General features: G+C 45.5%; 56 protein-coding genes, 6 tRNA genes, 1 pseudogene, 2 riboswitches and 1 other annotated feature. Of the genes and pseudogenes, 39 read left to right on the forward strand and 24 right to left on the reverse strand.

Going from position 1 to position 57,671, the window contains the following annotated elements; translation table 11 throughout:
• Positions 1–71: 71 nt before the first annotated feature.
• Both NLX78_RS22325 and NLX78_RS22330 read right to left on the reverse strand, forming a co-directional pair.
• Positions 72–530, reverse strand: coding sequence for a DUF5662 family protein (locus NLX78_RS22325; protein WP_250267713.1), 459 nt, complete (start codon positions 528–530; stop codon positions 72–74).
• A 124-nt stretch (positions 531–654) separates the two neighbouring features.
• Positions 655–914: a binding site (T-box leader), on the reverse strand.
• Between the two features lie 345 nt (positions 915–1,259).
• On the reverse strand, positions 1,260–1,703 hold the full coding sequence (locus NLX78_RS22330) for a hypothetical protein (RefSeq protein WP_254351539.1): 444 nt from the start codon (positions 1,701–1,703) through the stop codon (positions 1,260–1,262).
• A 316-nt stretch (positions 1,704–2,019) separates the two neighbouring features.
• On the opposite strand from NLX78_RS22330, the gene NLX78_RS26925 reads away from it, so the two are divergent.
• Positions 2,020–2,169, forward strand: a complete 150-nt coding sequence (locus NLX78_RS26925) for a YjcZ family sporulation protein (protein WP_483311692.1) — start codon at positions 2,020–2,022, stop codon at positions 2,167–2,169.
• A 191-nt stretch (positions 2,170–2,360) separates the two neighbouring features.
• Positions 2,361–2,588 (forward strand): hypothetical protein, encoded by a 228-nt coding sequence (locus tag NLX78_RS22340; RefSeq protein WP_254351540.1) that lies wholly within the window; start codon positions 2,361–2,363, stop codon positions 2,586–2,588.
• A 172-nt stretch (positions 2,589–2,760) separates the two neighbouring features.
• Here the strand turns inward: NLX78_RS22340 and NLX78_RS22345 are convergent, their stop codons facing one another.
• Complete coding sequence (locus NLX78_RS22345; RefSeq protein WP_254351541.1) at positions 2,761–3,168, reverse strand: MerR family transcriptional regulator; 408 nt, start codon at positions 3,166–3,168, stop codon at positions 2,761–2,763.
• Positions 3,169–3,386: 218 nt separating this feature from the next.
• Here NLX78_RS22345 and NLX78_RS22350 point away from each other — a divergent pair, with 218 nt between their 5' ends.
• The 3 genes from NLX78_RS22350 to NLX78_RS22360 all read left to right on the forward strand — a co-directional run bounded on the left by NLX78_RS22350 (position 3,387) and on the right by NLX78_RS22360 (position 7,234).
• Positions 3,387–4,331 carry an MBL fold metallo-hydrolase gene (locus NLX78_RS22350; protein WP_254351542.1) on the forward strand — a complete coding sequence of 315 codons (945 nt, stop codon included), beginning with the start codon at positions 3,387–3,389 and terminating at the stop codon, positions 4,329–4,331.
• Positions 4,332–4,935: 604 nt separating this feature from the next.
• Positions 4,936–5,805, forward strand: a complete 870-nt coding sequence (locus NLX78_RS22355; protein WP_254351543.1) for a helix-turn-helix transcriptional regulator — start codon at positions 4,936–4,938, stop codon at positions 5,803–5,805.
• Between the two features lie 100 nt (positions 5,806–5,905).
• Positions 5,906–7,234: a prolyl oligopeptidase family serine peptidase gene (locus NLX78_RS22360; protein WP_254351544.1), complete on the forward strand. Its 1,329-nt coding sequence runs from the start codon at positions 5,906–5,908 to the stop codon at positions 7,232–7,234.
• Between the two features lie 200 nt (positions 7,235–7,434).
• Here the strand turns inward: NLX78_RS22360 and NLX78_RS22365 are convergent, their stop codons facing one another.
• Positions 7,435–8,223, reverse strand: a complete 789-nt coding sequence (locus tag NLX78_RS22365) for a polysaccharide deacetylase family protein (protein ID WP_254351545.1) — start codon at positions 8,221–8,223, stop codon at positions 7,435–7,437.
• A 371-nt stretch (positions 8,224–8,594) separates the two neighbouring features.
• On the opposite strand from NLX78_RS22365, the gene NLX78_RS22370 reads away from it, so the two are divergent.
• Positions 8,595–8,969 (forward strand): PH domain-containing protein, encoded by a 375-nt coding sequence (locus NLX78_RS22370; RefSeq protein ID WP_254351546.1) that lies wholly within the window; start codon positions 8,595–8,597, stop codon positions 8,967–8,969.
• A 112-nt stretch (positions 8,970–9,081) separates the two neighbouring features.
• On the opposite strand, the gene NLX78_RS22375 is transcribed toward NLX78_RS22370, so the two are convergent.
• Positions 9,082–9,399, reverse strand: a complete 318-nt coding sequence (locus NLX78_RS22375) for a hypothetical protein (RefSeq protein WP_254351547.1) — start codon at positions 9,397–9,399, stop codon at positions 9,082–9,084.
• A gap of 192 nt (positions 9,400–9,591) precedes the next feature.
• Between NLX78_RS22375 and NLX78_RS22380 the strand changes: the two genes are divergently transcribed.
• From NLX78_RS22380 to NLX78_RS22405, 6 genes are all read left to right on the forward strand, one after another.
• Positions 9,592–10,557 carry a carbohydrate ABC transporter permease gene (locus NLX78_RS22380; protein ID WP_043882098.1) on the forward strand — a complete coding sequence of 322 codons (966 nt, stop codon included), beginning with the start codon at positions 9,592–9,594 and terminating at the stop codon, positions 10,555–10,557.
• Positions 10,554–11,375: a carbohydrate ABC transporter permease gene (locus NLX78_RS22385; protein WP_209949644.1), complete on the forward strand. Its 822-nt coding sequence runs from the start codon at positions 10,554–10,556 to the stop codon at positions 11,373–11,375. The genes NLX78_RS22380 and NLX78_RS22385 overlap by 4 nt, the downstream gene beginning before the upstream one ends.
• A gap of 124 nt (positions 11,376–11,499) precedes the next feature.
• Positions 11,500–12,864, forward strand: a complete 1,365-nt coding sequence (locus NLX78_RS22390) for an ABC transporter substrate-binding protein (RefSeq protein WP_250259016.1) — start codon at positions 11,500–11,502, stop codon at positions 12,862–12,864.
• A 256-nt stretch (positions 12,865–13,120) separates the two neighbouring features.
• Positions 13,121–13,705 (forward strand): TetR/AcrR family transcriptional regulator, encoded by a 585-nt coding sequence (locus NLX78_RS22395; protein WP_250259014.1) that lies wholly within the window; start codon positions 13,121–13,123, stop codon positions 13,703–13,705.
• 23 nt (positions 13,706–13,728) lie between these two features.
• Entirely contained in the window at positions 13,729–15,093 is a 1,365-nt protein-coding gene (locus NLX78_RS22400; protein ID WP_209949640.1) for an HlyD family secretion protein, read from the forward strand.
• A gap of 1 nt (position 15,094) precedes the next feature.
• Positions 15,095–16,318, forward strand: coding sequence for an ABC transporter permease (locus NLX78_RS22405; RefSeq protein ID WP_254351548.1), 1,224 nt, complete (start codon positions 15,095–15,097; stop codon positions 16,316–16,318).
• Between the two features lie 296 nt (positions 16,319–16,614).
• On the opposite strand, the gene NLX78_RS22410 is transcribed toward NLX78_RS22405, so the two are convergent.
• Positions 16,615–19,212 (reverse strand): glycine betaine ABC transporter substrate-binding protein, encoded by a 2,598-nt coding sequence (locus NLX78_RS22410; RefSeq protein ID WP_254351549.1) that lies wholly within the window; start codon positions 19,210–19,212, stop codon positions 16,615–16,617.
• Positions 19,187–20,410, reverse strand: a complete 1,224-nt coding sequence (locus NLX78_RS22415) for a quaternary amine ABC transporter ATP-binding protein (protein WP_029516322.1) — start codon at positions 20,408–20,410, stop codon at positions 19,187–19,189. The genes NLX78_RS22410 and NLX78_RS22415 overlap by 26 nt, the downstream gene beginning before the upstream one ends.
• 516 nt (positions 20,411–20,926) lie before the next feature.
• Between NLX78_RS22415 and NLX78_RS22420 the strand changes: the two genes are divergently transcribed.
• Complete coding sequence (locus NLX78_RS22420; protein ID WP_028543060.1) at positions 20,927–21,490, forward strand: GbsR/MarR family transcriptional regulator; 564 nt, start codon at positions 20,927–20,929, stop codon at positions 21,488–21,490.
• Between the two features lie 153 nt (positions 21,491–21,643).
• Positions 21,644–23,125 (forward strand): carboxylesterase/lipase family protein, encoded by a 1,482-nt coding sequence (locus NLX78_RS22425; protein WP_254351631.1) that lies wholly within the window; start codon positions 21,644–21,646, stop codon positions 23,123–23,125.
• Between the two features lie 143 nt (positions 23,126–23,268).
• Here the strand turns inward: NLX78_RS22425 and NLX78_RS22430 are convergent, their stop codons facing one another.
• The 6 genes from NLX78_RS22430 to NLX78_RS22455 form a co-directional block, all read right to left on the reverse strand.
• Positions 23,269–25,299: a methyl-accepting chemotaxis protein gene (locus NLX78_RS22430; protein WP_254351550.1), complete on the reverse strand. Its 2,031-nt coding sequence runs from the start codon at positions 25,297–25,299 to the stop codon at positions 23,269–23,271.
• A gap of 241 nt (positions 25,300–25,540) precedes the next feature.
• On the reverse strand, positions 25,541–26,488 hold the full coding sequence (locus tag NLX78_RS22435) for a DMT family transporter (protein WP_061829587.1): 948 nt from the start codon (positions 26,486–26,488) through the stop codon (positions 25,541–25,543).
• Positions 26,489–26,660: 172 nt separating this feature from the next.
• A riboswitch (FMN riboswitch) is annotated at positions 26,661–26,805 on the reverse strand.
• A 121-nt stretch (positions 26,806–26,926) separates the two neighbouring features.
• The gene (locus tag NLX78_RS22440; protein WP_061829586.1) at positions 26,927–27,622 is read right to left on the reverse strand and encodes a hypothetical protein; all 696 of its coding nucleotides are present in this window, start codon (positions 27,620–27,622) and stop codon (positions 26,927–26,929) included.
• Positions 27,615–28,538, reverse strand: coding sequence for an ABC transporter ATP-binding protein (locus tag NLX78_RS22445; protein ID WP_061829585.1), 924 nt, complete (start codon positions 28,536–28,538; stop codon positions 27,615–27,617). Before NLX78_RS22445 ends, NLX78_RS22440 begins: the two co-directional genes overlap by 8 nt.
• A gap of 127 nt (positions 28,539–28,665) precedes the next feature.
• The gene (locus NLX78_RS22450) at positions 28,666–29,610 is read right to left on the reverse strand and encodes a sensor histidine kinase (protein ID WP_061829584.1); all 945 of its coding nucleotides are present in this window, start codon (positions 29,608–29,610) and stop codon (positions 28,666–28,668) included.
• A 1-nt stretch (position 29,611) separates the two neighbouring features.
• Positions 29,612–30,319 carry a response regulator transcription factor gene (locus NLX78_RS22455; protein ID WP_069291369.1) on the reverse strand — a complete coding sequence of 236 codons (708 nt, stop codon included), beginning with the start codon at positions 30,317–30,319 and terminating at the stop codon, positions 29,612–29,614.
• Positions 30,320–30,587: 268 nt separating this feature from the next.
• On the opposite strand from NLX78_RS22455, the gene NLX78_RS22460 reads away from it, so the two are divergent.
• The 3 genes from NLX78_RS22460 to NLX78_RS22470 all read left to right on the forward strand — a co-directional run bounded on the left by NLX78_RS22460 (position 30,588) and on the right by NLX78_RS22470 (position 33,342).
• Positions 30,588–31,091 (forward strand): DUF6933 domain-containing protein, encoded by a 504-nt coding sequence (locus NLX78_RS22460; protein ID WP_254351551.1) that lies wholly within the window; start codon positions 30,588–30,590, stop codon positions 31,089–31,091.
• Positions 31,092–31,189: 98 nt separating this feature from the next.
• Positions 31,190–31,498, forward strand: coding sequence for a hypothetical protein (locus NLX78_RS22465; RefSeq protein WP_013309242.1), 309 nt, complete (start codon positions 31,190–31,192; stop codon positions 31,496–31,498).
• A 212-nt stretch (positions 31,499–31,710) separates the two neighbouring features.
• Entirely contained in the window at positions 31,711–33,342 is a 1,632-nt protein-coding gene (locus NLX78_RS22470) for a formate--tetrahydrofolate ligase (RefSeq protein WP_254351552.1), read from the forward strand.
• Between the two features lie 24 nt (positions 33,343–33,366).
• Here the strand turns inward: NLX78_RS22470 and NLX78_RS22475 are convergent, their stop codons facing one another.
• The 3 genes from NLX78_RS22475 to NLX78_RS22485 are packed head-to-tail and all read right to left on the reverse strand — an operon-like array spanning position 33,367 to position 34,724.
• Complete coding sequence (locus NLX78_RS22475; RefSeq protein ID WP_254351553.1) at positions 33,367–33,819, reverse strand: ABC transporter substrate-binding protein; 453 nt, start codon at positions 33,817–33,819, stop codon at positions 33,367–33,369.
• The gene (locus tag NLX78_RS22480; RefSeq protein WP_254351554.1) at positions 33,798–34,106 is read right to left on the reverse strand and encodes a helix-turn-helix transcriptional regulator; all 309 of its coding nucleotides are present in this window, start codon (positions 34,104–34,106) and stop codon (positions 33,798–33,800) included. Before NLX78_RS22480 ends, NLX78_RS22475 begins: the two co-directional genes overlap by 22 nt.
• A 12-nt stretch (positions 34,107–34,118) precedes the next feature.
• Positions 34,119–34,724: a hypothetical protein gene (locus tag NLX78_RS22485; protein WP_254351555.1), complete on the reverse strand. Its 606-nt coding sequence runs from the start codon at positions 34,722–34,724 to the stop codon at positions 34,119–34,121.
• 207 nt (positions 34,725–34,931) lie between these two features.
• Between NLX78_RS22485 and NLX78_RS22490 the strand changes: the two genes are divergently transcribed.
• The 5 genes from NLX78_RS22490 to NLX78_RS22510 all read left to right on the forward strand — a co-directional run bounded on the left by NLX78_RS22490 (position 34,932) and on the right by NLX78_RS22510 (position 41,000).
• Positions 34,932–36,209: an outer membrane lipoprotein-sorting protein gene (locus NLX78_RS22490; protein WP_254351556.1), complete on the forward strand. Its 1,278-nt coding sequence runs from the start codon at positions 34,932–34,934 to the stop codon at positions 36,207–36,209.
• 260 nt (positions 36,210–36,469) lie between these two features.
• The gene (alr, locus tag NLX78_RS22495) at positions 36,470–37,666 is read left to right on the forward strand and encodes an alanine racemase (RefSeq protein ID WP_254351557.1); all 1,197 of its coding nucleotides are present in this window, start codon (positions 36,470–36,472) and stop codon (positions 37,664–37,666) included.
• A 293-nt stretch (positions 37,667–37,959) separates the two neighbouring features.
• Positions 37,960–38,241, forward strand: coding sequence for a CopG family ribbon-helix-helix protein (locus tag NLX78_RS22500; RefSeq protein ID WP_007429334.1), 282 nt, complete (start codon positions 37,960–37,962; stop codon positions 38,239–38,241).
• A gap of 6 nt (positions 38,242–38,247) precedes the next feature.
• Positions 38,248–38,598: a type II toxin-antitoxin system PemK/MazF family toxin gene (locus tag NLX78_RS22505; protein WP_007429335.1), complete on the forward strand. Its 351-nt coding sequence runs from the start codon at positions 38,248–38,250 to the stop codon at positions 38,596–38,598.
• Positions 38,599–38,777: 179 nt separating this feature from the next.
• Positions 38,778–41,000, forward strand: coding sequence for a Tex family protein (locus tag NLX78_RS22510; RefSeq protein ID WP_254351558.1), 2,223 nt, complete (start codon positions 38,778–38,780; stop codon positions 40,998–41,000).
• A gap of 105 nt (positions 41,001–41,105) precedes the next feature.
• Here NLX78_RS22510 and cmpA read toward each other — a convergent pair whose 3' ends face one another.
• Positions 41,106–41,240: a cortex morphogenetic protein CmpA gene (gene cmpA, locus NLX78_RS22515; protein WP_007429337.1), complete on the reverse strand. Its 135-nt coding sequence runs from the start codon at positions 41,238–41,240 to the stop codon at positions 41,106–41,108.
• Positions 41,241–41,384: 144 nt separating this feature from the next.
• Here cmpA and NLX78_RS22520 point away from each other — a divergent pair, with 144 nt between their 5' ends.
• From NLX78_RS22520 to NLX78_RS22530, 3 genes are all read left to right on the forward strand, one after another.
• Complete coding sequence (locus NLX78_RS22520; RefSeq protein ID WP_053324897.1) at positions 41,385–41,909, forward strand: SprT family protein; 525 nt, start codon at positions 41,385–41,387, stop codon at positions 41,907–41,909.
• A gap of 44 nt (positions 41,910–41,953) precedes the next feature.
• Positions 41,954–42,029: transfer RNA gene (locus tag NLX78_RS22525), tRNA-Asn, on the forward strand.
• Position 42,030: 1 nt separating this feature from the next.
• Positions 42,031–42,119, forward strand: a tRNA-Ser gene (locus tag NLX78_RS22530).
• 176 nt (positions 42,120–42,295) lie between these two features.
• On the opposite strand, the gene NLX78_RS22535 is transcribed toward NLX78_RS22530, so the two are convergent.
• Together NLX78_RS22535 and NLX78_RS22540 are read right to left on the reverse strand one after the other, a co-directional pair.
• On the reverse strand, positions 42,296–43,171 hold the full coding sequence (locus tag NLX78_RS22535; protein WP_061829578.1) for a Cof-type HAD-IIB family hydrolase: 876 nt from the start codon (positions 43,169–43,171) through the stop codon (positions 42,296–42,298).
• A 69-nt stretch (positions 43,172–43,240) separates the two neighbouring features.
• Positions 43,241–44,002: a DeoR/GlpR family DNA-binding transcription regulator gene (locus tag NLX78_RS22540; protein WP_013309250.1), complete on the reverse strand. Its 762-nt coding sequence runs from the start codon at positions 44,000–44,002 to the stop codon at positions 43,241–43,243.
• A gap of 244 nt (positions 44,003–44,246) precedes the next feature.
• On the opposite strand from NLX78_RS22540, the gene NLX78_RS22545 reads away from it, so the two are divergent.
• The 6 genes from NLX78_RS22545 (at position 44,247) to NLX78_RS22570 (ending at position 46,234) form a co-directional block, all read left to right on the forward strand.
• Positions 44,247–44,318 (forward strand) — tRNA-Glu (locus NLX78_RS22545).
• A gap of 86 nt (positions 44,319–44,404) precedes the next feature.
• Positions 44,405–44,480: transfer RNA gene (locus NLX78_RS22550), tRNA-Lys, on the forward strand.
• A 15-nt stretch (positions 44,481–44,495) separates the two neighbouring features.
• Positions 44,496–44,578, forward strand: a tRNA-Leu gene (locus NLX78_RS22555).
• Between the two features lie 163 nt (positions 44,579–44,741).
• On the forward strand, positions 44,742–45,197 hold the full coding sequence (locus tag NLX78_RS22560; protein ID WP_061829577.1) for a MarR family winged helix-turn-helix transcriptional regulator: 456 nt from the start codon (positions 44,742–44,744) through the stop codon (positions 45,195–45,197).
• Positions 45,198–45,382: 185 nt separating this feature from the next.
• Positions 45,383–45,757, forward strand: coding sequence for a helix-turn-helix domain-containing protein (locus tag NLX78_RS22565; protein ID WP_069291378.1), 375 nt, complete (start codon positions 45,383–45,385; stop codon positions 45,755–45,757).
• A 93-nt stretch (positions 45,758–45,850) separates the two neighbouring features.
• Positions 45,851–46,234 (forward strand): helix-turn-helix domain-containing protein, encoded by a 384-nt coding sequence (locus NLX78_RS22570; RefSeq protein ID WP_069291379.1) that lies wholly within the window; start codon positions 45,851–45,853, stop codon positions 46,232–46,234.
• Between the two features lie 124 nt (positions 46,235–46,358).
• Here the strand turns inward: NLX78_RS22570 and NLX78_RS22575 are convergent, their stop codons facing one another.
• Positions 46,359–46,580, reverse strand: coding sequence for a hypothetical protein (locus NLX78_RS22575; protein ID WP_029516349.1), 222 nt, complete (start codon positions 46,578–46,580; stop codon positions 46,359–46,361).
• Between the two features lie 296 nt (positions 46,581–46,876).
• Entirely contained in the window at positions 46,877–47,614 is a 738-nt protein-coding gene (locus NLX78_RS22580; RefSeq protein ID WP_254351559.1) for an urease accessory protein UreF, read from the reverse strand.
• Positions 47,615–47,876: 262 nt separating this feature from the next.
• On the opposite strand from NLX78_RS22580, the gene NLX78_RS22585 reads away from it, so the two are divergent.
• Positions 47,877–47,959: transfer RNA gene (locus NLX78_RS22585), tRNA-Leu, on the forward strand.
• A 91-nt stretch (positions 47,960–48,050) separates the two neighbouring features.
• Here the strand turns inward: NLX78_RS22585 and NLX78_RS22590 are convergent.
• On the reverse strand, positions 48,051–48,536 hold the full coding sequence (locus tag NLX78_RS22590) for a glutathione peroxidase (RefSeq protein WP_061829575.1): 486 nt from the start codon (positions 48,534–48,536) through the stop codon (positions 48,051–48,053).
• A 466-nt stretch (positions 48,537–49,002) separates the two neighbouring features.
• Positions 49,003–49,170: riboswitch (cyclic di-AMP (ydaO/yuaA leader) on the forward strand.
• A 116-nt stretch (positions 49,171–49,286) separates the two neighbouring features.
• Between NLX78_RS22590 and NLX78_RS22595 the strand changes: the two genes are divergently transcribed.
• The 5 genes from NLX78_RS22595 (at position 49,287) to kdpC (ending at position 54,587) form a co-directional block, all read left to right on the forward strand.
• Positions 49,287–49,682 carry a hypothetical protein gene (locus tag NLX78_RS22595; RefSeq protein ID WP_023987603.1) on the forward strand — a complete coding sequence of 132 codons (396 nt, stop codon included), beginning with the start codon at positions 49,287–49,289 and terminating at the stop codon, positions 49,680–49,682.
• Between the two features lie 183 nt (positions 49,683–49,865).
• The gene (locus tag NLX78_RS26795; protein WP_071559652.1) at positions 49,866–49,943 is read left to right on the forward strand and encodes a potassium-transporting ATPase subunit F; all 78 of its coding nucleotides are present in this window, start codon (positions 49,866–49,868) and stop codon (positions 49,941–49,943) included.
• Positions 49,944–50,094: 151 nt separating this feature from the next.
• A complete protein-coding gene (gene kdpA / locus NLX78_RS22600) occupies positions 50,095–51,771 on the forward strand; it encodes a potassium-transporting ATPase subunit KdpA (RefSeq protein WP_254351560.1) in 1,677 nt (558 codons plus the stop codon).
• 37 nt (positions 51,772–51,808) lie between these two features.
• Positions 51,809–53,839 carry a potassium-transporting ATPase subunit KdpB gene (gene kdpB / locus NLX78_RS22605; RefSeq protein ID WP_254351561.1) on the forward strand — a complete coding sequence of 677 codons (2,031 nt, stop codon included), beginning with the start codon at positions 51,809–51,811 and terminating at the stop codon, positions 53,837–53,839.
• 19 nt (positions 53,840–53,858) lie between these two features.
• Entirely contained in the window at positions 53,859–54,587 is a 729-nt protein-coding gene (gene kdpC, locus NLX78_RS22610) for a potassium-transporting ATPase subunit KdpC (protein ID WP_061829573.1), read from the forward strand.
• A gap of 110 nt (positions 54,588–54,697) precedes the next feature.
• Here kdpC and NLX78_RS22615 read toward each other — a convergent pair whose 3' ends face one another.
• On the reverse strand, positions 54,698–56,017 hold the full coding sequence (locus NLX78_RS22615; RefSeq protein ID WP_061829572.1) for an Nramp family divalent metal transporter: 1,320 nt from the start codon (positions 56,015–56,017) through the stop codon (positions 54,698–54,700).
• Positions 56,018–56,229: 212 nt separating this feature from the next.
• Positions 56,230–56,460, reverse strand: a pseudogene (locus NLX78_RS22620) (manganese catalase family protein); the annotation flags it as partial.
• Between the two features lie 261 nt (positions 56,461–56,721).
• Here NLX78_RS22620 and NLX78_RS22625 point away from each other — a divergent pair.
• Both NLX78_RS22625 and NLX78_RS22630 read left to right on the forward strand, forming a co-directional pair.
• Positions 56,722–57,141 (forward strand): organic hydroperoxide resistance protein, encoded by a 420-nt coding sequence (locus NLX78_RS22625; RefSeq protein ID WP_013309264.1) that lies wholly within the window; start codon positions 56,722–56,724, stop codon positions 57,139–57,141.
• 123 nt (positions 57,142–57,264) lie between these two features.
• Positions 57,265–57,591: a hypothetical protein gene (locus tag NLX78_RS22630; RefSeq protein WP_025722703.1), complete on the forward strand. Its 327-nt coding sequence runs from the start codon at positions 57,265–57,267 to the stop codon at positions 57,589–57,591.
• Positions 57,592–57,671 lie beyond the last annotated feature (80 nt).

Here is a 57,671-nt window from a genome sequence, read left to right on the forward strand (position 1 = left end):
GCGCTAAACTAAAGGTGAAATCCTGCGAATTCATGAGTTTGAGTGAGAAAACTTAATCACTTCGAGGGAGCTCAATGGTTTATCTTTCCCTTGAGGGATGTTAGAAGCTCAAGTTCTCTTTTCGTTGCAGGATGAACAACTATGCTATCTGTAAGGTTTAGGGTAGATTCTTTTACCTTTCTCCCCCATCTCCTTGAAAAGGAGCGCCAATCACATACCATCTCGACGACATACTTCCTCGGCATGGGTAATACCTCTTTGGTGTCGGGATTAACAACCCAATATTCCCAATGATGCTTGTTTTTACGTTGGTGACGAAGCCATGCGTATTTCCAATTCAACTCATCTTCTAAATTCAAAGGTTTTCCAGAGTGAAATTTTTTTGCGTAGGGAAAGAACTCAGCCGGTGAAAATTTCGACCAATCATGAATAATCCCCTGAATATACAAGCCTTCCTTCCAACATTCAATGAGAACATTCAATTTGTGATTAAGGATGTATAAGAAATATTTCAAATAAGCTTTCATCATTGGATTCATATCTCCTTTCCATAATAACCTTCATTTTGCTTGAAAGGCCTCCCCATGATTATTAATGCTAATTGGCTTTCTACTTCTCCAAAAAGATAAAAAATCCCACCTCCAAGAACGAAGTCTTGGGGACGAGATCTCGTCGTGGTACCACCCCAGTTCGCTAATCTGTCTTCAGATTAGCCTCATCGAGTACGGCATGCCAACACATACTTATACTCTAGCTCTGTAACAGGAGCTCCTGTCACACCATCCCCCGAACTAGTTCAAGTTTCGATGTGATGCTCAGAGACTTGATTCAATAAGATCTCCTTTACTCCTTTTCAGCTACCAGAGTTCTCTGTTAAAGTAAACCTTATTTACTCTTCTCGTCATTGCATTTGTTTAATTTTACCAAATACCTATTGAGTTTGTAAATACAAGAATGTTGGAACTATCCTGCCCGTTAGCTTAACGTCGCCGTTCAGTCTACAACTTTTCAGCAGGCCGCCGTGATATGTTAGATCTGGAGATTAAGACAGGGAGGCGTACAGAGGACATAAAGGCGGGTTTGCTAGCCTTGGAGCAGGATAACTATATCTTCTCTTGTGTGAAAACAAAACGGACACGCGACACATTGTAATCCTGGAGGACTGGGATAGAGATCCAAAGGTTACTACGCCGCCAACGCCCCCAGGAAGCGCTAATAGGTACTATACGGAATATTAAAACCCTGGATTGCTCCGGGGTTCAATCATTTTGTGAAACTAATTTATCTTTGTTTTTATTCAGATAGTATTGAACTGCCCTGTTTTCGTCCGGGAACCCTTCTGTGAATTTTTCTAGCTGGACGGAGAAAACTTTTCCGTTTTTGATCTCTACCGTTAACTCAGGATCGGTATAATCAGTACCATAAGAATAATAAATTGATTCGGATGCGTTCATTTGAGTCAATGGATTGCCTAGATTTTCCACAACTTTTTTTACTGTATCACCCACCACGACCTTGCGTTTGATATCTTTTCCCTTTTGGTAAACACCTACATATTCAAGAATTCCCTTATGGAAATGAAGGTACTGATTGTTATAAAAAAAGCAACATTTCCACTGTATGCGATCTGATAATATTCCGTTTCTATTTTCATGTTTTTGAACTTTGGTTGTAGATCGGAAAAGGCGGAGCCTAGCATCCAATCACCTATAGTAGTGTAATTTTCGTAAGGTTTTTGAGCATATACGCCAGGAAGAACGAATGAACAAAAAATGATTACTGTAAAAATTGCAATACATATTTTTTAAACGATATTGACATTCGATTATTCACCTCAGTTTTATTTTAAGATAGTCTATCAGTACTAGGAATATTTTTCTATATATTCACAAAATAGACCAAATGAATTACGCTTATAACAACACATACGAAAGCATCGATGACACCCTGCTGGCTAAGCTGGTTGGATGTTTTTTGATTTGCTGTTTAGCCCTGTCAATTTCTTTAAGGACACATACTATATACCGTAACTTAAAAAAAGGAGGAGTTCATGTAAGTGAATGTGGACATGAGCATAAGGCCAAACATTTTTGTCCTTTCACATCGACGGGTGCAATTTTGGTGCTCTTTATCCTGTTGGTCATAATTACTAAAGCGTGTTGGATTTAATTTTGTGAAAAGAATTGTTGGATAATACTACTTCACTTGACTTGACTCATTTTTTTAAGGATGGTAAAAAGTAGAGCCCAACAAGCGTATTTGGTAATAGCCTATGCGCTTGTTTGGTTTTGTCGGCAGGGGAATATTTTATTGAAGGATTTCTCAGATCATTCATCGAATGAATGACCGAGGTGATCAGCATGAAGCATACATATAAAGTGTTAAAATCGGATTTAGAACTATTTGCTGCTGCATTAAGCCAGGCAAGAATATATATGGTTCAGCCGTTGAACGAGGGTTTGATAGATATTGTGGATTACAGTGGAGCAGTGGAGAATATTACACCGGAGTCGGTTAAGATTAACGGAACTTTTTTCATGAGGAATCAGTTTGAATTTAGAGTAGATGTAAAGGGCTCAACTGGGTAACTGGTATGAGTCTACTTTTTAAATGTTCGTTGATAACTACAACAAAAGAAACAATGGTAGCCTAGGACGGGAAAATAAAGCCCTAGACTATCGCTAATTGATTGAACTAACGTTTCCCGTTAGTTCAATCAATTCTGTTGCCATCGTATATGCTGGTGGTGAACCAGGTCTTCTATATTACTATATCGTCTTTCGTAAGTTTTTGGTACAGGGCTATCTTCTCGTTAGCAAGGGAAATCATGCACTCAAGTTCCTGCCGCTTGGATTCCAGTTCCACCAGATGTTTTTCCAGAATTTCTATCCGTAGGTGTAAGGCAGGAGTAAAATTAGCAACTTCTTCCCCTTTTTGAATTTTATCCAGTACACATCCGTCACGAGTAAATTCCGTAATCTCCTCAAGCGACAATCCCAATTTTTTTAATCTAATTAAACATTGTATATATGAAACCTCACTTTCGGTATAAATGCGTGTCCTTCCATTTCTTCGATTTGGTTCCTGTAGCACTCCAATTTTTTCATAATAGCGAATCGTATAAGGAGTTAGCCCCGTTCTTTCTGATACTTGACTTATAGTAAGCATTGTTTTTTATGTCACTCCTTTTTTCTAAACCAAAATTTAAAACTATTTAAGTCAACTCGAAGTCGATATTGCACCTCTAACTTCATTTCAAAATTTGTGCTTGATTTCTAGTTGACTCTAACTTGTAAGCTAAAGTTGCTAATTGATATACATGAAACATAAAAAAACTAAAGATAAAAGGAAATGGTGTCAAACTTATTTTGATGGAGGCATAAACAATGAACAACAAATATTTCACGATTCAACAAGCAGCGGAAGGTATCTGGGGTGCTATTTCGGTACCTGGTAGTGGTTCGCTGGGGAATGCAGCAATTATTGACATTGGGGATTTGACCGTTGTTGTGGACACAACCAACCTACCGCATTCTGGTGCTTTGTTACGTCAAACCGCAGAACAATTAACGAATAAACCAATTAAATATGTGATCAATACTCATTTCCATGGAGATCACGTCAACGGCAATCAGGAATTCATGGAAAGTGATTTTATATCTACCGTTTGGACAAGAGATTTGCTATCTGAAATGGGTAAAGTGAATATTGATCTAATGCAACAAAACATTCAGAAGTTAATAAATAGCCTACATCAAGTACGTTCACAAGAAAAAAATCCGCACATGTTAACCGAAATCGGCTATGATCTTTCCGTGCAGAGAGCCCTGTATGATGCTGTCCCTTCCCTTCGTAGGGTGATACCCACGATAACTTTTGACGATAAACTAGTTATAAAAGGAGCAAAACGCACTGTCGAAGTTTTATCTTACGGAGGCGGCCATTCTTTAAGCGATGCCGTTATTTACGTGCCTGAAGAACGAACCTTGATTGCTGGTGATTTAATAACCAACAAGACGATTCCGGTCATGCCATACGGTAATCCCTACGCTTGGATACGCATCCTTAGACGCATTCAAAGAGATCTGAAGATAGATACTGTCATTCCCGGGCATGGAGATGTGTCCACTCCAGATAAAATCCTAGATGTCATTCGCTTTTTAGAAAAAACGATCGCTTATGTGTCTGAAGCTGTGACGAGCGGAAAACCAGAGTCTTACTGGTTAAATGAAGGTGTATTAAATGGCTATGAAGATTGGCATCTAGCTCAGTATTTCAGATGGAATTTTCGCTGGCTCTTCAATACAATGCTTGTTCAAAATAATAGATGAGACACAACTAGCACTCCCTTTAACTCCACCAGATTCACAAGGCCAGTTCTGAGGGCGGATGTAGACGAATAAAACTTTCTGAAGATAAGCCCAAACAAGCTATACAATAGAAGATAAGTTTTACGACGTTCCTCTGTGAGAGTAAATCAAAGATGGGCGGCATGATGTAATAGGTTGAAAAAACCTTATGCATCAAGGGCTTCTATGATTAGACGCCCTGTTTGACCACATAGTGTAAAACAAAAGGCTGATTATGGACACTCTCATAATCAGCCTTTTATAATGATCCAAATTGCAGTGTTATATATAGACTTACACATGATCTATAAGGTTTTATCGTTTCATTACGCCTTAAATGAAAGCGTTGACATGATTTTCAACCCGCTATATACTTAGCTTAATTAAATGAATAGCACTAGGATTGTTACTGTTACGCAGGCAAAACCTAAGGAACAAAATGTTAAGATCTAAGGATCTTATGTATTTTGTTATACTTAGGTTTTTTTGTTTATAGAGAGAGGAAGGTTAAATACAAGTGGTTTCGGCACTCTGCTGAAGCCATTTTCTTCTATTTATGAGTTCACATCTGAGAGGAGCGACAAACTTGGAATACAAATATGAGCTGGTCCAGGCAGACAATCATTTTCCGTTAAAAATTATAGTTCATTCCTCCAATGAACCAGCGTACATACCTAGGCATTGGCACGATAGCATCGAAATATCCTATGTGCTTTCAGGGAAAATCGATAATATCTATATTGATGGCGCCAGTTATAGCTCCAAAGAAGGAGACATTGTGCTCATTAATTCGAATGCTATTCATTCCTTTTCTGTGGCTAAGGGACAAGGAAGAGAGGCTATAACGGTTCTGATTCCTTCTGAATTTGTTAACGGCAGCAATCCCATTTCATTTGACTGTATTTCCATTTTCGAAACTAACGAGCAGAGATTACAGCATTTTGCGGAGCTGCGTGACTTATTAAACACCTTATTTGCGGCTTATCTCAACCAGCATAATGATCCTTTAGCACATATCCATTTAACGTCATTATCTTATAAACTGGTGTATCTGTTATTAATGCATTTTAAAATGGATCATGAATCTATCCGTGGCTTTAACTCCGATAAATATTTGGAGCGGCTGACGTTGATAACCGATTATATCAAAAAGAATTACGATCAAAGTTTATCCTTGTATTCCATAGCTCAGGTTTTTGGGTTGTCTCCCGAATATTTGTCCCGTTTTTTTGTGAAGCATGTAGGGATGACCTTATTTCAATATATCAATGCCATCCGTCTGGAGAGATCTTTTCGAGTTCTCATGAATACGGATCATTCCATCATACAAATTGCGCTGGAGCATGGATTTCCGAACGAGAAGTCTTTTGCCAGGGTATTTAAAAAGGTTTATCAGGCAACACCGCATCAATATCGAAAAGAGAACAAGAGGTATTCTGGAGCAAGGAGTCAGTAATTGACCTGAAATAGGCTAATAAAAGACAGGATACAAATAAAAAAATCATTAAAATAAATAATGTAAGCGTTTTATTAATGGACCCGGGAGGTAAGACATCATGTTTAAACGGTTTCAAAAGGCTGCTAAAACAACTATGTTATTCACTTTAGCTATCGGTACGACCCTTGCTTTCAATTCCGGTGCATGGGCCAAGGATGTAAAGATACAGCCCACCTCGTACCGGACGGTTGCGGAGGTTAAGGATTGGGGAGCAGCCATTACGAAGATCATTGTTAACCTGGGTAAGCCAGTACCTAAAGATGCGATAACAAAGGATACATTTAAGGTGCATGTGGGAAGAAGCGACAATAGGCTGGTAAATCCCTTTATTGAGAGTGGCAACCGGAAAGTCACCAAGGCCTATGTATCGGACAAAAGTGGCAACCCTGTAAATAAAACCGGAAGCTATGTGGTATTAGAAATGGAAGTCGGCCCAGCCTTAACACTAAGCTCAGCTATTCATTATGATGCGGCAGGTTCCGGGTTTAACGCATGGAATGATAACAAATACACAATCACGCAGCAAAAAGCTATTAAAACCACATCAGGAACGATTTCCGGCTTGAAAATTGATACTTCCGCAGGTCAGATACGGAAGCTAGTTGATCAATTTGCAACCGGCAAAGCTACTTTTGACGGGATTACTTTAACCTATGCGGACTATGCACCGTCAAAAGACAAAGTGAAAAACCCCTTGGTGATCTGGCTGCATGGTATGGGTGAGGGAGGTACAGATCCGACGATTCCGATTTCCGGAAATAATGCAGCGAATTTTGCATCTAAAGATATTCAAGCCTATTTTGAAGGGGCTTATGTGCTGGCACCTCAGACTCCAACCTACTGGATGGATGGTTTTACAGGCTTCGGAGACGGCACCTCCAAATACGAGCAAGCATTGATGTCCTTAATTAAGGAGTACGTGGCCAAGAACAAAGACATTGATACAGATCGAATCTACATTGGCGGAGACTCCAACGGCGGTTACATGACTATGCTGATGATCCGTGATTATAAAGACTATTTTGCAGCCGCTGTGGTGGCCTGTGAAGCCTTGAAGGACAGCCTTATAACCGATGAACAGATTAACGAAATGAAGGACCTGCCGATCTGGTTTGTGGCTGCCAAAACCGACACCGTGGTTCCGCCGAACGATTATACGGTTCCGACCTACAACCGTTTAGTGAATGCTGGAGCAAAGGATGTTCATATGTCGTTATTTGATAACGTAGTAGATACCTCTGGTTTGTACAAAAAGAGCGACCAAATACCGTATGAATACAATGGCCACTGGTCTTGGATTTACGTCTATAACAACGAAGTATCGAAGGTGATTAACGGAAAGAAAATAACGATGATGCAATGGCTAGCCTCCAAAACGTTGGACTGAAAGGTACAGCTAGCAAATGAAAATAGCAATAGGATGTAATAGGCTTCTTTAAAGTTCAAGCCAGCCTTACCGTACATTCTCTGAGTCATTCGTTAACAACACATTATCCGGAGAATTATCAGTTCCTTATTGAGTTTTCGCAAAATCCTCATGTATAAAACTCCGTCAACAAATAATTGACGGAGTTTTATTGCTCTCTTTTACTTATTCACTTCAATGAGCCCATCCGGTTTCTCCCGATTAGAGAGTAATTCGGATACCGTGACGAAGGTAAACCCTTTCTTCTTGAGCTCCGGTAAAATGATTTTCAGGGCTTCGACGGTTTGTGTACTTTGATGTACATAATCGTGCATCAGGACAATGTCGCCATTACGGGCGTTGCGAAGCACCCTATTAGCGATACGGTGTATGCCTGGTTTTCGCCAATCCAGGGTGTCCTGATGCCAGGACCATAAAATAATTTTCAGTCCCTTCTCTTTGGAGAGCTTGACTAACGAATCGGTATAGGAGCCGCCGGGGGGCCTAAAAAGATGGGTTCCCGCACCAGTTGCTTGAACGATGCTCGCTTGGCCTTGATCTAATTCTGTCAGAGCTTTGTTACGGGAAATATACTGAAAAGATGAATGATAAAAGGTATGATTGCCTACTTCATGCCCTTCTGCTCGTTCTCGTTTCACAATATCAGGAAGCTTTTCTACACGGCTGCCGACGACAAAAAAGGTCGCTTTAGCATTGTACTCTTTAAGCAAATCCAAAATGGCAGGCGTATTGCTTTCGTCCGGTCCGTCATCGAATGTGAGAGCGATAAGCTTACGATGGGTAGGAACTTCCCACACAATGTCGCCCCGTTCTTCGTAATAGGCCCTTCCCTTTGTAGGAGTGGGGGAGGCGGATGATGGGGCTTGTGCATTGGTAGATGGAGTGGGACAAGAGCTGATACACAGTAAAGAAACAGCGATTCCAGCGCACAGCAAACGGTTGTATTTCATAAGGCTTCTTCTCCGTTCTAACGTATTCTCACATTAGCTTGCCAAGAAGAAGCGTATACCATTCCTCGTTTCTGAAATTCATCAATTCCAATCACTTAAAATTAGATCTAATTGCTTCTTCAGCAATGCGCAGATTGCGGAGTTATGCTGAAAAAGAGTGATAGCTTGCTTGTTGATAACATTCTGTACCCATGTTAAGTTGTACATATCCATCCTTGGTTTCAATGTGCAGTTGAGGTAGGTCATTGTCCAGTTCGTGAGAGTCTTAATCTGACGAAAAATGAAGAGGTCGACGGGACAAGCCGCAAAAGCTGATCTGAGGTCAAGAAGCTGCGACTCGTTCCTGAACTTCGAACAGGAGATGAGACGGGATGCAAACAAATGAAAAAGAGTTGCAAGCTATTAGTATGACGTTAGAAGCGGGCGAACACATCCGATCATGTATGGGGTGTACATATGATTTGCAACAGAGCTCCCAGAAGATATCGCATCATGGAATGCTGGCAGTGACATCCCAACGAATCATCTTTTATTCCTGCACTATGGGTACTCCTTGGGTCAAGTTCATCAATTATCACCATATTTCACTGGCTAAGCTGGATAAGGGTTTGTCGGATTCTAGGGGGAACATCACGCTGATCAATCAGGGTGTGAACGAGGTGTTCACCCACCTGCCGAGTGGAGATTGTATAGAAAGGTTTATAGCTGTACTAGAGCAAGAAGCAGGTATCTCTTGTGAGAACTAATGATTATGAAAAACAAATAACTAAAACCTCCAACTTCGTAATGTGCCAAGAAGGCTCCTTACAGAATTTGGAGGTTTTTTTGTCTTTTAATTAGAGAGATGTGGATCGAGCGTCAGCTCAACAGAGTTATAACCAATAAATTATATAACACCAACGGCAGAATGACATTGTTGTAGGCATAGGAGCGATCAGGGGTGGTGCCTGAGAAGGGTGAGTGATATTGCTGAGGGACTCTTAAATACAAATGATCCGCATCGATGTGAATAATCGTTCCTTCATATACTTGATGATCCATCGTTTGCACCCTAACCGTGTGATTCATGTAGGGGCTTAATTGATAATGCAAATGATCGTGGATATTTTTGAGTTCCGCCTGTAATTCCGGTCTAGCTTGATATAAAGTTTGCGGATTGACGGTGTTGTATGGCATTCGCCTCTAACCTCCATACCCTGTAATGATGCATTATATGCAGGAGTCTATGTCCTTGTGCTTATACCTATAGAGAGTTGCTTTTACAAAATGAAAAAACATTAACATTTTACTCCAGTCCATTTGACGTTCCCTTTACATCAAAACGATACACTTACTGAGGTTGGTTTGAAAAGAAAGGGGCGCTCCGTTTTGGGTGAGCTTAACAAATCTATGGGACTGGGGACGAGGAGTCAGCAACAGACTTCGTCTAAAGCCCGCATACGCACGGGTTCGCTAAAAATTCAAAGATTGCGCGAAAACGCGCTGGCGTATACCTTTTTGGCTCCATCGCTTATTTTGTTTGCTGTATTTATGTTTTACCCGATGATCAAGTCCGTATATCTCAGCTTGCATTCTACAGATCCCGCAGGAAACGTTGCAGCTTATGTGGGGTTAGATAATTTTACTACACTTTTCAGTTCGGGACTGTTTCTACAAGGAATTAAGGTCACACTCCTGTTTGCACTGTTAACAGTACCAGTAGGTATTTTATTGGCGCTGGTACTGGCTGCACTTACACACAGTAAATTGCGGGGAATGCGTATCTTCCAGTTTGCCTTTTCGCTGCCGATGGTGTTGTCGGTCGGTTCATCTGCGGTCATTTGGAAATTTCTTTTTCATCCGACACTGGGGATGTTCAACTATGTGCTTTCCCTGCTACATATTAATCCGGTTCCGTGGCTGACCAGCCCGGATTGGGCGCTGTTCTCAGTAGCCATGATGACCATCTGGATGAATCTTGGCTTCAATTACATTATCTTATCGAGCGGACTTCAAGGGATTCCAGATGACATGTATGAAAGTGCCAAAATGGACGGAGCTGGCCCGCTCGTCACGTTCTGGCGTATCTCCCTGCCACTGTTATCACCGACGATCTTTTTTGTAACAGTAGTCTCCATCATTGGGGCCTTCCAGTCTTTTGCTCAAATTAACATTTTGACCAAAGGCGGTCCGGTGAACAGTACGAATGTATTCGTGTATTCCATCTATCAGGAGGCTTTCGTTAATTTCCGGTTTGGAACGGGGAGCGCGCAGGCCATTGTCTTGTTTGCCGTCATTCTGCTGCTCACGATGATTCAGTTCAAATGGGTGGAAAGAAAGGTGCATTACCAATGAAACGACACCTGAATTCAACATTGCTGTATGTACTGCTTACGATTGCAGCTGCTCTCATTTTGTATCCGGTTATATATACGTTTTTTATGGCAGTCATGTCGCCGGAGGAAGCAAGCGCTTATCCACCAAGCTTTCTTCCACATTCTTTTCATATGGCAAATTTCACTGAAGTGTTTGAAATTGTTCCGATTGCAGCCTTTATTGGAAATACATTTCTCATTTCGGGTCTGACGATGATTGGGCAGTTGATTACAGCCAGCTTGGCGGCCTACGCCTTTGCCAAAATGGAATTCAAGGGAAAAAACTTCATCTTCAGCATGTTTGTAGCGACGATGATGATCCCTTGGGAAGTGACCATTATTCCAAACTACCTGACGGTACGAAGCTGGAACTGGCTTGATACATATCAAGGATTGACGGTTCCTTTTCTGGCGACGGCATTCGGAACATTCCTGTTAAGGCAATTTTTTCTCCAGCTTCCCAAGGAACTGTTTGAGGCGGCTCGTATGGATGGGTGCGGACATATCCGTTACTTTGTGTTCCATGTGCTTCCATTATCGCGCCCTGCGCTTGGAACACTGGCTGTGTATTCCTTCCTGAATATGTACAATTCGTACCTCTGGCCTTTACTGATCACCAATAGTGAGAATATGCGTACGGTACAGATCGGAATATCCATGCTCGAATTTCAGGAATCGACTTCATGGAATCTGGTGTTTGCGGGTACGGCACTTGTCATTTTACCGTCTCTGCTCCTGCTGATCTTTGGACTAAAGCAGTTGGTACGTGGAATGGCAGCGGGTGCGCTTAAAGGCTGATCACATATTTCAAATGAAAAGCAACACCTGCGCAAGCAGCCCATATACAGAGCTTCAACACACAAGAATATCGCAAGAGAATGCCAATTCAAGATCATTTAATCAAAGGGAGAGAAGAGAGATTATGAGATTTTTTCGTCTGAAAAGTACATTGACCCTGCTTATTCTGACTGCCATGGTGGTTGCAGCAGGTTGTAGCAATAATACTGCTGCAGAGAAGCCGAGTAATGGTAGTGATGGGGCAGCAGCGACTTCTCCAGTGAAGCTGACTTGGTGGCATTCGATGTCCGGTAACGGTGAAAAAGCAATCAAGCAGATCGCTGCTGACTTTAACGCCAGTCATAAGGACATTCAGGTAGAGCCAGTATATCAAGGCAAATATGATGATAGCTTGAACAAGCTGAAAGCGTCGCTTGGTTCCAACAGCGGCCCGGACATCATTCAAGTATACGAAATCGGTAGTAAATTCATGATCGACTCCAAAATGATCACACCTGTACAACAATTTATTGATGCAGACAAGTTCGATCTGTCGCAGCTAGAGCCGAATATTACACGATACTACACGATTGATGGTAAATTGAACGCCATGCCGTTCAATACGTCAAACCCGATACTATACTATAACAAGGATGCATTCAAAGCCGCAGGACTTGACCCAGCTAATCCTCCGAAAACGTATGCTGAGTTCGAAAAGGCTGCAAAAGCCTTGAGCAAGGATGGTAAATCCGGTGCTTCCATTGCCATCTACGGCTGGTTTATGGAGCAACTGTTTGCCAATCAGAACGCGGATTATGTGAATAATGGCAATGGTCGTGACCAAGCGGCAACGGAATCCATGCTGAATTCGGATGCCGGTGTAAAAACGCTGACGTGGTGGAAGAAAATGATCGATGAAAAGGTTGTATCCAATCTGGGACGTAACTCAGACGATACGGCAAAGGCTTTTTCCGCAGGACAAATTGCGATGACGCTGGATTCCACCGCTTCGCTGCGTAATATTGTGGAGCAGGTTGGCGATAAATTTGAAGTAGGCACCGGATTCCTGCCAAGAGCCAATGAAGCTAAAGAAGGCGGCGTGGTTGTAGGCGGCGCGAGTTTGTACATTATGAACAACAAACCTGAAGCCCAACAGAAGGCAGCGTGGGAGTTCATTAAATTCGTCGCTTCCCCAGCTGTACAGGCACAATGGAGTGTAAATACCGGGTACTTCCCGATCACGAAAGCAGCCTATGACGAGAAGGTACTCAAAGACAATATGGTAAAATATCCGCAATTCCAGACGGCGGTTGACCAATTGCACGCATCGGCACAATCCACCGCTACACAGGGCGCAGTGATGGGCGTATTCCCAGAAGCGCGCCAAATCGTCGAAGGTGCAATCGAGGCCGTTCTGAGTGGCCAGCAACAGCCAAAACAGGCATTGGATCAAGCTGCACAAGAAATTACAGGCAAAATTGCGCAATACAATCAAACGGTGAAAAAATAGTCGGCCTTCCCTTAAAATCGGTTGATAATCTGTAGAATGGCCCCCTTATCATCCGATTTTATGACATAGCGGATCGAATGAGTGACCCCCTCACTTATTCGATCCGTTTTTGCATTTTTATTTTTTAGAATAAGCGTTTAGACGAAATGTCTAAAATGAATTATTTTCATTTTTCCTATTGCTGGGTAACTAAAGATGGGCTTATAATAAATACATAATTTTTGTACTGGACGGTCAGTTCAAAAAAGGAGGAAGCATGAAACAGCAAACGAAGGAAATTATTTTTAACGGCGCACTTAAAGCCTTTTCCGAACGAGGATTTAACGAAACAAACATGGAAGAAATTGCTAAGGTTTGTGGCATAGCCAAAGGAACCCTGTACTACAATTTTAAAAACAAGCAAGAATTGTACATTTACATTTTGAAGATGGGGATGGAGCGATTTGTGCAGGATATCCGTGAAGCGATGGCTCAGGTTCCTATGGATCAGGTAGAACTGAGGGTTCACAAGCTGATCCAAGTACATATTGAGTTCATTGGGAGAGAGCCGGATTTCTGCCGTTTACTGGTTAGCAAGGGATGGGTCTCACAGGAACAGCATTTTAATATTAGGCAGGTGCTGGCAGACTACTTTGATTTTATGGAGGCGGAGATCGATTCCGGTAAGTTATATGGGAAAATTTCAAGTAAGCTGGATGCCAAAACAACAGCCAATTGCTTATTTGGGATTTACATTTTCGCTCCGATGCGGTCCATGGTTTGGGGCGAAACGATGAATCTGCAAGAGGTTCGAGAAAGTATTGAAGTATTTGTGTGTAATGCATTGGGCATGCAACATTAATAGACAGATGGAGTGATGAAAACATGAAAGCTAAAAAATATACGATTTACGTCGTACTTATTATTTTAATCGCGGTAGGAATTTATGCCTTGACTGCTTTCCCACGGGGTGGGAGCAGCTTGTCTGCGGATCAGTCTTCTTCCATACCTACGGCTTATGTGGAGTCGGATACCCTCAATGCCAGCTTTAAAATGGCAGGACGGATTGACCAGATGCTCGTCAAGGAAGGCGATCAGGTTAAAAAGGGGCAGGTATTAGCCCATCTGGAAAGTCGCGAGTTGGAAGATAAGGTGAAGCAGGCACAGGCGGCGTTGCTGGCAGCTAAGAGTAATGTATCCAAAGCAAAAGCCAGTGTGTTGCAGGCTCAAGCAGGCGTAGGTCAGGCACAGGCTACTGTGAGCGCCGCTCAGGCCAAGAAGAGCCAAGGTACGACATCGGTCAGTGTGACCGCTGAGGCATCCTCCAGCCAGATCGAACAGGCCAAAGCGGCTGCGAACGCCGCCAAGGCAAAACTGGATGCGCTCAAGAGCGGGGCAAGACCGCAGGAGCTTGAGCAATTGCAAGTATCTGTGAAGATAGCCAAGGAAACGCTGGACCTGACCGTTAAAAATCTGGAGCGTGCCAAAAAGCTTCAAGAAGCCGGAGCAGCAACCCAGGCATCTTTGGATCAAGCGACATTGGAACATCAACAGGCAGTGGCCAAGTATAATGCAGAGTCGCAAAAATTGGATATGGCACGGGAGGGAAGCCGCAAGGAGGAAATTACGGCGGCTGAAGCTCAATACCGTCAAGCCTTGGCTGCGGTGAAGGAAGCACAGGCAGGAGCGGGCAAAGTTGCTGTGCAACAGGAAGATGTCAAAGCTGCTCAGGCTTCGGTAGAACAAGCGCAATCTGCTGTGAAGGCGGCGCAATCCACAGTTGAGCAGGCTCAATCTGCGGTTGCAGGTGCCAATGCTCAGGTAGCCCAAGCGGAAGCCGCGCTTCAAGAGGCTCAGACCTATTTGAGCTACACGACGCTATATGCGTCTGAAGATGGAATCGTAAAATCCAAGTCGCTTAGCTTAGGTGAAATGGCTAGCGCAGGATTCCCGGTCTATACCATTGAAACTTCGACACAACGTTGGGCTAAATTCTATGTACCTGAAACGTCTCTGAATGGCCTTCAAGCAGGGGATACTGTCCAAATTAAATTGCTGTCTGGCGGTAAGGAGCTGAAGGGTAAAGTCATTCTGTTAGAATCGGCTGCTGACTTTGCCATTCAAAAACCGAGCCAAAGCTCCGGTGACAAGGATGTCCGTTCCTTCGGTGTTAAAGTAGCATTGCCGGACCTTGCTGCTTCGGTTCCAACAGGCTCCACGGTCCTGTTTACAGGCAAAGGGGCGCAGTAATATGCAGGATTCACAGGAAAGACTTCGTATCCGCGATGTGTTTCGCGAGGAATGGCTGAGCATCTTCCGGGACCGCCGCTTTATGGCTATTCTGCTGATTACGCCGATTGTGTATACGATACTATTCGGCTTCCTATATTCACATCAGCGGATTACCGAGATGCCTGTCACAGTGTACGATGGAGATAATTCACAGCTCAGTCGCCAGATCATTCAGGCGTTCGATTCGACCGACTCATTTGCCGTTACACGGCAAGCGACCAATCAGGAAGATGCTGTCCGTCAGGTAGAGACCGGGGAAGCTAAGGTCGGAATCGTCATTCCCGACAACTTTACGACTCGGCTTAAGCATGGGGAGAATCCACCCGTGCTCACGCTGATTGACGGCAGTAATATGATGTATTCCAATAGTGCCAGTCGGATTGCGAATCAGGTCATTAGCAGCGTGAGCGCTGGAGTATCGGTCAATTCCATGAAACAAAAGGGAATGAACGCCGATCAGGCCGCGTCGACGCTGACTACCATCCCGTTCCGATCCAGAGTGCTATTTAACCCGGTATATGATTATAAGCTTTTCATGCCACTAGGGGTTATCTCTGCGGCTCTCCAGCAGTGTTTGCTGCTTGGTATCGCGTTGTCCTGCACGCGTGATAAGGAAGCAGGGACTTGGGGAAGATTTGGTGCATGGAGAAATACCCCTTGGCGTTTGGCTATTGCCAAACTGGCACCGTATTATGCAGCGGGAGCTTTCAATGTGCTGACTGTATTCAGTATCAGTGCTTTATGCTTTGATATTCCGTTTAGGGGACAGGTACTGCCGTTAATTTTGGTGTCGCTGGTCTTTAACTTTGCCTTGTGCGGATTAGGCTTCCTGTTCAGTCTCTTTTCCAAGACCAGAGTGGATGCGACCCAAACGCTGATGCTGATTGCTGTTCCTTCCTTTATGCTGTCAGGCTATACGTGGCCATTAGAGGCAATGCCCGGCTTCTTGCGGGGGCTTGCTGAAATATTGCCACTGACGTATTACCTGGATGCTGTACGGAACATCACGCTCAAAGGACTGGATATCACCTACATCTTTAAAGATATGATCGCTCTAGGCGTCATTGGTTGTGTGAGTCTGCTGGTGTCCTTTGTGATCTATCCGTTATTCTTTAGACAGCACCAGACGACAGGGCAGCATGCCGATGTGCCAGCTCAAGAAGGATTCACGCTAAAAGGCTGAGAGCAACTTTAAATATGGAACTCATAAAAAGGCAGATCAGGGGTAAACCCTGATCTGCCTCAGGCTGTCGAGAAACCCCCTGTTTTTTTGCAGGGGGTTTAAAACTGTCTTAGTGGTCTAAAAACTAGGGTCCTCAGATCGTTTTAAATCGATTTTTGTTTTAAAAGATGCGTCTCCCCATATAAAAATAGAATTGTCGAAAAGTCCTCTGGACTTTCTCGACACTCTGAGGCAGATCAGGGGTAAACCCTGATCTGCCTTTTGCTTGTTCATATGGTTTAAAAGTGGAAAAAATATTATTGCGGCGGCTGAAGATCCTCGATAGAATCAATCGGCACATAGGATGGAACGACAAGCCCGGACATAACGCCAGTCATGCTGGTTCCGATGTCATCCACCTTATCCTTGTATTGAGCCCAATAATCAGCATGCGTCAATGGAAGCCAAGCGGCAGCAGTAGCATCTACACTTCCGCCGGCCACGCCAGTCCACATCGGGCCGATTTCCACTTGCAGGGCTGTTACTTTATAGCCCAATTTTTGTTCCAATACATATTTCAATACGTTCGTACTGGCAATTTCAGAATCCCAAGCAGCGTAGCTCAGCTTCAAAGGATCACCGTTGACGGGCTGTAGGCCCTTGATCCATGCCTGTACCTTGTCAGGATGTTTATCAGCCCAGTTCTTGGCAGCCTGCTGTGGGGCAATACCGTCCTGAATCGCGATCATCACTTCACCCATATCTTCAGCAGTCCACTTAAAGCGGCTTAGAAATTCATAAGCCACAGGAGCATCCTGCTTTAAACCTTTGCGGGCGATTGTATGAATTTCTTCCTTATCACCGTACGCTTTTTTAGGATCTTTCAAGTATTTCAAATCATATTTGTTAAACATCCAGTGAGGAGTCCAACCTGTTACGACGATAGGCTGCTTGGCTTTGATAGCTTTATCCAGTGTAGCGGTCATAGCAGCTCCAGAGCTTTCAAGCAGCTTCCAGTCGGATAAGCCATAGTCATTAATAGCTTTAGCGGTCAGCTTCATTAGTCCGGCGCCAGGGTCGGTACCGACAATGCGGTAACCGACCTCTTTGCCAAAGTCCTCGGTTGTGGCGGAAGCCGGAGCCGCTTCGGCTCCGTTATCCTGCAAATCAATAATCGATTTAACATCCATGTAAGCTGGAACGACCAATCCGGTTTTAACACCGCTCATATTAGCCCCAAGATCGTCGAGCTTATCCTTGTATTTAGCCCAGTAATCCGCATGTGTTAACGGCAGCCATGCAGCCGGTGAAGCATCTACATCACCACTAGCGACACCCGTCCACATAGGACCTGCTTCCACTTGAAGTGCGGTTACTTTGTAACCTAGTTTGTTCTCCAAAATATAACTTAGCAAATTCGTACTGGCAATTTCGGAATCCCAAGCGACATAACTCAGCTTGAACGTGTCGCCATTGACAGGTTGCAGTCCTTTAGTCCATTCCTGAACCTTATCGGCATGTTTCTCCGCCCAATCCTGGGCAGCTTGTTCAGGACTGGTTCCGGCTTGAATGGCAACCATCATTTCACCCATATCTTCCGGTGTCCATTTGAAACGTTTTAGAAACTCATAAGCGATAGGAGCATCCTGTTGCAAGCCTTTACGGGCAATCGTATGAATCCCCTCGGCTTCACCATAAGACTTCTTAGGGTCTTCCAAATATTTGAGATCATACTTGTTGAACATCCAGTGAGGAGTCCAACCCGTAATAATGATCGGTTTTTTCGCTTTAATGGCTTTGTCCAGTGTGGCCGTCATAGCTGCACCGGAACCTTCAACCAGCTTCCAATCAGACAAATTGTAGTCTTGAATTGCTTTGGCAGTCGATTTCATAATGCCTGCCCCGGCATCAATACCGATAATTTTGTAACCGACTTCTTCGCCAACCGGGTTGGCAGCAGCGTTACCTTTGCCAGATGCGGAATGATCTGTATCAACAAAATATTGGGAAGCACCAGCGATCAAAATGACAGCTGTAACTGCAGAAGTAATCCATACTTTTTGCTTGCTGGATACGCGGCTTTTGCCTTTTTGCGTAGGTTTAAACAGGTTTTGCGTAAAACGGTCAAGCACAATAGCCAGAACGACAACAGCTAAGCCGGCTTCAAAACCTTTACCGATTTGCAGCTGTGTCACAGCACGGTATACAACAGCACCGATGCCTTCTGCACCGATCATGGAAGCAATAACAACCATGGATAGTGACAGCATAATCGTCTGGTTAATACCAGCCATTAAGGTAGGCAATGCCAGTGGAAGCTGAACTTTGAACAGCTTTTGCGCAGAGGTTGAACCGAAAGCATCTGAGGCTTCGATGAGCTCACCTGAGACTTGCATAATCCCCAAGTTAGTCATGCGAATGGTTGGGGGGATAGCAAAGATAACAGATGCGATAACACCAGGTACAACACCCAGACTGAAAAAGGTAACCGCTGGGAGCAAGTACACGAACGCAGGCATCGTCTGCATAAAATCAAGTAAAGGCGTGATAATGCGGGATGCGGATTTACTGTATGCACACCAGATCCCGATGGGAATCCCGATAACAATGGATACGAGTGCAGACGTGATGACCAGTCCGAGCGTATTCATTGTTTCACTCCAATAGCCGAGATTATCAATCAGCAGGAAGCCGATGACAGTAAACAGCGTAAGCTGAACCCGCCCGATCATAAAGGCGATAATCCCGATGATCACGATGAACACCAGAGGGTGCGGAAGCATGAACAGGCCTGAGAAAAAGCCTACTACAGCTTCTATAATAGAAGAAATAACATTAAACAATCCAGCCAGATGAATACCCATCCAGTCGACAATGGATTGAATCCACTCAGCGATTGGCAGTTTCGGTATCATGGGCATTCACCTCCTTTGTAGTGGTAACATCTCCACCAAGTGCGCCGAGCAATGCTCCACGGACGATAACGCCCAGCAGCTTTTGCTTGTCATCGACCACAGCCAGCGGCACCTTGGACGAGCTTGTAATTTCAAACAAATCATTAATGACAGTCTCGGCAGCAACCTGCGGTCCGTCAGTAATCAAAATATCTTCAATTTTCAAATTATTGCGCAGTGCATGAACAGCATCCTCGGCGTTAATAACACCCAGTAGCTTTTTAGTACGGTCAATGACGAACAAATTGGAAATCCCACGCTCCCGCATCAATTCCAGAGCCACACGCGGACCACGATCCATGGTGATGGTTTCTGGACGAAGCATGACATGAGCAGCCGTCAATACCTTGGACAGATCCACATCCTCGACGAAGCGGGCTACATAAGAGTTAGCCGGTTGGATCATAATTTCTTCCGGTGTACCGATTTGTACGACCGCACCGTCTCGCATCAAGGCAATCCGGTCACCAATCCGCAACGCTTCATCCAGATCATGGGTGATAAACACAATTGTTTTCTTCATTTTATCTTGAAGCTCCAACAGCTCATCCTGCATGTCACGGCGAATGAGAGGGTCCAATGCACTGAACGCTTCATCCATCAGGAGCACTTCAGGGTCATTAGCCAGCGCCCGTGCCAGGCCGACACGCTGCTGCATACCGCCACTCAATTCATCGGGCATTTTATCGCCCCAGTTTTTAAGACCAACCAGTTCCAACGCTTGTTGCGCCTTTTCCTGACGCTGTGCTTTTTCTACCTTTTGAATTTCAAGACCATATTCTACATTTTCTAATACAGTCCGATGTGGGAACAGAGCGAATTTTTGAAAAACCATGCTGATGGTTTTACGACGAACTTCGCGAAGTTGTTCTTTGTTCATCTTACGGAGATCTTTGCCATGGACCAGAATTTCACCGGAGGTAGGCTCAATCAAGCGATTTAGCATTCGCACCAAAGTGGACTTGCCACTGCCCGATAGCCCCATAATTACGAAAATTTCACCTTGCTTAATTTCCATGTTGGCCTTATTGACACCAACAGTAATCTGTTTTTCTTTGGCCAACTTTTCCTTGCCCCAGCCTTGCTCCAGGAGCGGAACACCTTGCTCTGCGTGAGGACCAAAGAGTTTGCTGACATTTTTGACTTCCAAAATCGTCATACATACACCTCTTCTTTCTATACTTTGCTTGGTATTAACCCCTTGTTGCATTAAGGATTGAGTATAAAAATCATAATTCTGAACATCCTGAACGGTTAATGACAAAATTAATTGTAACAGAAGCATTGCTTACATTTCAAATAAAAAAACTGTTCATAAAGTACGTACAGAAAAAACTGTACAAAGTTTCCTCTGATATGCTCCTTCGTTCTATAGAATGCTCAAACATTCGGAACTTTACAACCGATAGTGCTTTTTTTAAAATAGACAATGAAATATAACCATAAGAAAAAGATTTATGTATATCCATAATTTTAAAAGTTTACTATCATTAGCAATTTTGCGAATTATGATTTTGAACGATCCATGCTGTTGTAATATAGACAGAAGCTTTGTTTTTGAAACATTTCATTTATTAATTGAAAGATTTCATACATTGCGTCAAAGCTAATCTTTTACGGGTAAATCGTTCATACTAGGTTGTGCAAAATGCTCTAAAATTAGGAGGTTGCAAGCATGAGCTTGTACCAGTTAGGTGATGAGCAGCAGGCTTCGCTGCAAAAAATTCGCAAACGTGTTATAGAAGCTATAGGTAAAAACATGGACCTGTATGGGATCACTTTGTCTGCGGGGCATTTATACGGTTTGCTTTTCTTTGCGGATAAACCGATGACGCTGGACGAGATGGGCCGTGAAATGGAAATGAGCAAAACGAGCATGAGTACAGGAGTTCGAACATTATTGGATCTGAAAATGGTAAATAAGGTTTGGAGCAAGGGCTCACGCAAAGACTTGTATGAAGTCGAATATGACTGGCATCAAACCTTCACTGACTTCTTCGCTATTAAATGGAGAAAAGCGGTAGAAACAAATTTACTGGTGTTGCGCAAAGCCATTGATGAGCTGGACAGATTGATGAATCAGGGTGAAGAGTACGAGGAATTTAAGGCGATTCTTCAGCAAGATCGTATGAAAATGAAGCAGGCCGTCGCTTATTACAAGTGGCTAGACCGACTAATTGATTCTATGGAAAGCGAAGAAATTTACAAGCTGATTCCGAAAGAAGAAGTTCGGGATTAATCGCTATTTCTCTATCTTGTTTATAAAAATGCCGGAGCGCAAAAGTGCTTCCGGTATTTTTTGGTTTGGCCGTGTGCAAAGGGTATAATAGAGATATGTAAAGATTGATATTATACCGTTGTGTTGAAGATACGAAATAAAGGAGGCTTCATGATGGAGAGTATTACAGTACATACTCGTTTAGGTCAATTACGTGGGGAAACCGGGAATGGATATCATGTATGGAAAGGTATCCCATATGCACAGCCTCCTGTTGGAAAACTACGTTTTCACGCGCCCCAGCCTTTGGAGTCTTGGGAGGGTGTACGGGCTGCGACGAGTTTTGGGCCAATCTGTCCGCAACCTATGCCATCCGCTGAAAGTATGACTGGAAATCTGGTGGAACCGCCTGAGCAGTCAGAGGATTGCTTATACCTGAACATTTGGACACCTGCTTCGAAGGCTCCTGAGAAGGGACGTCCGGTGATGGTGTGGATTCATGGCGGTGCCTTTGTCACGGGGTCCGGGATTATACCTTTATATGACGGGGAACGCATGGCGAAGAATGGCGATGTTGTGGTTGTTACGATCAATTATCGATTAGGGCCGTTAGGATTTTTGCATCTGACTCCAAAGGGAGATGGCCTGACCTCTAATGCGGGACTGCTGGATCAGATCGCTGCGCTGGAATGGGTTAGGGATCACATCTCTGCCTTTGGCGGTAACCCGGACGAAGTAACGGTGTTCGGTGAATCGGCAGGCGCGATGAGTATTGCCGCTTTATTGGCGATGCCATCCGCTGAGGGACTGTTCCAGCGTGCGATTTTGCAGAGCGGTGCGTCGCAGGTACTGCCAACCTCACAGGCCGAACAAGTGACGGCTGTGTATCTGCAGCAGCTGGGTGTGGACACTCAGCATCCAGAACGGTTGTTTACGCTGCCGACAGATGCGCTGATGCTAGCTATGGCGAAGACGCATGAAGTCATCGGACCAGGGATGGCGATGATCTATCAACCCGTCGTGGACGGTGTGACCTTGCCAGATGAACCGCTGTCTGCAATCGCGCAAGGTTCAGCAAAGCAGGTATCCGTTTTGATTGGAACGAACTTGCATGAGGGGGCCTATTTCATCCGAAAAGAATCCCATCTAATGAACAAGTCAACAGCGAGTCAGGCATTGGAAATGATGACGGGCATGTCAGACATCGGCGACCTGATAGAACCATTTCCTGTTACGATTGAGGGACAGGCACAAATGTTGACTGATCTATTTTTTTGGCGTCCTGCATTGGCTCTTGCTGTTGCGCAGTCGGCGCATGCGCCTGTATGGATGTATCGTTTTGATTGGACATTGCCGGGGCATCCTACCTTTGGACAAGCGGTTCACGGTGCCGAAATTGCGTTTGTTTTCGATAATCTGGAGCTGCTAGGTAAGCTTGGATTAGAGATTCAACCGTCGATGCAGAAGCTCGCTCAAGCTATGCAGCAGGCATGGGTTGCTTTTGCACGTGATGGGAAGCCTGTGCTGTCCGAGGAGGCTTGGCCGATGTACGACAGGGAAGAGCGGACTACAGCTATTTTCCATCAGGATATTAAAATGGAGCACGACCCCGAAGGAGATAGACGCCGTCAGTTAACCGGTCAGATGACCCTATAAGTAAATAAGAGAGATCACCCCAAGTACTCACATGGAAAAAGCCTTCGCCCGTAATTAGCATACGGACGAAGGCTTTTGTTAGTCATTAGATATACTGATGCTCATTCTTACTTTCATGAAATTGCAACGATACGATGTGTAACTTAAATCTTAAATCGCTTAACCAGCTGTTGCAAATCCTGCGCCATGTTGGACAACTCCTGAGACGAAGATGCGATTTCCTCCATGGCCGCCATTTGCTCCTGAGCGGCAGCAGAGGTTGTCTGCGAACTGTCCGCCGAATTGCGAGACAGACTTGCCAAATGGGTGACAGTAGCCGAAACTTCCTCTGTGCTGGCTGAGATTTGTTCAGCCGCAGCCGACACACTTTGAATTTGTTCCACAATATGAGATGTAGAGCGTTCAATATTCGTAAATGCACCTTCTGCATCTTGGCTAATACGTAATCCTTCACCTACCTGGTTACGAACATTACCGTTCATGGTAGCGGTGGAGCGTTGAATCAAATCGAGCATCTGAGTAATGATCTGACTGATGGAATCTGCGCTTTCCTTGGATTGCTCAGACAGCTTGCGTACCTCTATAGCGACTACGGCAAATCCACGCCCGGCTTCGCCAGCTCTGGAAGCTTCAATAGACGCGTTCAGAGACAACAAATTGGTTTGCTTGGCAATGGCGGCAATAGCTGTATTCATCTGCTTCGCATCGTCTGAGAGCTGGGATAGCTCATCCATCAGGCTAGCCGTTTGGCTTACAGCTTCCAGAATACGGTCCATTTGTGTGCGCACATGGCTGATCATTTGACTGCCTTGAGCTACATCATGCTCGGTTTGTCCTGCTGAATCCACGATGGAGCTTGCTGATTCGGCAATGGTGCTGACACCCTTGGCCATTTCTTCAACGGCATTAGCGGTTTGCTCGGATGCCTCGGCGCTGGTGGCTGCATTTTCTGCGGATTCCATAACCGTTTCCGCTACGTGTTGTACGGACTCCGTCGTTTGCTCTGTGCTTTCCTTGATCATCAGAGAAGAGGAAGCAAGTCGGGAGGACGTTTGATTGACCTCGGAAACCATCGTATGCAAGGAATGAGTCATCTGGTCAAAATTCTGTGCCAGTTCGCCGAACTCATCCTTGCTGGATAGGTTAACACGTTCGGTCAGATTTCCGTCACGGACGATGCGTGTTCCTGCTTGCAGCTTGCGCAGTGGAATTAAGAACGAGCGGACCATAAGCACAATGATGATCGCAGCGGCAAGTATGGAGATGACAATCACAATCAGGCTTTGCTTCAGAATCGGTTGGGCTGCATCACTGTAATCCTCCAGATCCGACAGTGCGACAATGCTCCAACCGGTGAGAGGGTCCTTAAGTGTAAAGGCCAGCATATCTCGATTCATAAATTGAATTTGCGACATGGAAGGAGTATCGTTTTCGACGGTTGTCGCCACTTCGGGAAGTCCCTCTATGGCGTCAGCCGGTTTTTTGCCTGTCTTGTTAAAGGCTGTTCCAGTCCCAGATACAACTTTATGTTCAGAATCAACAATAATGAGTCCTCCGCGTTCACCAATCTTAACAGACTGCAGACTTTCACCCATCTTGTCCAGATTCAAAGCCAATGCAACAGCTCCTTCACCGTCCTCCAGCGTTCCCGATATATTAACGACTAAATTCCCTGTCGTGACGCTGGCAACTGGAACACCGACGAATACTTTGCCCTTTTCCAGCATCGCATTTTTGTACCATTTTCTCTCCCGGGGGTCATAATCGGCCTCCTGTTTTTTCGGTGAACGTATGTATTGCCCTTTCGCATTACCGAGAAGCGCGGCATCTAGCTCGGGATGAGCCTTGACGATGACATCCAACTTTTTCTGAAGGGCCTCTTGGTTGGTACCAATGGAATCAGAATTGATTTCAGTGGTAAGCACGTCCAGGTCTTTCATAATGGGCGCTACATACTGATTGACATTGCTCCGGATCAGATACAGATTCGTGTATACGGAACCGCCCATTTGCTGACTGAGTTGTGTTGTAGCCCCCTGATAGGAAAAGTACCCGATAAGTACGCTCGGAATCAATAACACAGCCAAAAAAGATATTATTAATCTTGTCCTCATTAAATAAAACTGCTTGAGAAACCTGTTCCACCACGGAACTGTTTGTTTTGTTTTAGTCATAGTTCTTGCTCCTCTGTGTCTGATAATCACTACATTGTTTTATTCGACAGAAACCGACTAATTTTATAGATGTAATCTTTGAGAAACGAAGAATAATTACATGTTTTAGACACTTTTTCTGAAAGATGGGTCTAAAGAACTATATTTTATATGAATACGAATACATAAAAAAGCCAAATCGGAGATGCAAAAGCATCTTCACGATTTGGCTTGGGTGAGTCATGAAAGGGACGTTGAACTGTTAATTTTTTTGCTGACGTGAAATCATAAAGAGCGTAATCCAGATGAGCATAAAACCAGTCAGTTGCGCTACAGTGACAATTTGCTGAAATGCGATCCAGTTAATCACGACACCAACCATGGGAAAGCTCAGTTCTGCCATCGTAGCATAAGACGCTTTGGTCGTACTTAAGCCTTTGTAATACAGCAGCAAGCTGAGAAGGCCCGGAAGCAATGCCTGCAATAGCAGATTGATAATCACAGCTGCGCCCGCCCATGTACCGGCAGGCATATTCCATGGCGCATGCTCTACAGAGGTGAGGACAATCAGCAGAGGGAGCGCCACCATGAAGCGGAGGGAGGTTACTGTTTCATATTTCATTGAACGAAGCAAGTAACTTCCCATGACTGTCGAACCGCCCCACAGAACTGCTGCACCGAGTGCAAGCAGACTACCAACCTGAACAAAATCACGAACATGTCCGAAGGGGAGCGACCAACCGAAGGTCAGAAGATACGTCCCGAACAGAGCAACGACAATTAATACTCCAAAATGACGCGGCAACATTTCCTTCAAAATAATACGGGCTAGAACAATAGCGACCAAGGGTTGAAGCTTCTGGAGTAAGAGTACAGCATTCAAATCACCATTGCTGAGTGCCATAGTGAAAATCACGCTGGCCAGAGCCGAGCCGCCCCACGAGACGAATAAAATAGCGAAAACTTGACGAAGCCGTACCGCTTTGAGTTCCTCACGATGCTTCCACAGCATCGGTGTCAGAGCGAGGAAGAGCAGCACATGCTCCATAAGTACAATTTGTGTTGAAGTAAATGACTTTAGCAAAATAATACGAAAAAGCGGGTCTGCGCCCCACAAGGCTGCTCCAATTGCGACCAGCCAAAAACCGCTTTTCATGTGGGAGCTACGATCAAAACCTTTGGATGTTAGTACAGTAGAAGATTGACTCATACTCAATTAGCTCCTTGCGAATACAGGACCGGTGGCACAAAAACCCCCGTCCATGGCGAAAGGCCATGCAAGACGGGGGTTGATCAAATAAACTTGCCGCTTTATGCAAGTTAAATGAAGTTGCTGCAAAACTAATAACGCAGTATTCATCCACTTCGCGGCATGTTGATATTTCGATCTTCTTCCATCCGGACTTTACCGTCGGCTTTGGCATCTCACCAAATCAGTCCGTATCCTGTTGCCAGATACAGAGTCGCGGGCTTAGCTCCATGAGCCATACCGCCGGTTGGGAATCTCACCCTACCCCGAAGATCCTTATTCCGTTTTTAATTTCTCCTATAGGATATACCTGTTTTAGAATGAAGTCCAGTGAAAAATGTGTGTATATCTAACAATGATTTTCATCTTTTTTTTGAAAGCGCTCTACGAAATTACATATTACGAGGTAATATCCTTATACTCAATACGTCGAATCGCCGCATAAGCCACAAGCATTCCTAGCAGAGAGAAGCCAATTTGCACGGGGGCTATGGAGCTAAGTGTAGCGCCGTTATTATTGGAGAAAAGCAATGCTACAATCAGGATTGAGGTCACAATGGTGGTGGGTACAGAGTATCTTCGCATCCCCATATACAGCGGAACCAATCCCATAAAGCTGGCAGCAACGGCATTGATCAGCGTCCGTGCTGATTGTTGGCCCAGTATGGAAAGAGTAAGGTTATCCGGTACAATCAAGACAAACTGGTTGAGCAGATGAATAGCAGCCGTAATGATTATTTCCGAAATAATAATAGACAAGAACGTAAATAGCAGCACAACCAAGAGCTTGGCGATCATCAGCTTTTGACGGTGAATCGGATACATGAACAAGATTGTAATCGATTTGGATTTAAATTCTCCGACGATAAAGCGGCATAGCAAAACGGAGGAAAATACAATAAATGTTGCTCTCACAAAATTGTCTATTAGATCCAAGAGTTGGGTGTATTGTGTGAATTCGGGTATTCCTTCACTTTGACTGTCCAGCGCGATAATACAGAGCAGCCCAAGAATGCATGCATTGGCGATCAGTGCTGAACGGATATAACCCGCGAGATGAAATTTTTTCAGCTCCAACTGCATCAATTTAAGCATGGAGATCACCTCCGTTTAACAGGCGCAAAAAGTAGTCTTCCAGCGTGCTGCTTTTCTGATGAATGGAATCCACCTCTATATCATTTAAAATGAGTGTTTTCGTAATTTGTTTCTGTGGTACATTTGAATCGTAAATACGTATACTCTGTTCATTTAGTACCTTTATATTATTCAGATTCAGATGATGGGAGAGGACATAGGTCGCTTTTTTACAATCGTTGGTCGTAAATTCGATATATTCCGTATTGGTTTCCCGCACCTGCTCCATCGATACTTCCTCAATCAGTCGTCCGTGATTAATCACGCCTACCGTATCCGCAATCTGCTCTATTTCCGCTAAAATATGACTGGACACGAGCAGAGTCATCCCATATTCCTTGCATAGCATGTGGAATAGTTGGCGGATTTCCTTGATTCCCACTGGGTCCAGACCATTAATGGGTTCATCCAAAATGAGTAGCTCTGGCTTAGTCGCGATAGCGCGGGCAATCCCAAGACGTTGCTTCATTCCCAGCGAAAAATCCTTTACCGGCTTGTCATCCGCATTTCGCAAATTCACTAATTCCAGGGCATCCCGAACCGCCTGCTTATTATAGTAGCCCATGTATTCACAATGAAGTTCGAGATTTTGCTGTGCCGTCAGTCTGTCATAAAAAATCGGGTATTCAATAATCGAACCCATCCGTCCGAGCAGATGATACGATTTTGGCGTTAATTTCTCACCGAATAATTCAATTTCACCCGAAGTCGGCTTGAGTAAATTCGTAATCATTTTCATCATCGTTGTCTTGCCTGCCCCGTTAGGGCCGAGAAAGCCATAGGTTTCTCCCTTGCGCACATTCATACTGACTCCCGCTACAATTTCATTGCCCTTCAGGGCCTTGGTCAACTGATGTGTACGTATTACGTAAGTCATGGATGTTCTCCCTTCGTATACTGCTGATAATTCAAGGATAAAGGGCGAAATGTTCATTTTTCTTTCGTGATTCTTACAAATTTATTAAGTTGAGCACAAATCGAATTATGCAAAATGCTGAGTTCGATTAATAGTTGATTTTCTTCAATGTAAAAGAGAAGACTGTCCGCTCATAAGGTCTACTAGTCAATTGAATTTCTCCGTTCATCGTTTCAACCAGGCGTTTGGCAATCGTAAGGCCCAGTCCGCTGCCTTGTACCGCCTTATTACGGGAGTCCTCCAGTGTGTACATGCGTTCAAAAACTTTATCTTGCTCAGATTCCTGTATGCCTTTGCCACGATCCCATACCTCTATACGCACTGTATCCTGCTGTTCCAATAGAGCCAGCCCCAGCGTCCGTCCATCTGCCCCATAACGAATGGCATTCGAGATCAGATTGTTCAGCACCCGTCCAATCGCTCCTTCGTTCCCCAAGGCATGAATGGGGTGCTCCGGGATCTCAATATGCACAGTAAATCCCTGTGCGGTCAGCAGGTCATAAAACTCCAAAATGCTGCGTCTGCACAGTTCTCCCACTTCCAGTCGAGTCAACGGAATATCCGTATCATTAGCCTCCAGCTTCGCCAAGCTAAAAAAGCTGCCGATCAGCTCAATCGCTTCGCTTGTCTTTTGATGAATTTTGGATAGCAGCTTTATACGTTCTTCTGGCAAAATAGTCGGATCGCCATCCAGCATCTCGGCATATCCAAGCACAACCGTAAGCGGTGTCTTGAGATCGTGGGAAATGTTCGAAATCATTTTGCGCATGGCGATTTGGCTACGGTTGTAATCCGCAGACACTCTGAGATTCAAGTCCAGCAGTCGATTAATTTCCGTCATGAGTCGTTGCAGTTCAACGTCACCTGTGACATATAGCAGCTTTTCCGCATGATTCACCGTCACAATCCGCTCTAGTAGGGTTCGGATATCCTTTATTTTGCGCTTATAGGCCATACGCTCCCGCCAAAGCCATACTATAACGACTGACATGATGAGGCCGACAATCCATTCAGAAATGTTTTCGATGTTCATATCAGCCATTCTCCCATTTGTAGCCAATGCCCCATAGCGTTTTAATGTGAACAGGATGAGAGGGATCTTCTTCGATTTTCTCACGCAGGCGGCGAATATGGACGTTAATCACGTTCTCGTCGCCCATATAATCGTCTTTCCAAATAAATCCGTATAATTGTGCTTTTGTAAATACCCGGTTCGGATTGGCTACAAATAGCTTCAAAATATCGGACTCTTTGGCTGTTAGCTGAATTTCATTTTCATTGCGTATGACTGTAAAATGATCAAAATCAATGCGCAGACTGCCGTAGGTCAAAACTTGTGCTTGAGGCTGTTCCTCCTGTTGTTGCTGACGGGCATATGTAGTCGATCTGCGGATCGCGGACTGAATACGAGCCGTCATTTCCAGCATTGAAAAAGGTTTGGCAACATAATCGTCTGCCCCAAAGCCCAGTCCAAGCGCTTTATCCACGTCGCTGTCCTTGGCTGACATAATCAGAATCGGCACGGCGCTGTGGGTACGAATCCGGCGGATCACCTCCATACCGTCCACCTTCGGCATCATCAAATCCACCAGTACCAGATCATAGGTATGACGTTCAAAGGCAAGAAGCCCCTCTTCCCCATCATAGGCGGTAGTTAAATTGTAGCCTTCCTTGCTGAGTGCTTTGAGTAGCATTTCGGCAATGGATAGATCGTCTTCAATTAGTAAAATATGCTGTGACATAGGTGTGGAACACCCCTAATTTTTAGATTAAGCTCGCGTGACGAACTGTACCTGAATTATATAGAGCAGTGGAGGGGATTTCCATAATAAATATCCAAAGAGAAAATTAATGTGTCTGGTAATCTATGATTCCCCTATATTATACTGAAAGAGTTTATAATCCGATGTTTGGAATACGGTGTTATGATATCCGGGACATGCCTTATATGAGAGATTGGGTATGTCGAATCACGCTGCGGTACAGGACCGTCAATAAAGGAGAGCGACGATGTTTGTCATACGAGGAACACAAAAACTGCTGAAGGAATGGGAGACTGAACCACTTCAAGTTGATATTTATCCGCCTTTGAATAGTTGGCATGCCAGCTTGTTTTTACTGAATCGAAGAAAAAATATAGTGTTTATGCATGATATATCCCGCTTAAGCATCACGCTTTTTGGGATTAAAAAATCGCAGTACAACAACCTGCCGACTCTTTTTGTGCAAGCCTTGAAGGAATTGATGATCAGCGAAGGCTTTGATGAACAGATCGTAAAGGCTTACACACAGGAAGGCGAGCAGATGCTGGCTACGACGACGAATAGTCATAGTGTAATAAGAACCTTAGATGAGATTATTTTTATCATGAAGGAACTGGATATGGAGCATGGGTGCGAGCTGGAAAAAAACCAGTGGAATAACCGGATTGTTTTCAAAACAGTCGAATACAAGTACCCTGTTGATGTTTTTAAAGAAATGCTAGAAAAGCATTATAAACTAGAGAGTATTTGAGAATTTTATGATTTTACGAAATCAGTTCCATTTATTCCCTCTGTCCTATATAATCTAATATAGTTCTAAAAGACTATATAAAGAGAGGTAAGGGGTAAATGAAGATTAAATTGAGAAATAAAACTGGAATGATCAAGGAACGCAAAGTAGGTTTTTCATGGACTACGCTCTTTTTCGGTTTTTTCCCTGCGTTGTTTAGAGGGGATTGGAAGTGGGCTGTTATTATTTTTCTGGTGTCGATCCTTACGAGTGGGGCATCCAACTTTGTATTTTGCTTCATATATAACCGCTTACATATTAATGATTTGTTGTCCCAAGGCTATGGCCCTGCTACTAAGAAATCCCAAGCTATCCTGATTTCTAAGGGATTTATTGCTGAAAATTACGCTGCTAACTTTGCAGGTTAAATTGAGAGCTGTTTGTTAAACGAGACGTATCAAAAGAGCATCCACCAAAGTCCATGCGGGCGGGGAATGCTCTTTTTTTATAACTCACATGATAGCAACGCTTGCGATGAAATGAATCATAGCGCAATAAGCGGCACACTTTGGTAAAATAAAACGATACAGGGTTTGACACCATCGGTCAGACTTATAAAACAGGGGGTACATAACGAAAGATGAAGAGGATTATTGATGTAGCCAAGGAAGCAGGAATTGAAGAAGAACATCTGGAGACGTATGGAAAATATAAAGCGAAGCTAAATCCGTCCCTGTGGGAGCAGTTAAAGGATCGCCCGAATGGAAAGCTGGTGCTGGTTACGGCGATGAATCCCACGCCGGCGGGAGAAGGAAAAACGCTGACAACCATCGGGCTGTCACAGGCGCTGAATGCGCTGGGGCATAAAACCGTTGCTGCGTTGCGTGAGCCGTCCCTCGGCCCTTGCTTCGGTATGAAAGGAGGAGCAACCGGGGGAGGACAAGCCCAGATTGTTCCGGCAGAAGACATTAACCTGCATTTTACAGGTGATATTCACGCGATTTCAGCAGCGCATAACTTGCTGGCAGCGATGATCGATAACCATTTATTTTATGGAAATGCTTTGCGGTTGAAACCGGAGCGGATCGTGTGGAAACGCGCTGTTGATATGAACGACCGGAGTTTGCGGAGTATTGTGACTGGATTGGGATCAGGTAATGGGGCGGTAAGAGAAAGTGGTTTTCTGATCACCTCGGCTTCAGAAGTGATGGCGGTATTATGTTTAAGTGAAGATATGGACGATCTTAAAGTGCGTTTGGGTCGGATGGTGATTGGTTATAACGAAGATGGCGAAACGGTAACAGCTGAGGAACTACATGCGGTGGAAGGTATGGCTGTGCTGCTTCGTGAAGCATTGAAACCCAATCTGGTACAAACGTTGGAGGGAACTCCAGTTATTGTGCATGGCGGACCGTTTGCGAATATTGCGCATGGATGCAGTAGTTTGATCGGTACGAAGCTGGCCCTGAAGCTGGGAGAGGTGGTCGTCACGGAGGCTGGATTCGGGGCCGAGCTGGGCGCGGAAAAGTTTTTTGACATCAAGTGCCGTCAATCCGGTTTGCAGCCAGATGCGGCTCTGTTGGTTGTAACCGCCAAAGCGCTGAAATATAACGGCGGTGTAGCTAAAAATGAGCTGGATGCAGAAAATCTGGAGCAATTGCAACTTGGATTAGTCAACATGAACCGGCATGTTCGGAATTTGCAAAAGTTTGGCGTGCCAGTACTGGTAGCGGTCAACCATTTTGTAACAGATAGCGAAGCCGAGTTGGAACTGATTTTCTCGGAATGCCGCAAGCTGGGTGTACCCGTAGAGCTGTCACAGGTGTGGGCACAGGGAAGCCAAGGTGGAGAAAAGCTGGCTCAAAGCCTCCTAAACCTGCTCCAGGAGGACAAAGCCCATTTTGCACCATTGTATGAGCATACACTTGATTTGCAAGCGAAAATTAGTGTCATTGCGAAGGAGCTTTATGGTGCGGCAGAGGTAGCTTACACTCCTGCGGCCAAACGGGCGTTGGCCGGTATGGAGCAGCTTGGTTTTGGACAACTGCCTGTATGCATGGCCAAAACACCGTATTCTTTCTCAGATCAACCTTCTCTGCTAGGTGCACCGGAGGGCTTTACCATTCACGTGTCCAGCGTTTCTTTGTCCGCAGGGGCAGGCTTTGTGGTCGTGGAAACAGGCAATACTATGACGATGCCAGGATTACCCAAATCCCCAGCAGCTGAGCATATGTCGCTGGAGGCAGATGGAAGCATTCATGGTCTAATGTAGTATCTTTAGAAAAATGGCAGCTTATCAGGATGAAGTGACGAGCAGTTTGGGCAGTGCAGTAAGCAGTTTTTGCCGGGTCATGGCATCGCTCCAGTTGAAGACGGAGGCTGTTTCTCCGGCTGTGATTTGCGTACCGAGCTGCTGCCACATTGCCAGATTACGGGCTGTGAAGGTAGACAACCAGCGTTCGGCCTCCCGCTCCTTACCGAGCCAGGCGCCAAGTGTACGCATCCGTTCCTCCAGCGTGGCGAAGGAGTTGAAGGTGACGGTGGGAGCGATACTAGCAATGCGCTCATATTCCTGTTCATCCGAATTAGCGATGATAATTAGATCAGGATCGAGAGCACTGGTCAAGCGGGTATCCAGTGGAAGGCCCACATCGGCGACATTCACAAGACGATGTTTATAGACGCTGTATTCACTGAGTTGCAGACTTCCGCCGATGGCTTTGGCCCCTAATGCCAATAGATCGCCCATCGTTTCTCCATGATAGATGATGCGGCTTGCTCGGCGCGGAATATGAATATGGTGACCCGTCCAATCCTTGACGCGCACAGAACGGAGACAGAAAGCGCGTACTTGCCCGGGGAGATCCCGGTCAATTGCCTAAACCGCCGATTAAAATAATATTCGTCAGAGAAACCAACCTGACGGGCAATTTCACGTAAAGGCCGTTTGCAATCCAGCAGCAGTCGCTTGGCATGATTCAAGCGCAGCTCAGTGAGGTAATGCAGCGGCTTTTTGCCTGTGATTTTACGAAACATTTGGGAGTATTGTCATATGGAGACGTTTGCCTGCTCGGCAAGCTGCTTGACGGTAATGGGCTTTTCATAGTTGTTTTCCATATATGAGAGAGTGCCTTCTACCGATGCTGGCAATGCCGGATTAGAGGTAGTATTTTGATCAATATGGGTGTGGTCTTCCTGCCACAGCAAGAGCAACTCTTGAAACATAATTTGCTGCCGTAATACAGATATCTGGGTATGCGGCTGTATCGTTTGTTGGGTACTATGAAATAGCTCTTCAGTCAACTGAATAAGTTTGGAGGAAGAAGGGGAGACGATGCATTCGCGCGGTCTCGGCAGGACAGGTCCATGATATAGGGATGGCATACGTACTGCGTGTTCACCCAAGGCCATGTCCGCTTGTGGTTCTGACGGCAAAGCGATGACCTCAAACGTGATTTTGTAGTATTCGGGCACAGTTCCATTCAGGGGAGCGATTTGATAGGATTCACCTGGAGCTAGCCAATATCCATGACCTGTATGGAATAGATACTGCTCTGAGCCAATGTCCACCATACCTGTCCCACCGATGAACATAAGCAGACAGTGATATGAATTGGGACGTGATAATAATTCATCGGTAGGCTCACCAATCAACGCAATTTCTTTAAAATGAAAAAGCAGTGAACTGAACGGGGGAGGTTCTTTTTATTTCCTGTATGAATTTATTATCAGTCTCCAAAAGATTCTATAGTATTACGCAAGGATACGCGCAAGCTTGTCATGCCAGTCTGCATAAATCGAACAAGTCCTTCATAGACATGTACTAATTCATTTAAAACATGTGCTGAAGGGGTTGATGACATGCGCCGGATTTCATGGATGCTTGCCATGGTCATGTGTGTAACGCTGCTGCTGGCCGGGTGCGGCAAGAAGAGCGCGGACGATGTGGTTAAAGATTTGAGTGACGTGGTGAGCGACCTGAACAGCTACCACGGTACAGCTTTGATGACGCTGCATACCGGCGACACGCCGCAGGAATACAAGGTGGATATTTCCTACCGCAAGCCGTCCTATTACCGAATTGCCATGACGAACGAGAAAAAGGATGTTACGCAAATTGTGCTTCGTAATGATGAGGGTGTATTTGTACTGACACCCAGCCTGAACAAAAGCTTCCGTTTCAAAAGCGACTGGCCAAACAATCAGGGTCAAGTATATTTATATGAAACGTTGGTTCGCAGCATTATCGGCGATGCCTCCCGTCAGTTGGCTACCGACGATAAATCCTATGTGTTTGATGTGGCAGCGAATTACAACAGCCATGCGCTGGTGAGACAAAAGATATGGCTGTCCAAAAATGACTATGCACCCACTCAGGTACAGGTGTCTGATGCGAATGCCAAGGTAGTTGTTGATCTGAAATTCGATCAATTTGCTTTTGATACGAAGTTTGACAAAGACTCTTTTGATATGGAGCGGAACATGGCTTCAGGTAAGACGAGTACGGGTAGCGAAGGGGCGCCATCTTCTGGAGCAGTGGAGCCCAGCGATCAGCTTGATCCTTCCGGTGCGATGGATGGGACGACTGGCGTGACGTCTGGCGAACCCGGACAAGAGCAGGGAACAGCAGGGGATGCAGTCCAGCAGCCGTCAGGGGAAGCGAAGGTGGACAGTACTGCCACAAATGATACGTCCAAACCGGACGCAGCAGCCAACGCAGAGGCGCAGCAACAAACCCCGAGCACATCGGATGCCGCAAACGGAACGTCAGCGGGAACAGATGCGGCAGAAGCTGTGATGGGTGAATTCGGCTTGATCGAACCGTCCTACACGCCAGCCGGAGTACAGATCAAGGATACGCCGGAGCTGGAGGATAATGGTACACATGCCGTGATGCTGCGGTATAGTGGAACGTATAATTATACCATTGTGGAGGCGCGTCCAAAAGATCGGGCAGTCGCACTAGCCGCAGGCGAACTGGTTGATATTGGAGGGAGCTTTGCCGTTCTGACCGGAAGCGAACAGCAGACGATGACCTGGATGAATGACGGAATCGAGTTCAGAATCACCAGTGCTGACCTGCCTGTGAGCGAAATGATACAAATTGCCGCTTCTATACAGGATCAATCGGGTAAATAAAACTTTATAGACGGATGCAGACGGTCTAGAGTGTAAAAATGCTCTGCTGCCGCCCGTATCCGTCTTTTTATTCATTCGCGGTCTAGGATGTGCACCGCTTGTATGTCGTGTTCATTGTAGAGGATGCTGGCAAACTTCTCCTGCCATTTGACAGCCACGTTTTTGAACATTACCATTAACCTTTGGAAGCAAGAACTTTGCCACACTCCGAATGGTTAAAGGTTATGTTACAGGCTAACAATTGAAGAAGGTGACTGGATTTGCAAGCACAATACAGATCGACCCGGGCCGAAATCAACCTGGATCACCTTGGCGCCAACTATGAAGCTTTTCGCAAGGCATTGCCAGCGGATAAGCTGATACTGGTCTGTGTCAAGGCTAATGCCTACGGACACGGTGCCGTGGAAATTTCAAAGGAATTGGAACGCCTTGGTGCAGATTATTTGAGCGTCGCTTTTCTGGATGAAGCGTTGGAGCTTCGTCATGCGGGGGTTCAGCTCCCAATTCTAGTACTCGGTTATACCTCACCGGAAGCTGTACAAACGGCTTGGGAGCATGATATCTCATTGACAGTGTTCAGTGAGGAAGTGCTGGACGGTATCCGTAGACTGGACCGCCAAGGAAACGAACGCAAGTTGAAGGTGCACATCAAAATAGACAGCGGCATGGGAAGACTGGGTTTGCTGCCTGGAGAAGAGGCTATGGCTTTTGTCCGGCAGGCTAACGAATTAGAGCAAGTGCTGCTGGAAGGCATGTACACCCATTTTGCCCGCGCGGATGAAGAAGACAAAAGCTATACACTGCTACAATATGATCGGTTTCGGGGCGTGGCGGAAGCGCTAAGGGAACAAGGTATCACCATTCCCATTATACATACGGGCAACAGCGCCGCCACCATTGATACCCCTTCTCTTTCCCCCAATTTGGTGCGGATTGGTATCAGTATATACGGTCTGTACCCGTCTGATGAGGTTAACCGGCAAGCTATTGAGCTGCTGCCTGTATTGTCATTGAAGACGGCGGTGGTTTATACCAAGACGCTTCCTCCCGGCTGGGGAGTTAGCTATGGCACCCGGTATGTAACCTCTAGTGAAGAACGGATCGGTACACTGCCAATCGGCTATGCGGATGGATACTCCCGCATGCTGAGTGGGAAGATCGAAGTGTTGATACGCGGTCGCCGCGTCCCGGTACTCGGTACGATTTGCATGGACCAGTGTATGGTATCCTTACAATCTTTCGCAGAAGATGCGGAAGAAATCCAAACCGGCGAAGAGGTTGTTCTCATCGGCCAGCAGTCCGGCGAAACTATCGCGGCGGATGAGCTGGCATCCAAGCTTGGTACGATCCACTATGAGGTGATCTGCATGATCGCAGACAGGGTACCGCGTGTATACACACGAGGTCATGTTCCTGTTGTTCGAGTGAACTCGCTTCTTCCAACCCGCTGGAATTAATTTCATAACGCAAATTACCGAATAAAAGCAGGAGTTTTCGCAGAACGTCCCGAAATATGTACAAAGGAAAGAAAAGAGCGCTATAACTGTCAAAAGACGCATTAGGCTCCGCTGACACTTGTATTTCGGGGATCAAACGCCTGTACGAAAACGAACTGCGTAGTTTATAATGGAATGCAGCATAGATGATATACGAATATCATATACATTCTCTTGTATTCCGTTTGAATAAATTACCGGGAATAACGTTATAATGGTACAATGGCGACAAGGTTTTGGGGGTGGAAGAGAAGTTGGCCAATTTGCAGAACACCAAAAGAATAATGATCAGTTTGCCAGATCATCTCTTGCAGGAAGTGGACGGGATCGTAGCTATGGAAAATTCCAACCGCAGTGAATTTATCAGGCAGGCCATGAAGCTGTATGTAGGTGAACGAAAAAAACGTTACATTCGTGAAGCTATGCAGCGTGGATACATGGAAATGGCTAAAATTAACTTAACCATGGCATCCGAAGCCTTTCACGCGGAGGAAGATGCAAACAGCACCTTGGGCCGTACAGTTAGCGGGGTGTAATCCATATTGATCGTAAAGCGCGGCGACGTTTTTTTTGCAGACCTTTCACCCGTAGTCGGTTCCGAGCAAGGTGGCGTCAGACCTGTGCTGATCATTCAAAATGATATCGGCAACCGGTTTAGTCCTACTGTGATCGTAGCAGCCATCACTGCCCAGATTCAGAAGGCAAAGCTGCCTACACACGTGGAAATCGACGCGGCGACGCATGGCTTTGATCGTGATTCTGTTGTTCTTCTGGAGCAAATTCGGACGATCGACAAGCAGAGGCTTACCGACAAAATCACCCATTTAGACGAAGAAACCATGCGCAAAGTGAGCGATTCGCTACAAATCAGTCTCGGTTTGATTGATTTTTAGCGTGATGGAACGACGAGTGAAACGGGAAAAGGGCAGCGCTTGGGCGCTGTCCTTTTGTGTGTCCAATGAAAAATGCAGGTAGGGCTTGCTTTAACGTCACCTGCTGGCGCTTTGAATCATTTTTTGTGATAATGAAAGACATGGTGTAAGACAAGAGCTGTGAGGAAGAAGGGATAGGTTTGTCTAACGAGGAAACGAAGACGGAAATCCGGCAGGAGCTGAACGAAGCAGAACGCCAAGAGCGGATTGTCAAACAAGTGGCGAGAGAGCTGTCGCTGGCACTCAAGCAAATCCGGACAACGATCAGTTTGTTGGATGAAGGGAATACAATTCCTTTTATCGCGCGTTATCGTAAGGAAATGACAGGAGAGCTGGATGAAAATCAGCTACGTGAAATTGAAGATCGTGTGGTGTATTTGCGTAATCTGGAGGATCGTAAGGTAGAGGTCATCCGCATTATTGATGAGCAGGGCAAGCTGACGGAAGACCTGCAGGCTGCTATCACCTCTGCGGTTAAACTTCAGGAAGTGGAGGATCTGTATCGTCCGTATCGGCAAAAGCGTAAAACCCGCGCGAGTGTAGCAAAGGAACGGGGACTGGAGCCGCTGTCCATCTGGATCTGGAGCCAGCCGAAGCAGGGCGATGCTTTGAAAGAAGCGGAATCCTATGTGAATGCTGAGCTGGGAGTTGAAAATCCCGAGGCGGCCATCCAAGGAGCCTTAGATATTTTAGCTGAAAATATAGCGGATGATGCGGCTATTCGCCAATGGGTACGTCGATATACGCTGGACCATGGTATGTTGACCTCCGAAGCGAAGGACGCGGAGCAAGAATCCGTGTATGAGAACTACTACAGCTATCGTGAGCTCGCTAAGAAAATGCCACCTCACCGTATTCTGGCGATTAATCGCGGAGAGCGGGAAGGCATTCTTAAGGTTGGTTTGGAGGTAGTGCCAGATTCCATTTACAATTACGTGGCAGGTCAAGTGATTAAAGGATCATCTGTCGTGCAAGATCTGCTCCGCAGTGTCATCGAGGATGCGTACAAAAGACTTATCGCGCCGTCTATCGAGCGTGAAGTACGCGCTGAAATGACAGAGAAGGGCGAGCAGCAGGCCATCTCCATCTTTGCAGGCAACTTGCGCAGTCTGTTGCTACAGGCTCCGATCAAGGGCCGACGTGTGCTCGGTGTCGATCCGGCCTATCGGACAGGCTGTAAGCTGGCGGTTGTCGATGACACAGGCAAGCTGCTGGAAGTGGCAGTGACGTATCCGACACCACCGAACAACAAGAAGCGCGAGGCTGCTGAAAAGTTCAAGCAGCTGATTGCCCAATACGGGATCGAATTGATTGTCATTGGTAACGGAACCGCTTCGCGCGAGACAGAGCAATTCGTAGCGGAAGTCATCGCGGACATTGGTGACAGCAGTCTAGCGTATCTGATCGTCAATGAGGCGGGCGCGAGCGTATACTCTGCCTCCAAGCTGGCACAGGAGGAATTTCCCGATTTAGACGTGGCCGAGCGCAGTGCGGCTTCCATCGCACGTCGTGTGCAGGACCCGCTGGCTGAGTTGGTCAAGATTGAGCCGAAGGCTATTGGTGTAGGCCAATACCAGCATGATGTGTCGCAGAAACATCTGGATGAAAGCTTAAAGGACGTTGTCGAATCAGCCGTTAACCATGTCGGTGTGGATGTGAACACGGCTTCCTCTGCGCTGTTATCCTATGTAGCAGGGATCAACGCGACGATTGCCAAAAACATCGTTAAGTACCGTGAGGAAAACGGAAAATTCAGCAACCGTCGTCAGTTGCAGAAGGTGCCGCGTCTTGGTGCAAAAACCTACGAGCAATCTGTAGGCTTTATCCGTATACCGGGTGGAGAAAATCCGCTGGACCGCACACCGATTCACCCTGAATCGTATGCTGTCGTAGACAGCCTGTTGGCGGAACTGAACATCAGCGCTCACGATCTGGGTACTAAGACTGCAATGGAAGCACTGAGTGTGTCCAACATTGACGAACTGGCCGCCAAGCTGGAAGTCGGCGTGCCGACACTGAAGGATATTCTGGACAGCCTCCAGCGTCCGGGCCGTGACCCGCGTGACGAGCTGCCGTTGCCGGTATTCCGCAAGGATGTGCTGAAGATCGAGGATCTGGCACCGGGTATGGAGCTTCAGGGAACCGTCCGCAATGTCATTGATTTCGGCGCGTTTGTCGATATCGGTATTAAAAGTGACGGGTTGGTTCATATTTCACAGCTGCGCAGTGGCTTCGTAAAGCATCCGATGGATGTCGTATCTGTCGGGGATAACGTAACGGTGTGGGTGTTGAATGTTGATTTGAAAAAAGGCAGGGTTGGTCTGACGATGAAACCTCCTGCAGAGGCGCAATCGCAGGCATAATACTTTAAATAAAGCTGTACAACCTTCTTGTGAAGGTATAACAAAAGCCGGAATCTCCGAACTGTATCGGAGATTCCGGCTTTCATTTTTGGATGCCTTTAGCTTTTACCCGTTGTTGGCATCGAACTCCACGCCAGGTGCTTTATGATAAAAAAACCAACAATCGTTCAACAGTTTAATTTGGCGCCGGTCCTTTTTGTAAAAGGCCCGCATGAGCTGGTTGCTGAGCCATTGAGGCAAGCCGATCTCCTCCTCTGCGTTACATCTGTATGTTTAGCATATGGGGTGGGTACCTAAAGTGTGCTTATGAATTGGGGGTTAGACTTCGGTCGTTATTTTATAATATGCTTGTCAGTAAGGAGCAAAGGAGGAGAGACCGTTAGGATGGAGTCCAAGTCCCTGAGCAATTCAATGAACCATTCAATGAGCCGTTCTATGAGTAATGAAGAGCTTCAAGAATGGGTAGAGCGCATTTCGCTGGAGAGCTTCGGCGTGCCGTTTCGACATCAAGCCACCTTTAATGCGCGCTTGTCTTCCACAGGTGGTAGGTATTTTATGAAAAGTCATCATATTGAAATTAATCCACATCAACTCGCAGCTTACGGACGTTCTGAGGTGGAGAAAATTATTAAGCATGAGCTGTGCCATTATCATTTGCATTTGCGTGGGATGGGCTATCAGCATCGAGATGCTGACTTCAAAGCATGGCTGGCCCGTGTAGGAGGAAGCAGGCATTGTCAGACTCTGCCGGGAAGAACGGAACGTAAGCCTCAGCCTTATCGTTATAAGCTAGTATGCGTTTCCTGTAAACAGGAGTATATGCGCAAGCGTAAGATGAATCCTCAGCGGTATCGCTGTGGGAAATGTGGAGGGAAGCTTCGCCTGTTGGCACTTGACGGCACCCCCTGAATCATGGTAAATTAACCATACTGTAAGATAATTTACAGTAATGTTCCCTGATAGCTCAGTTGGTAGAGCACTCGACTGTTAATCGAGTTGTCACAGGTTCGAGTCCTGTTCGGGGAGCCATGGAGAGGTACCCAAGTGGCTATAAGGGGACCCTCTGCTAAGGGGTTAGGCTGCGAAAGCGGTGCGAGGGTTCGAATCCCTCTCTCTCCGTTGGTATTTTAAGTAGAAAAAGGACGCTCGTATGCATTGTAATGATGCTTGCGAGCGTCCTTTTCGTCTATATCTGCTTTGAGAATAACGGTGGACTGAAATCGTTTAAATGGAGAGGGGACGTGCTGCGTACAGCTTGAAGCGGCGTTAGCCTGTCTTGTACGCAGCCATGACTTCTATTTCACGGTGTCAGCCTCGACTGTCTTGAGTATGTTCAACAGAGCATGAGCGACGCCATCTTCCGCATTAGTCAGAGTCACTTGGGAGCAGACGGCCTTGATGTCGTCTTTTGCATTGCCCATGGCAATGCCTGTTCCTGCCATTGTCAGCATGGAGATATCATTGTAGCTGTCCCCAATCGCTACGGCTTCCTGCATGGGAATGCTCAGATGATTCGCCAGATAACGCAATGCATTACCTTTAGACGCATCCCTATGCTCGACTTCAAAGTTACGGTCTGAAGAGATGACCATGTTTAGGCCCTGAAAACCTCGATAACGCTCACGACCCCGCTCTAATTTGGCTTGATCAAAGGAGAAACAGAGCACGTTATAAATCTCTACATCCAGTGGAATGTCTTCATATGAAGCGATCCGGGTATGTCCGGTCTGTTCATATTGTTTTTCAGCTGCATGTAATAAAGTATCCAGCGAAATATCCGGGTTGGAGCTCAGCAAGCGGTCCATTTCAACAGCAAGCAGCTGATGTCCGTTTTGTGGAGAATAAATAGCGCGGTCTGTCATGACCTCATAGTAAAAGTCGTTGTCATGCAGCCAGCTCAGCACTTCAAACGTTTCACTGCGGCCCATAGGAGTAGAGGTCAACTGACGACGATGCACATCGTGTACGGTTGCGCCGTTTGCTCCAATGACGGGAGTTACAAGCTCTGCTTCCTCTAGCTTCGTCCAGGCGTCATAAGCGGCTCTACCAGTGGCAATTGTCACCTGAACGCCTTGCTGCTGTGCTTGGCGTATAGCCTCCGCGTTCACTTTGCTTATTTTTCCTTCCTCGTTCAGCAGTGTTCCATCCATATCAATCGCAAACAGTTTCATTTCTCTCCAACTCCTGTCTTTCGATATCTCTGTGATAAATCTCGAGTTCTAGCTAAGCAGTTTCATATTTTATGAGGGTACAACAACTTCAACATCATAATGTTGCAAAATTTCCAGCATTGCTGGTTCTGGCAATCTGTCAGTAATCACGATATTAACTTCAGACAGATCGGCAAAACGATATGGAAAATTGATTCCGAATTTCGAATGGTCCGCAAGGATGATCACCTGATCTGCCTGCTTCATCATCTGATGCTTCAGCATACCGTCTTCTTCATGAATCAGGCTTAGTCCGTGGGCAGATATACCACCAATCCCGATAAAGGCTTTGTCTACAAAATAGTGAGACAAAGTGGCGATCACGGAGGAGCCATATACATATCGGTGTTCTTTTTGCAGGCGGCCTCCCAACAGATGTATGGAGACACCGTCTTTTCCAGATAGCACGTCAGCCTGATTGATTGAATTGGTGATGACCGAACATTCCTGCACATTCAGTCTTTCTGCACACGCCTGTACGGTGGTAGAGGAATCCAATATAATACGATCCTTATCTCGTACCATGCTGGCGGCCAGCTGTCCGATCACTTGTTTCTCCTCGGATACAGTAAGTAGTCTTTCGTTATAATTTCCAATTGGATCGTGATGAAGTGTAGGGAGAAGAGCGCCGCCGCGGGTGCGAATAATTTTTTGATGTTCTTCAAGTTTTACGAGGTCTCGACGAGCCGTATCTCGTGAAACATTAAAAAATTCACAAATATCATCCACCGAAATACGTTTATGAAGCTGTAAGTAATCAACGATTTTTAACATTCGTTCTTCCTGATACATAGAAAGCTCCTCTGATATATAATTATTTCGGTATCTTGTAAGTGATTATAAGTAAATACAAGTGATATTGCAATCATTTATCGCTGTTTTCAGGATTTCAGTGATTGAAGATAAGGAATTGTAAGTTAATATGCATTTTGTACTTATAAAAACTGCTTTTTTAAAAATTTTAGAAATAAGTATTGCCATTCGTTATTCTATTTGATATACTCTTTCTTGTCGCCAAGTTGGCGCATAATAATAAGGCCCGTTGGTCAAGGGGTTAAGACACCTCCCTTTCACGGAGGTAACAGGGGTTCGAATCCCCTACGGGTCATTGTTGTCTTTATAGACTACATGTTGCATGCTTAAGGGAAATTCCTGAGGTCTGGTCTAATGGCGGACAGCTTGGATGAACAGCATGAGCCATTAGCTCAGTTGGTAGAGCACCTGACTTTTAATCAGGGTGTCGAAGGTTCGAGTCCTTCATGGCTCACCATTTATATTTTGTTATGCGGTCGTGGTGGAATGGCAGACACGCTATCTTGAGGGGGTAGTGAGCGTACGCTCGTGGAGGTTCGAGTCCTCTCGACCGCATCAATGGAATAAACGGAAAAGTCTCTCGCGGTAGAGGCTTTTTTTATTTGTGTAGTGATGTAATAAAGTAATCATTATGATGAAATAATGATTCCATAGTATAATATAACGCCATAATGTTATAGAATGATAAGTATAAACTTATGAAGTGACGGTGAAAAATATGGACACTCAACTGTTAGGGAATATATCAGAAAATATTTTGGGCTTGTTTCCGATTGTGAAGAAGAAATTTTTCACCTACGGTCCGCTCGATTTCCCATTACATTTGTCGCCTAATAACTTTCAGGTATTACTGCTTCTGCGTGAGGTGCGCTTGTCTACGGTATCTGATTTATCCAAACAGCTCAATGTCTCACGTCCGAACATGACTCCTCTTCTGGACAAACTGGTGGAGCATGGGTTGGCTGACCGCCAGTCGTGTGATTCGGATCGCAGAGTCGTGAATGTGGCGATTACACAGGAAGGCGATGCTTTTTGTGAACAGGTATTTCATACCTTCTCCAATAAAATTCAAGAAAGACTGGTGTATCTGCCAGAAGAAGATTTATTGCATCTGAGTGAAACTTTGAATGAATTGAAGCATATCTTACTTAAAATCGACAACGCTGCTACGTGATTGGCGTAAGTGAACTGGCTTAAAGACCGCCCTTTCTTCGGAAAACAGGCGGTTTTTGTTGCGTGTTGTGGTATAATGGAAACTAACATACATAATTCGGTAATTTTAGCATAAGTGATCTTTGAAATGGGAACAGAGAACATGATATCGTTATTTGAGAGCCTGCTAGGGAGGAAGGAACTTCTATGCAATCTATTTACCATCGCATTGAGGAACTCATCAAGGAACGGGGAATGACGAAAAAGGCGTTCTGCCAGCAGTTGGGCATTAGTACAGGGAACTTCGGGGATTGGAAAAGAGGAAAAACGACGCCGGGCACGAATAAACTCATTGAAATCGCTTCTTTTTTTGATGCCAGTCTGGATTGGATTATGCTGGGTCGAGATGTACAGGGTGAGGTGCTGAAGGAGTCGCAAGACCCTTATTTTTTTGACGCTTCAGGGCAACTGAATTGCCAGGGGGAAACGCTTAGTGAAGCGGAAAGAAATTTTATACTTGAGTATATTGAATTTACCCGCTTTCGTAAAGAGAAAAACCAGCGCAATTCTACTATGGGGTAATGGTTGCTTAGGATTTGATGAGGATTACTAATGAGTAAGGCTGAAAAATGAAAATTATTTCAGAAAAAGTTACTGTGTCGGAGGGGAAACATTTTGGGAGATCAAACTATTTATCAGCGGATTGAAGCTTTGATTAAGGATCGCGGAATGACCAAGAAGGCATTTTGTGAAAAACTTAAAATCAGTTCAGGGAATCTCGGTGATTGGAGAAGAGGTAAAACAACGCCGGGTACCGCCCATTTGATTCAGATTTCGGACTTTTTTAATGTATCGCTTGATTGGTTAATGAAAGGGATTAAGCCAGGGGAAGGCGTACTTCAGGAGCAGAAGGCTGCTTATTTTTTTGGAGTGATGGGGCCACTGAATTGCCAGGCAGAAGATCTTGAGACGGAAGAACAGAATTTTATTTTAGAATATGTTGAATTTGCGAAATACCGTAAGCAAAAAAGTGAGAAGGATAAAACAAAGCCGGAATAATTTTTTGGCTAAAGATCGTCTGGGTTGAAAACCCGTAAACGAACTGGAGGGGTTCGCTTTACGGGTTTATTTGGTTTCTTGGTGATATGGAATGACCTATATGTAACTGGAATGCTTGTTGGGTTTAGAGTGGCGATGCCTCCTTATAATCGTTATCGTCGATGTTCAGAATTGCAGCAACTTGTTTTCTGTACCTTTGTGCTTTGCGGGTGCCGTGAATCAGATTGGACAAGCGTGAAGGCGGAATGTTATGTGTCTCACAAAATGTTTTCTGATCCAGTCGAAGTTCGACAAGCCGTTGTTTGATGGCCCACCCGAAGGAGGTGACAGGCATTTTGTTGTTCAAGAGAAATCGCCCCTTACGGATTCTTGCGGAATAATTGGTGTGTTATAATAATCATCAGTAAACATGTTAGAATTAACCATCTGAAACTATGATACACTTTTATACGTGTTTTTACAATCGTAAATACGTAATTTTGTTGAATTAATTACTTAATTAAGTGCTAGGTGGTTCTGATAACCCGTCTAGAGTCTACTAATAGTGTGAATTTCGATTATATGTGGATAAAAAACACTCTGCCACCTGAGGAAAGGGACAGAGTGTTTTTGGTGTTGCTGCCACATTAGCGAAACGACGCATCAGGGGGATGCTGGAAGACGTTTGAATAGGCCTGGGGAGGGAAACAGTCTAGATTCATTCAACTGGACATTATGGCTCATAAAAGGCGGTAGAGTGATGTAGGAGCTGGACCAATGTCTGTGAAGAAAGCGACGCTGAAATGTGGTTGGCTCAGGTTCGTTAAGCTTCTTCCATGCGGAGAGCAGCTCGCTGGTCATACGCTCCATAAAAGGGTTCTTTTCCTCATAGGGAGGATTGAGTAGTTTGAAGGCATCTTCCACACAGAAGGACACCGCTACGCCAAGGTAGCCGTGAACGGTCTGTTCTACATCGTTTCCGAGGAGGAAGTTAATCCAGGTGTGAACGGTAGCGAGTGTGCCAATTGCATTGTATTGAATGAGTATGGATTCCAACTGGTCAAATTCAATCCAAGGATAAAGAGCCTTAGCGAGCTTAAGTAGACGCTGACCGGATAGACGCAACTCCTTCACATGCTGCAAGGAGGGACGTTGGGTATGCAGCATCTTATCAATGAGAGCGATCCGCCAACCGTCATTCTGCTGGATGGCGACATACAGACTTTTGATAGCCATGCCGTCCACGGTTGTAAATTGAGGATACAAATCATCCAGCATGTAATGTTCCAGGTCTTGTAGACTGTTCAAATGTCCGTTGCGGAATAGTTTCTCCAGTCCGTTAAAACGGGTGAAGCCACCAACAGGTAGGGAAGGGTCCAACAATAATGCATAGTTCAGCAAACGGTTGCCTTTATGCAGGGCGGTTCGCCTCCTCGAAGTGAATCCTTATGTTATATTATTTCACTCTTTACTTAGGGGTAACGAAAAAATTCGAAATATATGTAATATATATTTACATTTTATCAGCCTTTGTGTCAAATTAAATATTATTATCGCTCATATATGTTAGATAAAATAACACATAAAATAATTATTATATTTTTGTTTACAAATAGTTGATGAGAGAGTATAATAAATCTGTTGCCTCAATACATTATGATTTGCGGTCGTGGTGGAATGGCAGACACGCTATCTTGAGGGGGTAGTGGGCGTACGCCCGTGGAGGTTCGAGTCCTCTCGACCGCATTATATGCAAGACTTAGTTAAAAAAGCATCCTGACACGGTTTACGTGAAGGGATGCTTTTTTTGTTTTAATAACTGTGATAAAGAAGAATATCAGTTTTGCTGCAAAAGCTTCTCTATATCTCCCGCCAACTTATCTGGAGTGGTTTGCGGTGCATAGCGCTTAAATACGTTACCTTCTCGTGTAATTAAGAATTTAGTAAAATTCCATTTGATCGCTTTGGACCCTAGTACCCCCGGAGCTGTTTGGGTCAGGTAACGAAATAAGGGGTGCGCTTGATCGCCATTGACATCTGTCTTGGTGAACATCGGAAAGGTAACACCATAATTGATCTGGCAAAACTCGGAAATCTCCTCGCTGGAACCTGGCTCTTGTTTGGCGAATTGGTTGCTGGGAAATCCCAAAATTTCGAGCCCCAGTTCATGGTACTGGTCATATAGCTCTTGTAACGCTTTGTATTGGGGGGTTAACCCGCATTTGCTGGCTGTGTTCACAATAAGCAGAACATTCCCTTTATATGTGGATAACGGAATTGGTTTCCCTTGCAGGGTTTGCGCATCATATTCATAAACGGTCATAGTATCTCTCCTTATTCAATATTCAACAATTAAATTGTAAGCAATTCAAAGTAAGGTTGCAAGTCTGGAAAAGCTGTATTAAGCCTTTAGCCGCTGTAAAATCGTATTTTGTTCAAAACAGTAAATCGCACTGCAAATGGAGCGAATTAAGGTGTTTCTTCTTATAAAAGCGGGTTCAATCGGTGTTTAGCTGGTACATATAGCGCATTTTCTTCTCTTTTTACAAAAAAAGGCCAAAAACGCTCTACCCTACGCCAATATTGACATGCTTGTCATTTTCAAAAAGGGATGAAAAACAGAGATTGAAGGAGCTGTGAGAAGCATAGTTGCATTGTAAGCGTTATTATTAATCTTCTATGCTCTAAAGGCCGATTTATAACCCCGCAGTTGAGCTTTACAGTCTTCCATGCGCGGGTGTATGATTCAAGACGTAATTTCAAATTAACTTGAATGAAGCAACAACGAAATGTCTATAGCGCTGAATTTTGCAATTGCAAAAGCGGGGGAACCAATCGAGACTGTACGGCTTGCCGGGTGTCTCATGGGGTGAATTTTCCGGTCAAGTGCCAGAAATAGGGCGACTCTCACGTCCGAATCCGACAGCTAACCTCGTAAGCGTACAGGGAGAGGCAACAAACCGCCGTGTGCAGCCATGGTTTATTTTATCATGGATATGTAAGAAGCCGGAGGAAAGCCTTTTTCCTTCGGCTTCTTTTTGTTGTCTTTTTATAACCGGGAGAGGAGCTACTGATGGAAGGTCGGTTAATTATTGTCACTGCACCGAATGAAGCGGGCAGAAGTTTTGTGAAATTGCTTATTTTCAAAAAATTGGCGTTTGCAGTTCTGACGAATAGCGCCCAGGAGGAACGACAGCTCAAGAAAATGGGTGTGGAGCACATTGTCCGCATCAATACCATGCAAGCGGGAAAATGGAATTTTCCAAAAAAAGAAATTGGTAGTGTGTATTTGTTCGAGAACAGCTTGAATCTGACTTGCCGTTTCCTGCAAATATGTCGGCCGCTAACATCGGAATCGATCTATGTTATTACGCACGGCTGTAATCCACAAGGAATTTATCGAGGATTGGGAGCGGACCATGTGATCTACACATTGAACGGAGAGGTGGGTTTTCTGCTGAACGGATAAGCACTTATAACATAGTTGTTTTATGATTTTATGATGAAATAGGAATGGCGATCTGAGGACCGATACGGAGGGTATAAACATGATGGATATATACATGCTGCTCGTCATGGCTGTGAGTTATGGAGTGATACTGCTGTTTGTACGCTGGTGTGATGCACAAACCTCTAAAGGAGGACGAAGAGGATGATCGTTATACTTGGGCTTACGGCTATTGTGTTTATGTATTTAATCTACGCACTCCTGAACCCTGAAAAGTTCTAGTCACTGGTAGGGATAGAGCGGGCGGGAACAACAGATCTGAACATTAAAGCATCATAGGTAGCAGGTTTTCGCAAACGTGTGCACACAATTGGTGCTCTGGAAGCAGGTCTGTTGTTCCAAACGCAGGAGCATTTTGAAGGAGGAATAAAGGATGGAGCTGCTTCAAATTGGAATTGTGATCGTTATATTGCTGCTCTTGGTAAAGCCAATGGGTACATATATGTATCATGTATTCTCGAATGAACCCAATCGGACGGATCGGATTTTTGGCAGAACAGAAAAGCTGATTTATAAGGTAGTAGGCTTGAAGAAAGTGGAGAGCATGCGTTGGACTACGTATGTTATGAGTTTCATTGCTACGAACGCCGTGCTTGTGGCAATCAGCTACTTGCTGTTGCGTTTACAGGGAATGCTTCCCGGTAATCCGGCTGGAAACAGTAATATGGAAGCATCACTAGCTTTTAATACGGTAATCAGCTTTATGACGAATACGAATCTCCAACATTATAGCGGAGAAAGCGGGCTTACGTATCTGACACAGATGGCGTTCGTCACGATGATGATGTTCACTTCGGCTGCTTCCGGTTTTGCGGTTGCTGCGGCTTTTATGAGAGGATTGACGCGGCGCGGTGAAGGAATGGGCAATTTCTTTCAAGATTTTATTAAAGCCATTATAAGAATTTTCCTGCCGCTGGCCTTTGTGCTTACGCTGGTGCTGGTTGGATTGAAGGTACCCCAGACGCTACAGCCTACGGCGGATCTTACGACGCTGAGCGGAACACAGCAGCAGATTTCTATGGGACCCATTGCTTCGCTGGAGTCCATCAAGCATTTGGGGACAAACGGGGGTGGTTATGCGGGAGCTAACTCTGCGCATCCTTTTGAAAATCCAAGTCCTTGGACGAACGTGCTGGAAATTTTGGCAATGTGGGTAATGCCGGCTTCGTTGCCGTATACCTTTGGATTGTTTGCCCGTAATCGTAAGCAGGGCTGGATTATTTTTAGCTCCATGATGGTATTGTTTCTTATTTTTCTATCCATTACGTATGTGTCTGAAAAGACAGGTAATCCGTTAATCCAGACACTGGGTGTGGATGCTTCTCAGGGAAGCATGGAAGGGAAAGAGGTTCGTTTCGGCATTGGACAATCGGCATTATTCACTGCGGTCACAACAGCGGCAACGACAGGTTCAGTCAATAATATGCATGATACACTAACTCCACTGGGTGGTATGGCTGCTTTGGGAGAAATGATGCTAAACGTCATTTTTGGCGGCAAGGGTGTCGGGCTGATGAATATGCTGATGTATGCGATTCTGGGTGTGTTTATATGCGGACTGATGGTCGGGAGAACTCCGGAATTTATGGGGAGGAAAATTGAAGGCAAGGAAATGAAGCTGATCGCGATTGCCATTTTGGTACATCCGTTTCTCATTCTCGCCCCAACTGCGCTTGCATTTATGAGTCATTGGGGATACGATGCGGTCACGAACCCTGGCTATCACGGGTTGACTCAGGTGCTCTATGAATATGCGTCATCTGCCGCAAATAACGGTTCGGGATTTGAAGGTCTTTCGGATAACAACGTATTATGGAACATGACAACGGGGATGGTTATGTTCTTCGGACGATATGTATCTATGATTGCATTGTTGGCTGTGGCGGCTTCGCTGAATGCCAAAGCACCGACTCCGGTGACGACGGGGACACTGCGCACGGACAACAAGTTATTTGGAGCCATTCTGATCGGGGTCGTGCTGCTGATTGGTGCGTTAACCTTTTTACCCGTCATCGTATTGGGACCTGTTGCTGAATTTTTGACCATGTGAAGAAGAAAATGAGAATGGATGAACGGGGTGTTTGATCATGAAGGAACAACGCAAACACATGCTGGACAGAAGCATCTTGAAGCATGCGATCAAGGATAGCTTTATAAAATTAAATCCGATGATTATGATGAAAAATCCTGTCATGTTCGTCGTGGAGATCGGTACATTGGTCGTGCTGCTCATGTTACTGCTTCCCGGTTATTTTGGAACTGGCAAGGAAATGGGCTTTAACCTGGCCGTGTTTGTTATTCTGTTGTTTACGTTGCTTTTTGCTAATTTTGCCGAAGCGCTCGCGGAGGGGCGGGGTAAGGCACAAGCTGCCTCTTTAAAAAAATCCAAGCAGGATACACAAGCTAACAAGCTCATCGGAAATGACATTCAGGTGGTTAGCTCAACCGAATTGCGTAAGGGGGACGTGGTTATTGTCTCCCAGGGCGAAATGATTCCAAGCGATGGTGAGGTCATTGAAGGTCTGGCTTCGGTGGATGAATCTGCAATTACGGGAGAATCGGCTCCGGTCATCAAGGAATCGGGTGGTGATTTTTGCTCGGTAACCGGCGGGACGCGGGTAGTCAGTGACCGGATTAAGGTGCGAATTACGACAGAGCCAGGCGAGACATTTATTGATAAAATGATTTCGCTCGTGGAAGGCGCACAGCGGCAAAAGACGCCGAATGAGATTGCACTGAACACTTTGCTGATTAGCTTGACGATTATTTTTCTAATTGTGGTGGTTACGCTAGCGCCGATTGCCCGTCATTTTAACATTGATTTGCCTGTTCCTGTGCTGATTTCGTTGCTAGTCTGTCTGATTCCGACCACGATTGGAGGACTGCTGTCAGCTATCGGGATTGCCGGTATGGACCGGGTCACCCAGTTTAACGTGCTGGCTATGTCAGGCAAGGCGGTAGAAGCTTCTGGGGATATCAACACGATGATTCTGGATAAAACAGGCACAATCACCTTCGGTAACCGAATGGCGAGTGAATTCGTGCCTGTGGAGGGCGTGGAGAAGGCAGAGTTAGTGAAGTGGGCAGCGATTAGCTCTATGAAGGATGAGACGCCAGAGGGCCGCTCGGTTCTCGAATTGATGCGCAAACAGGAGTATACGTTGGATGCATCCTTGGCAGCAGGTGGAACCTTTATCGAATTCAAGGCGGAGACCCGGATGAGTGGTCTGGATCTGGCCGATGGACGAAAGGTACGCAAGGGCGCGGTGGATTCTGTTCGGCAATGGATCGTATCGCAAAACGGCAGTGTTCCAGCCGATCTGGAGGAAAAATCCAATCAGGTAGCCTCAGAAGGAGGTACACCGCTGGCAGTCGCGCTGGATGATCAGATATACGGCATTATTTATTTGAAGGATACAGTGAAGCCAGGCATGAAGGAACGGTTTGATCAGCTCCGGGAAATGGGTATCCGTACGATCATGTGTACCGGAGATAATCCGCTGACAGCAGCTACAATTGCACGAGAAGCGGGTGTGGACGACTTTGTAGCTGAGAGCAAGCCGGAGGACAAAATCGCGGTTATCCGACGTGAGCAGGAACAGGGGAAGCTGGTTGCCATGACCGGAGACGGCACCAATGATGCACCTGCACTGGCGCAAGCGGATGTCGGTCTGGCCATGAATAGCGGCACAGTCGCGGCCAAAGAAGCAGCTAATATGGTGGACCTGGATTCCGATCCGTCCAAAATTATTGAGGTGGTCGCGATCGGCAAGCAGCTGCTTATGACGCGCGGAGCATTGACAACGTTCAGCATTGCGAACGATGTTGCCAAATATTTTGCCATCATCCCGGCGATGTTCATGCTGGCCATTCCACAAATGGGCGCTTTAAACGTCATGGGGCTTGGCTCCCCGCTGTCCGCTATTTTGTCGGCGCTGATCTTTAACGCGGTTATTATTCCGCTTCTGATTCCGCTGGCCATGAAGGGCGTGAAGTATAAGCCGATGAGCTCGGATCGCCTGCTGGGACGGAATTTGCTGATTTACGGTCTGGGCGGTATGGTCGTACCGTTTGTCGGTATTAAGGCCATTGATTTGCTGGTGCATTTGTGGATTTAGCGCAGAAAGGGTGAACGACATGAGTGGTTTTTATCGGATGATGTCTGGACGCAGATTTGCTGCGCACGAAAAAGCCGAATCTGGCGGGCAAGGTCATAACAAACGTACAGGGACCGGGACAGTGTCGGAAGGACAACCGGAGAGACAAGAGATGCGAGGAAGTACAGTTATTGGAGTGGCTTTGCGAACTTCGGTGCTGATGATTCTCTTGTGCGGTTTGGCATATCCGCTAGTCAGTACAGGAGTAGCGCAGGTTCTGTTTCCGCAGCAAGCAAACGGCAGTATGCTCCGTGACGCAGAGGGACGGGTGGTCGGCTCCGAACTGATTGGGCAGTCCTTTGCCGATTCGGCATTTTTTCAAGGTCGGGTATCGAGCGTTGATTACAATGGGGCTGGTTCAGGCTCAAGCAACTACGCGCCGTCGAATCCGGCCTTGATACAGCGAGTCAAGGACTCTATTGCGGATTGGCAGAAGCATAACCCGGATGTACCCGTCAGTCAGGTTCCGGTGGACCTGATTACGAACTCCGGCTCCGGTCTGGACCCGCACATCTCGCCACAGGCGGCACGGGTGCAAATTCCGCGCATTAGCGGCTTGACGGGTATCCCGCAGGATCAACTGAGAGCACTGGTACAGGAGCAGACAGAAGGCCGCAGCGCCGGGGTATTCGGCGAGCCGCGTGTGAACGTGCTCAAGCTAAATCTCGCGCTTGAGGCGCAAATAAAGGTAGAGCCTGCCAAGCGTTGAGTATTCTTTATGTATACAGGACAAATAAAATAGGATGAACAAAAAAAGGTATCTCGCTGCCATTGGGGCTAGTGAGATACCTATTTAATATATTCATATTTGGCTACCGATTAACCTGAAATCGTTTGGATGATGAGCACTACATTCAAGATGATAATGACAGCGGTCACGATCCAGGTTAATACTTTTTGCCACATTTTATTTGCGAATTCACCCATAATCTTTTTGTCGCTGGTAAAGAGCAGTAATGGAATGATGGCAAAGGGAAGCTGGATGGACAGGATGACCTGGCTCAGCACAAGTAGTTCCTCCGCACCTTTTTCACCTGCGATAGCAGTGACGATGACCGCTGGAATGATCGCGATGAGGCGGGTCACTAGACGACGCAACCAAGGTGAAAGACGAAGATTCAAAAAGCCCTCCATCACGATTTGTCCGGCTAAAGTGCCTGTAACGGTTGAATTTTGACCTGAGGCGAGTAACGCCACCCCAAATAGTATGCTTGCCAGCGTGGTTCCCAGTAGCGGCGAAAGCAGATAATAGGCATCACTAATTTCGGCTACATCTGTTCTTCCTGCCGTATGGAATACAGCAGCTGCCACGATCAAGATGGCGGCATTAATAAATAAAGCGAACATCAGCGCTATACTGGAATCCCAAGTTGCAAATGTAATAGCTTCCCGTTTACCTGCTGAAGTCTGCTCAAATTTGCGAGTTTGTACAATAGAAGAATGCAGATACAGGTTATGCGGCATTACAGTAGCGCCCATAATACCGATGGCAATATACAGCATGCTTGGATTCGTCAAAATTTGCGAGTCTGGTACAAAGCCGCCCAATACACCGCCCCATTCCGGTTGTGCCAAAATGAGATTAATCCCAAAACAGCCGGCAATCGTCGCCATCAGCACAATGACGAGTGTTTCCAATGCCCGAAAACCTTTGTTTTGCAGCAGTAAAATAAGCATGACGTCAAATGCGGTAATGATGACTCCGTATAGTAACGGTAGACCAAACAGCAACTTCAGCGCAATGGCTGAACCGATGACCTCGGCCAAATCCATGGCTGCAATAGCAATTTCGCACAAGAGCCATAAGCCGATGGCGACAGGACGACTGTAGGCATCACGGCACATTTGAGCCAAATCTTTACCTGTGGCAATGCCGAGCTTGCCAGATAAGGCTTGTAGCAGGATGGCCATCAAGTTGGAGATTAGAATGACACTAAGCAACGTGTAGCCGAATTTCGATCCGCCAGCGATGTCTGTGGCCCAGTTGCCGGGGTCCATATAGCCGACTGCGACCATATAGCCGGGTCCAGCAAAGGCAAGAAACTTCCGAAACCAGGTTCCGTCTTTCGGGACGCTCAAGGAACGATTCACTTCCGACAGTGAAGCGATTTCCGCGAAGTTACCCTTTGTATTTTTCATACGCTTCACCTTCTTTATTGATGTTGAAATATATTATTAGTGACATAACGATTGTGTTATCTCTATTGTACACTTACAATAGTTTTTGTCTAGTGCAACTTTTGTGTGGTCAAGCAAGTTAATCGTATTTTTGAAGCAATATGGGCATCGTATAAAGCCGAACACTAGAAAAAACCAAGCTATATCGCTCTGAGGGGAGCAGCTTGGTCGTTTTGGATTTTTTTAAATTGTTGTCCATCTTCCGGGTGAACGCTGCTCCATATTTTATCAATTTCCTTGTAGTTATTCGGACTGAAACGATAAATAGCCCGGTGAATCGGAAGCATTTTGGTCATTTCTACGCCTGTAAGCTTTTCCAACGCTTTGGTATAGGCCATCACATGGACTCCACCCCGCACCAACAAGTAGCCTACGATCTCGCGTACGACAGGGTTGTCAGTCATGGAAGTCTGAGCAGATACAATAAAATGATGCGAGTAAGCCTTCAAGACACATGTTGACGGCCCATCAAGCTAGGGGCTTATAACATATAGTGTAAACAAGGTGAGGTGGAACTAAACGGTAAATGTACGGGTTAACAACCTTATTTCAAATGATTCATTTTGTGTAGTTCGTTTAAAGTACATACGAGAAGGAAATCATGTATTAACATGACGATAGATTCCTGCGGAAAACATATGATATAGAGAAGGAGAGATGAAATCATGGAAGCATTATACACAGCATCAGCAACGGTACATGGTGGAAGAGACGGTTCAGTCGCTTCATCCGATGGAGTTTTGAAGCATAAGCTCAGCACGCCGAAGGAACTGGGTGGCGCAGGTGGAGAAGCTACGAATCCGGAGCAATTGTTTGCGGCAGGCTATGGTGCCTGCTATGAGAGCGCATTGGCTAATGTGGCCCGGAAGGCTAAGGTGAAGGTAGACAATGTTGAGGTCACCAGCCACGTATCTATCGGCAAGGACCCAAGCGATGGCGGCTTCCAGCTGGCGGTACGTCTGGATGTGAAAATACCCGGTATTGAACGCGCCCAGGCCGAAGATCTGGCACGCCAAGCGCATGATTTTTGTCCGTATTCCAAAGCAACACGCGGTAACATTGATGTCGAGCTTAATGTCATTTGACTGCATTTCTATAACTTTTACACTCCGGCCGCCGATTTATCGGTGGCTTTTGCACATAGATCTTGATTCGCTGAGATTTGTGACCATTTGACATCATCGCCAAAATTCATTAAGATGGCTTAGGTGATTCTGGTCATCAGGTACGAAACAAATTTGAAAAATACGGGTGATATGATGTCTTACAGACCGAATATTGTTAATTTCACGCTGGCTGGCAGCAACGAAAAAGAAGGGCTTTATGAGTTTAAAATGAGTTTGGCCGATGGAACGGAGTGCCGCGTTTTTTCTCAACGTAATCCGGAGTGGACCTTGACGAATATTAGTCGACTGCTAACGACGCCTTGCCCGGTATGCCATAAGGATTTTATCTGCAAGTGTATGGATAAGTTCCATGAGGAGTTTTTAGAGCAAATTAATACGAAACAGCTGTTTGAGAAAGCATTGAGCTAGTTTTTCGAACAGGTAAAGACTATACATTTCTAAACAAGCGTCGGATACTTTCGGCGTTTTTTTGTTTATATTCATATGGT

The sequence above is a fragment of the Paenibacillus sp. Lou8.1 genome (assembly GCF_024213565.1).
In the GTDB taxonomy this organism is placed as follows: Bacteria; Bacillota; Bacilli; order Paenibacillales; family Paenibacillaceae; genus Paenibacillus; species Paenibacillus polymyxa_B.

Excerpts from the sequence above, each read along its gene's own strand:
- NLX78_RS22365 (WP_254351545.1), bottom strand. The coding sequence starts at position 8,223 with ATGAAATACAACCGTTTGCTGTGCGCTGGAATCGCTGTTTCTTTACTG.
- NLX78_RS22470 (WP_254351552.1), top strand. The coding sequence starts at position 31,711 with ATGAAGAGGATTATTGATGTAGCCAAGGAAGCAGGAATTGAAGAAGAA.
- NLX78_RS22340 (WP_254351540.1), top strand. The coding sequence starts at position 2,361 with ATGAAGCATACATATAAAGTGTTAAAATCGGATTTAGAACTATTTGCT.
- NLX78_RS22435 (WP_061829587.1), bottom strand. The coding sequence starts at position 26,488 with ATGAGTCAATCTTCTACTGTACTAACATCCAAAGGTTTTGATCGTAGC.
- NLX78_RS22405 (WP_254351548.1), top strand. The coding sequence starts at position 15,095 with ATGCAGGATTCACAGGAAAGACTTCGTATCCGCGATGTGTTTCGCGAG.
- NLX78_RS22465 (WP_013309242.1), top strand. The coding sequence starts at position 31,190 with ATGAAGATTAAATTGAGAAATAAAACTGGAATGATCAAGGAACGCAAA.
- NLX78_RS22425 (WP_254351631.1), top strand. The coding sequence starts at position 21,644 with ATGGAGAGTATTACAGTACATACTCGTTTAGGTCAATTACGTGGGGAA.
- NLX78_RS22420 (WP_028543060.1), top strand. The coding sequence starts at position 20,927 with ATGAGCTTGTACCAGTTAGGTGATGAGCAGCAGGCTTCGCTGCAAAAA.
- NLX78_RS22345 (WP_254351541.1), bottom strand. The coding sequence starts at position 3,168 with ATGCTTACTATAAGTCAAGTATCAGAAAGAACGGGGCTAACTCCTTAT.
- NLX78_RS22325 (WP_250267713.1), bottom strand. The coding sequence starts at position 530 with ATGATGAAAGCTTATTTGAAATATTTCTTATACATCCTTAATCACAAA.
- NLX78_RS22615 (WP_061829572.1), bottom strand. The coding sequence starts at position 56,017 with ATGAAAAATACAAAGGGTAACTTCGCGGAAATCGCTTCACTGTCGGAA.
- NLX78_RS22450 (WP_061829584.1), bottom strand. The coding sequence starts at position 29,610 with ATGAACATCGAAAACATTTCTGAATGGATTGTCGGCCTCATCATGTCA.
- NLX78_RS22475 (WP_254351553.1), bottom strand. The coding sequence starts at position 33,819 with ATGGGCGATCTATTGGCATTAGGGGCCAAAGCCATCGGCGGAAGTCTG.
- NLX78_RS22395 (WP_250259014.1), top strand. The coding sequence starts at position 13,121 with ATGAAACAGCAAACGAAGGAAATTATTTTTAACGGCGCACTTAAAGCC.
- NLX78_RS22590 (WP_061829575.1), bottom strand. The coding sequence starts at position 48,536 with ATGACCGTTTATGAATATGATGCGCAAACCCTGCAAGGGAAACCAATT.
- NLX78_RS22490 (WP_254351556.1), top strand. The coding sequence starts at position 34,932 with ATGCGCCGGATTTCATGGATGCTTGCCATGGTCATGTGTGTAACGCTG.
- NLX78_RS22535 (WP_061829578.1), bottom strand. The coding sequence starts at position 43,171 with ATGAAACTGTTTGCGATTGATATGGATGGAACACTGCTGAACGAGGAA.
- NLX78_RS22390 (WP_250259016.1), top strand. The coding sequence starts at position 11,500 with ATGAGATTTTTTCGTCTGAAAAGTACATTGACCCTGCTTATTCTGACT.
- NLX78_RS22445 (WP_061829585.1), bottom strand. The coding sequence starts at position 28,538 with ATGACTTACGTAATACGTACACATCAGTTGACCAAGGCCCTGAAGGGC.
- kdpB (WP_254351561.1), top strand. The coding sequence starts at position 51,809 with ATGAAGGAACAACGCAAACACATGCTGGACAGAAGCATCTTGAAGCAT.
- NLX78_RS22460 (WP_254351551.1), top strand. The coding sequence starts at position 30,588 with ATGTTTGTCATACGAGGAACACAAAAACTGCTGAAGGAATGGGAGACT.
- NLX78_RS22370 (WP_254351546.1), top strand. The coding sequence starts at position 8,595 with ATGCAAACAAATGAAAAAGAGTTGCAAGCTATTAGTATGACGTTAGAA.
- NLX78_RS22375 (WP_254351547.1), bottom strand. The coding sequence starts at position 9,399 with ATGCCATACAACACCGTCAATCCGCAAACTTTATATCAAGCTAGACCG.
- NLX78_RS22430 (WP_254351550.1), bottom strand. The coding sequence starts at position 25,299 with ATGACTAAAACAAAACAAACAGTTCCGTGGTGGAACAGGTTTCTCAAG.
- NLX78_RS22385 (WP_209949644.1), top strand. The coding sequence starts at position 10,554 with ATGAAACGACACCTGAATTCAACATTGCTGTATGTACTGCTTACGATT.
- NLX78_RS22400 (WP_209949640.1), top strand. The coding sequence starts at position 13,729 with ATGAAAGCTAAAAAATATACGATTTACGTCGTACTTATTATTTTAATC.
- NLX78_RS22625 (WP_013309264.1), top strand. The coding sequence starts at position 56,722 with ATGGAAGCATTATACACAGCATCAGCAACGGTACATGGTGGAAGAGAC.
- NLX78_RS22595 (WP_023987603.1), top strand. The coding sequence starts at position 49,287 with ATGGAAGGTCGGTTAATTATTGTCACTGCACCGAATGAAGCGGGCAGA.
- NLX78_RS22415 (WP_029516322.1), bottom strand. The coding sequence starts at position 20,410 with ATGACGATTTTGGAAGTCAAAAATGTCAGCAAACTCTTTGGTCCTCAC.
- kdpC (WP_061829573.1), top strand. The coding sequence starts at position 53,859 with ATGAGTGGTTTTTATCGGATGATGTCTGGACGCAGATTTGCTGCGCAC.
- NLX78_RS22360 (WP_254351544.1), top strand. The coding sequence starts at position 5,906 with ATGTTTAAACGGTTTCAAAAGGCTGCTAAAACAACTATGTTATTCACT.
- NLX78_RS22540 (WP_013309250.1), bottom strand. The coding sequence starts at position 44,002 with ATGTATCAGGAAGAACGAATGTTAAAAATCGTTGATTACTTACAGCTT.
- NLX78_RS26795 (WP_071559652.1), top strand. The coding sequence starts at position 49,866 with ATGATCGTTATACTTGGGCTTACGGCTATTGTGTTTATGTATTTAATC.
- NLX78_RS22560 (WP_061829577.1), top strand. The coding sequence starts at position 44,742 with ATGGACACTCAACTGTTAGGGAATATATCAGAAAATATTTTGGGCTTG.
- NLX78_RS22440 (WP_061829586.1), bottom strand. The coding sequence starts at position 27,622 with ATGCTTAAATTGATGCAGTTGGAGCTGAAAAAATTTCATCTCGCGGGT.
- NLX78_RS22480 (WP_254351554.1), bottom strand. The coding sequence starts at position 34,106 with ATGTTTCGTAAAATCACAGGCAAAAAGCCGCTGCATTACCTCACTGAG.
- NLX78_RS22410 (WP_254351549.1), bottom strand. The coding sequence starts at position 19,212 with ATGATACCGAAACTGCCAATCGCTGAGTGGATTCAATCCATTGTCGAC.
- NLX78_RS22520 (WP_053324897.1), top strand. The coding sequence starts at position 41,385 with ATGGAGTCCAAGTCCCTGAGCAATTCAATGAACCATTCAATGAGCCGT.
- NLX78_RS22565 (WP_069291378.1), top strand. The coding sequence starts at position 45,383 with ATGCAATCTATTTACCATCGCATTGAGGAACTCATCAAGGAACGGGGA.
- kdpA (WP_254351560.1), top strand. The coding sequence starts at position 50,095 with ATGGAGCTGCTTCAAATTGGAATTGTGATCGTTATATTGCTGCTCTTG.
- NLX78_RS22350 (WP_254351542.1), top strand. The coding sequence starts at position 3,387 with ATGAACAACAAATATTTCACGATTCAACAAGCAGCGGAAGGTATCTGG.
- NLX78_RS22455 (WP_069291369.1), bottom strand. The coding sequence starts at position 30,319 with ATGTCACAGCATATTTTACTAATTGAAGACGATCTATCCATTGCCGAA.